Raw genomic sequence first — 56897 nt, 5'->3', positions numbered from 1 at the left:
CCGGGAATACCGGTCATGCGCGCGGCGAAGGATCCGTAGATGAACGCTGCGGTGATCCCTTCGACCGGCCGCAGCGCTTCGGTGAGCAGCACCTTCGGGCCCGCGCTGACCAGGAGGATCTGTCGCAGCGGCTCCACGAGGGGACTGTCTGGGTTGGCGCGCACGAGCCGGGAGCGCCCCACCTGACGCTCGCGCAGGATGCCCGCATCGAGCAGCCGCTCGCCCTCGCGATGAACCGTCGCGTAGGCCAAGTCGACGCGCGTCGCGAGGTCGGAGAGGCTGAGCTCGTCCCCGGTGAGCAGGAGCTCGGCGAGAAGGCGCGCCTGACCGTCCGACCGGAAGATCGGGGCGAGGAGGGGCGCCTCAGTTCTCATATAACGGAGAATATCCTCCAATCAAGCGATAACCAACCGTCGGGCCGTCAGGAGGATCCCGGGAAGACCAGCAGCCGATCTCGGTCGTACTCGTCCTGCTTCCGCCGGGCGCACGGTCGAAGCCACGTCCTGGAAACCACGAAAGGCCCGTGCCGGAGGTCGGCACGGGCCCGCGAACTGCGGAAGAAATGGTCGGGGTGACAGGATTTGAACCTGCGGCCTCTTCGTCCCGAACGAAGCGCGCTACCAAGCTGCGCCACACCCCGTGGCAACGCGCCGCACCCCGGAAAGCAGACCTCGTCGGGATCGGCGCCTCAGCCACCTTAGCCGACAACCCCCGTCGGCACGTAATCGGCCCAGGAACGCTGCCAGATCGGCTCAGGGCCCGGCTGACGCCCCGGCTCAGGCTCGGCTCAGGCCCGGATCAGGGCCCGACTCAGCCTCGGCGCGCGTCGCTCGGCACGAGCGTCAGCAGGCTCGCCTCGGGGCGGCAGGCGAACCGGAACGGCGCGTACGGGGAGGTGCCCAGGCCCGCGGAGACGTGCATCCACGCGGCGCGCGGCGGCGCCCCCGACGAGGGGAGACCGTTCGCTCCCGGCCACCACCGTGAGACCCCCTTGACGCGGCCGGTGTCGAGGTCGCAGTTGGTGACGAGCGCCCGGTAGAACGGCACCGCGAGCTGCCCGCCGTGGGTGTGTCCGGCGATGAGCAACTCGGCGCCATCGCGGGTCATCGCGTCGAGCACTCGCGTGTACGGCGCGTGGGTGATCCCGACCGTCAGGTCGGCGGCCGGGTCGGCGGCCGGGTCGGCGGCCGGGTCGGCGGCCCCGGAGACCGAGTCGTAGTCGTCGTAGTTCAGGTGCGGGTCGTCGACGCCGACGAGCCCCAGTCGCATCCCCTTGACCGACAGCGCCCCGCGGGCGTTGCTCAGGTCGCGCCAGCCGTGCTCGGCCAGCCCCTCGACGAGCTCGCCGGTGGGCAGTCGCGGCGTGCGCGGCCGGACCCGCTTCTTCACGAGATAGTCGACCGGGTTGCGCCGCCCCGGCGCGAAGTAGTCGTTCGAGCCGAGCACGAACGCCCCGGGCAGGTCGAGGTAGGGCTCCAGCGCGTGCAGCAGCGGCTCGATCGAGTTCGGGTTCGCGATGTTGTCACCGGTGTTGACGACCATGTCCGGCTCGAGCCGGGCCAGGTCGCGCACCCAGCGCACCTTGCGGCGCTGCGCCGGCATGAGGTGCAGGTCGGACAGGTGCAGCACCCGGATCGGGTCGGCCCCCACCGGGAGCACCGGCAGCTCGAACGCCCGCAGCGTGAACGCGTTGCGCTCGACGAGCCCGGCGTAGGCCAGCGCTCCCGCGCCCGCCGCCGCCACCCCAGCTCCGGCCCGCCACAGCGAAGGCATCAGTTGCCGTTGTTGTTGACGGCCGTCGCGGTGCCCGTCGGGCTCGCCGAGCCCGACGAGAGGCCACCCGACAGCGTCAGCGTGACGGTCTCGCCCCGCAGCGCCCTGTCTCCGCCCTCGGGTGAGGAGGCAGCCACCTGGCCCCGCTGGGCCCGGTTCGAGGTGATCGTCTGGTCGGAGACCGAGACGTCGAAGCCGGCCTGCTCGAGGCGCCGCGTCGCCTGGTTGCGGCTCAGGCCGACGACATCGGGCACCTGCACCGCGTCTTTCGCGCTCGTCTCGACGACGCTGAAGCGCTGCCGCGGCAGCCCCTGGCTCGTCTGCGCCATGATCCGCGACCACAGCGGCCCCGCGATCGTCGCGCCGTACACGCCGCGCATCGGGCGCGGCCGGTCGGGGGTGCCGACCCACACGGCGGCGGCGCGCTGGGGGGTGTACCCGGCGAACCACGTCTGCTTGCTGTTGTCGGAGGTGCCGGTCTTGCCCGCCGCCTGCCGGCCGTCCGGCAGCCCGATCGCCTTGCCGGTGCCCTCGCTGAGCACCGTCTGCAGGATGCGCGTGGTGCGGTAGGCGATCTGCGGGTTGACGACCTGGGTGCACTTGCCGTCGGAGACGGCGAACTTCTTGCCGTCGAAGGCCGTGATGTCGGTGACCGGCACCGGCTCACAGTACTTGCCGCCCGCGGCGAGCGTCGCGTAAGCGCTGGCGACGGTCAGCGGCGAGGCGTTGTCGGCGCCGAGGATCACCGCGGCCATGCCGGACTCGCCGTACTCGCCGTTGGTGGCGGTGCGCAGCCCCATCTTCTTCATCGTCGCCCGCTCCTTGCAGACGCCGACCATCGACGCCAGCTGCACGAACGCGGTGTTGACCGACAGCGCGGTGGCATGCTGCAGGGTCATCCGACCGTGCTCGTTGCTCTCCGCGTTGAACGGAGCGAAGCTCGTGCCGCGGTACCCGCAGTTGTTGCCGCCCAGGCGCGTGGCCGAGTAACGCGTGCCGTCGGGCGGCGCGTTGACCGAGGAGTTGGCGCTCATGCCCTCCTCGAGGGCGGTGACGACACCGAACATCTTCGCGGTCGAACCGATCTGGAAGCCGCCCGAGCCGCCGTAGCGGTGGTCGACGGTCCAGTTGACCGAGGTCTGCCCGAACTTCTTGCTCGCCGCCGACGTGTAGGTGGTGTTCTGCGCCAACGCGATGACGTGCCCGGTGCCGGGCTCCACGACCGCCGCCGCGGTGCCGCGGTGCTGGCGGTTGCCCACCGGAAGCCGCGCCTCGAGGCTCTTCTTGACCGCGGCGTTGAGCTTGACGTCGTAGGTCGTCTTGATCTTCAGCCCGCCCCGGTAGACGCGCTTCTCGCGCTCGGCCGGGGTGTCGCCCAGCGACGGCTGCTCCATGAGCCACGCCTTGACGAAGTCGCAGAAGTACGGATCTTTCGACGCCGGGCAGGACGCCTCGCGCTTGGTGGGGTTGAGCGTGATCGGCACGCGCTGCGCCTCGCGCATGCGCTGCGTCGAGATGTGTTTGGTGTCGCGCATGCGCTCCAGCACGGCGTTGCGACGCTCCAACGCGCGCTCCGGGTACTGGAACGGGTCGGTGGCGCCGGGGCGTTGGGCCATGCCGGCGATCAGCGCCGCCTGCGGCAGCGTGAGCTTCTCGGCCGAGACACCGAAGTAACGGTTGGCCGCGGCCTCGACGCCGTACGCGCCCGCGCCGTAATACACGAGGTTGAGGTAGCCCTCGAGGATCTGCTTCTTCGACAGCTTCTCCTCCAGCGCCAGCGCGTACTTGGCCTCCTGAAGCTTGCGCACGACGCCGGGGATGCCGCCGCGGGCCTGAGCGGCGGCGGCCGCGTCTTCGTTGTCGTCCTTGAGCGCGGAGTAGATGCGGGTCTGCTTGACGAACTGCTGGGTGATCGTCGAGGCACCCTGGGTGTTGCCCTGCGCGGTCTGGAAGACGGCCCGGGCGATGCCGCGGGTGTCGATGCCGCCGTGCTGGTAGAAGCGGTCGTCCTCGATGGCGATCTGCGCGTCCTGCATGACCTTCGAGATCTTCTCCAGCGGCACGACCGCGCGGTTCTCCTCGTACAACGTGGCGATGACGCTGCCGTCGGACGCGAGGATCTGCGACTGCTGCGCCATCGGGGAGGCGGTGAACTCCGCGGGCAGCGCGTCGAACGTGCCGACCGCCTCCTTGGTGGCCAGGCCGCCCAGCCCGACCACCGGCACGAAGATGCCCGCACCGAGGAGGCCGGCGACCATCGACAGGGCGACGAAGGCGCCGAGGAGGCTGAACGCCTGGCGCACGCCGGTGTCGGAGGCGGACCCCCCGCCCGAACCCGACCCCGATGCCGACGCGGCGCCGGAGTTTGCCGGGGCGGCCCGCCCCGGCCGGTTGCCCGGCGTCGCAGACGAGCTCATGGCAGGACCCGAGGGGTCTCCAGGAGTGGGGGTCATGGCGCCAGGGTAAACCGCACAACCGACAAGCACGGGCGGGAAACGGGCGCGGGGGGATACAAGCGTGTCACGATGCCGCCGGTCGTGCGGCACCGACCGGCCGCGCCGGCGAACGCCCCGGCGCGCGTCTTGAGCGGGCTCGGGGGTTGCTCGAGGGTGCTCGAACGCCCCCACCGAAGCGGTGGCGATGCGGAAACCTTACAGCCCGCCGGGGCTGCTGCCGATGCGAAGAATCGAGCAGTCGCAGGGCCCCTTGTACTCCGTCTGAGACGTCGAGTCAAGGACTTCCGCCCTCGCCGTGGGTCCCTCGGTGTGACAGGATGCAGTAATAGGGGCATTGGCCAATTGGGCTTCGGAAAGTTATGTTTGCCCAACCACTTGCCATCCGCACCTGGAGGCGTTCTCAACGAGAATCGCGGTCGTTACAAGGGGTAATCAATGACGATCTCATCAGCGCCGATGCGGCGTCATCCCAGGCTGATCGAAGACTGGGCACCGCTCGCCGCGTGCAGCAAGAGTGAGCCCGACGCACTGTTCGTGCAGGGGGCCGCTCAGCAGCAGGCCAAGCAAATCTGCCTGCGATGTCCCGTGGTCGCGGAGTGTCTGGCAGACGCGTTGGACAACCGCACCGAATTCGGGGTCTGGGGCGGAATGACCGAACGGGAGCGTCGCGCGATGCTGCGTCGACACCCGGCCGTCCCCTCCTGGCGGGCCCTCTTCGAGCGCGGCCTCGCCGACGAACAGTCCGCGTGAGCTAGCGGCGAGCTAGCCGCTAGCTAGCCGTGCGGTCCGGTCGGACGGGTCAGCCCGCCTGACCGGCCGGCCCGGCTCCCACCGACGTCCCGGCGAGGGCGGCACCGATGTCGCGCAAGCCCTCGAGGTCGTGCACGTCGACCGCGGCGAGCGGCACGTGCACCATCGCCACACCGGGGTGCCGGTCCGCGAACCGCCGCGCCGACTCCTCGTGCCGCACCGCCGTGCGGGCCGTCTCCGCCTGCAGCGACAGCATCCCGGGCAGCAGGCCCGTGGCGCTCGTCTCGTCGAACTGCCCGTCGCCCGGCTCGGCCAGCAGCCGTTCGGCCACCCGCTCGGCCTCCGTCGCGTCGAGGTCCGGAGCCAGCGTGCGCACCATCCGGTTGACGACGACCCCGGCCAACGGCATCGAGTCGGCCTGCAGCCGCTCCACGAAGTACCCGGCCTCGCGCAGCGCGTCGCGTTCGGGGGAGGCCACGACGACGAAGGCCGTGCCCGGCTGCTGCAGTAGCGCATAGGTCTGGTCGGCGCGCTCGCGGAACCCGCCGAACATCGTGTCGAGCGCCGCGACCAGCGTCTGCACGTCGTCGAGCAGCTGCGTGCCGAGCACCTTCGACAGCGCGCCGCGGGCCACCCCCATGCCCTTCGACACGACCTTGAGGTACGCCCGGCTGCCGACCTTCGCGGGCGCGAGCAGCAAACGGATGAACCGGCCGTCGAGAAAGCTCCCGAGCCGCTCGGGGGCGTCGAGGAAGTCGAGGGCCGAGCGCGACGGGGGCGTGTCGACGACGATGAGGTCCCAGCGCGGGCGGCCGTCGCGGCCGCGCTGCGCATGCAGCTGCCCGAGCTTCTCCATCGCCATGTACTCCTGCGTGCCCGCGAACGAGCTCGACAGCGCGACATAGAAGGGGTTGGCGAGGATCTGCTCCGCCTTCTCCGGGGTGGCGTGCGCCTGCACGACCTCGTCGAAGGTGCGCTTCATGTCGAGCATCATCGCGTCGAGGCTGCCGAAACCCGCCTGCTCCTCGGCGCCCAGCCCGGCGACGGCCCGCGGCGTGTTGTCGAGCTCGTCGAGCCCGAGCGACTGGGCGAGCCGGCGGGCCGGGTCGATCGTCATCACCGCGACGCGGCGGCCTCGCTCGGCGGCGCGCAACGCCAGGGCCGCGGCGCTCGTCGTCTTGCCGACGCCGCCGGAGCCGCAGCACACGATGACGCGCGTGCCCGGGTCGTCGAGGAGCCCGTCGATGTGCAACACGGGCCCGGAGGCCGTGCTCGGACGCGGGCGGTTCGCGGCGTTCATCCCCATACCCCCTGGTCTGCCAGGCTCTGAGCCAGCTCGCGCACGCTGCTGGCTCCGGTCGGATCGAGCACGTGCGGCAACACGTGCACCGGTGCCGCGAGGTCGTCGAGCGCGGCGAGCTGCGTGTCTTCCACCGCGATCCGCTCGACGTGCTCGCGCGCCTGAGTGAGTAGCCCCGCCCCGGTAGCCGATTCGGCGGCGCGACCGGTCAGGCCGGCGCCCGCCAGGGCCCGCGCGACCGCCTCCCCGTCGAGGGAGCCGGTGTCGTCGGTGCCGTCGGTGCCATCACCGGGGTTCGCGCCGAGCGCGGCGGACTGCTCCGGGGTGAAGAACGCCGAGCGGGCCTGATTGACGACGACCGCCCCGACTCCGAACCCGTGCGAGCGCAGCTCGGCGACCGCGTCGACCGTCTCCTGCACCGGCATCTCCTCCAGCAGCGTCACGACGTGCACCTTGGTCGACGGCGCCTTGAGCACGCGGGTGATCGACGCGGCCTGGTTGCGGATCGGCCCGACCTTGGCCAGGTGGGCCACCTCCTCGTTGACGTTGAGGAACGGCAGCACCCGACCGGTCGGCGGCGCGTCGAGCACGACCGCGTCGTAACGTCGCTCGCCCGTCTCCCGGGTCACCGCCTCGTACACCTTGCCGATCGAGAGCACGTCGCGCACGCCCGGTGCGATCGTCGTCGCGAAGTCGATGGCGCCGAGGCGTTCGAGCATGCCGCCCGCGGAACCCAGGTGGTAGAAGATCGACAGGTACTCGATGAGCGCGGCCTTCGCCTCGACCGACAGGCCCCAGACCTCTCCGCCCCCGGAGACCCGCACGACGCGCTCCTCCTTGGGGCCCAGCGGCGGCACGTCGAGCGCCTGCGAGATGCCCTGCCGGCCCTCGACCTCGCACAGCAGCACCCGCCGGCCCAGGCTGGCCAGCGTCAGCGCCAGCGCGGCGGACACCGTCGTCTTACCGGCTCCGCCCTTGCCGGTGACGATGTGCAACCGCACCTGTGACCAGTCGGGTAGGTCCGCCACCGCTTCCTGAGACATACCGGTGAGTCTAGGAGCGTGTGGCAACCGAGGGGACCGGAGGTCGCAGGCCCGCGATGCTGTCGGTGCCGGTCGTTAGAGTGGCGGCCATGACCAAGTGGGAATACGCGACCGTGCCGCTGATCGTGCACGCCACGCAGCAGATCCTCAACAACTGGGGCGACGACGGGTGGGAGCTCGTGCAGACGGTCGTCATGCCCGACGGCAACCTCGTCGCCTACCTCAAGCGCCCGAAGGAGTGAGTCGATGAGCCAGGTTGAAGAGCGGCTCGCGGCGGCCGGCCTGAGCCTGCCGCCGGTCACCGCTCCGCTCGCGGCCTACGTGCCCGCCAAGCTCGACGGCCGGCGCGTGTACGTCTCCGGGCAGGTGCCGCTGGTCGACGGCAGCCCCGCCGCCACCGGCAAGGTCGGCGAGGGGGAGGGGCTCGTCAGCCCCGAGCGCGCCAAGGAGCTCGCTCAGCTGTGCGCCCTGGGTGCGATCGCCGCGGTGAAGACTGTGGTGGCCGACCTCGACCTGGTCGCCTCCGTCGTCAAGGTCGTCGGTTTCGTCGCCAGCGACCCGTCGTTCACCGGTCAGCCGGGCGTCGTCAACGGCGCCTCCGAACTGTTCGCGACGGCCTTTGGCGACGCGGGGGTGCACGCCCGCAGCGCCGTCGGCGTCGCCGCGCTGCCGCTCGACGTGCCGGTGGAGGTCGAGGTCATCGTCGCGCTCGCGGACGACTGAGGCGATGACGCCCCCGCTGCGTTCGCGTGCCGAGCCGATGAGCGGAGGCCGCCGATGAGCGGCACCGTGGAGTTCGTTCTCGACGGTGGGCTGCGCGCGAAGGCGCAGCGGTGGCTCGACGAACCGGCCGACGCGCCGGTCGAGCAGCCGGCCGCGACGGTCATGCTCGTGCGTGACGTCGCCGCTGCGGCTGGTGTCAGCGCTGCGCGCGAGGCGGGCGGCGTCGAGGTGTTCGTCATGCGCCGGGTGCGCACGATGGCGTTCGCGCCCGATGTCACGGTCTTTCCCGGCGGCCGGGTCGACGAGCGCGACGACGATCCGGCGCTGCCGTGGCTCGGCCCCGCGCCCGACCGGTGGGCGGCGCTGCTCGGGGTCGACGAGGCCCTGGCCCGGCGCCTGTTGGTGAGCGCGGCCCGCGAGGTCTTCGAGGAGTGCGGGGTGCTGCTCGCGGCCGACGCTGACGGACGCGAGCCCGACGACGTCTCCGGGGAGTCCTGGCAGCAGCAGCGAGACGCGTTGGTGCGTCACGAGATCGGCTTCGCCGACCTGCTCGCCGATCGCGGGCTCGCGCTGCGCACCGACCTGCTGCGGGCGCGCGCCCGCTGGGTGACGCCCCAGTTCGAATCGCGCCGCTACGACACCTTCATGTTTCTCGCGCGGGTGCCGGCCGGGCAGAGCCCGGACGGGCGCACCAGCGAGGCCCAGACCTCCGGCTGGGAGCGCCCCGCCGACCTCCTCGTCCAGTGGGATTCGGGCCGCATCGTGCTGCTCCCACCCACCCTGCACCAGGTGCGCTGGCTGGCGACCGGAGGCGGGGTCGACGCACTCCTGGCGGCACCGGCTCCCGAACCGTTGCCGCGGGTGCTGCCGGTGCCGGTGCGCCGGGGCCGCGACGTCGTGCTGGTCTGCGCGGAGGACTCATGAATCAACACAGCGGACAACCCGATCCGAGCGCGTGGACCGGCGGTGAGGTCGGCGACGGCATCGTCTGCGTCGTCGCCGCGAATCCGTCGGCCATGACCCTCGACGGCACCAACACGTGGCTGCTGCACCGGCCGGGGGCGCGCGAGGCCGTCGTCGTCGACCCCGGGCCGGCGCAGGAGGAGCACCTGCAACGGGTCGCCGCGGTCGCGGCCGACCGCGGACTGCGGGTCGGGCTCGTGCTGGTCACCCACGGCCACCACGACCACACCGACGGGCTCCAGCGGTTCGCCGACCTCGTCGGTGCCCCCGTGGCGTTTCCCGGCCGCGATCGCGCCGGCGCGCACTCTCTCGACGTCGACGGCCTGCGGGTGGAGGCGGTGCCGACGCCGGGGCATACCCACGACTCCTTCTGTTACTACCTGCCGCAGGCCGCGGCGCTGCTCACCGGCGACACGATCCTCGGGCGCGGCACCACGGTCGTCACGTGGCCCGACGGGGCGCTCGCGCCCTACCTGCGCAGCCTCGACGAGCTGCGGGCGCTTGCCGAGCGCGAGCGGGTGCGGGTCGTGCTGCCCGGCCACGGCGCGCCGGTCCGCGAGGTGCTGCCGCTTATCGACTACTACGTGACGCACCGGCACGAGCGGCTCGACCAGGTGCGGGCCGTCCTCGTCGGTCGCCCCGTGCCGCCGCCGTCTCGCGCGTCGGCCGAGCCCGAGGCGGTCGCGCAGGGCGGCGCGCAGGCCCCGGAGTCGCCGGCCCGACCCGGGGAGCCGGTCGACGACGAGCTGGGTCGTCTCGTCGAGCACGTCGTCGAGACCGTCTATGTCGACGCCCCGCGCCAAGTGTGGTCGGCGGCGCGGCAGAGCGTGCGGGCCCAGCTGGAGTATCTGCGCGAAAACCCCTGACGGGCGTCAGCGGGAGCGACGGGGCGTCAGCGGGAGCGACGAGCGAGGCGCTCGGTGTCGCGCAGCACGACGGCGCGGGGCTCCAGGTGGAGCCAGCCGCGGCCAGCGAAGTCGGCGAGGGCCTTGTTGACGGTCTCGCGGGAGGCGCCGACGAGCTGGGCCAGCTCCTCCTGGGTGAGGTCGTGCGCGACGCGCACGCCGCTGTCGACGGGCTGCCCGAAGCGGCGGGACAGGTCCAGTAGCGCCTTGGCGACGCGGCCGGGCACGTCGGTGAACACCAGATCGGCGAGCGCGTCGTTCGTGCGGCGCAGTCGCCGCGCCAGCGCGCCGAGCAGCGCCTGCGCCACCGCCGGGCGCTGCGACAGAAATGCGTGGAACGCCTCGTGGCCGAGGCTGATGAGCTCGCAGTGCGCGAGGGCGGTGGCGGTCGCGCTGCGGGGCGCGGGGTCGAACATGCTCAGCTCGCCGAACATCTCGCCGGGGCCGACGATCGCCACGAGGTTCTCCCGGCCGTCGGAGCTGGAGCGGCCCAACTTGATCTTGCCGGAGATGAGGACATAGAGGCGGTCACCGCGCTCACCCTCCCGGAAGAGCACGTCACCCCGCTCCAATTGCACCGGGGTCGTAGACGATTGGAGAGTCGCCGCATCGTCGTCGGAGAGCGATTCGAAAAGCGGCGCCTGCCTGACCACGTCGTTGTCCACGATTCCTAGTCTGCCAGAGGCAGTCAGTTATGGCCGGATGCCCAGGGCAGTCTCAGCACCGCGACCTACGCTGACCCTCGTGCCCCAGCAGCGTGTCGCCACCTATGACGTGCGGGTCGGCGACGCCGACGCGCACGCCATGCCCGACCCCGTCTCCGACGACGGGTCGGCACCGGCCCCCCAGGCTGCGGTCGCGCGTCGGGAGCCCTCGCCCGAGACCCCGCTCGCGTTGACGCGCCGGGCCCGCCGCATGGCACGCGTGCTGACCCAGCGGTACCCGGACGCGCACTGCGAGCTCGACTTCACGACACCGCTGGAGTTGCTCGTCGCGACGGTGCTCTCCGCGCAGACGACCGACGTCAGCGTCAACCGGGTCACCCCAGCCCTGTTCGCGCGATACCCGGACGCGGCCGACCTCGCCGGCGCCGACCGGGCCGAACTCGAGGAACTCATCCGGCCCACCGGCTTCTTCCGGGCCAAGTCCGAGACGCTGACCAGGCTCGGCGCGGCGCTCGTCGAGCGCTTCGACGGGCAGGTGCCGGGCCGCCTCGACGACCTCGTCACGCTGCCCGGCGTCGGCCGCAAGACCGCGAACGTCGTGCTCGGCAACGCCTTCGGCGTGCCCGGCATCACCGTCGACACCCACGTCGGGCGGCTCGTGCGCCGGTTCGGCTGGACGAGCCAGACCGACCCCGTCAAGGTCGAGCACGCCATCGGCGACCTCATCCCGCGCCGCGACTGGACGCAGCTGTCGCACGTGCTGATCTTCCACGGCCGGCGCACCTGCCACGCCCGCCGCCCCGCGTGCGGCGCGTGCCCCGTCTCCCGGTGGTGCCCCTCGTACGGCATCGGGGAGACCGACCCGCAGGCGGCCGCTCGGCTCGTCAAGGAGCCCGCCCGATGACGACCGATCCCACCCGCGGCCCCGGAGCCGGGCCGCCGGGCGAGGCGCCCGTGCCCGAGACCGTGCCCGAGACCGAGACCGAGACGATGGCCGGGCCCGCGCCCGTGCCCGACTGGCTGGCCCGGCTCGGCGACCGCGCCACCGACGTCGACCCCACCCGGCTCGGCCGATTCCACCTGCCCGAGCAGGGCGGTCGCGCCTCCGCCGTGCTCATGTGCTTCGGCCCCGACGCCGCCGGCCGCGAGAGCGTCGTGCTCACCGAACGCTCGAGCGGGCTGCGCTCGCACGCCGGCCAGGTCGCCTTTCCCGGCGGCCGGATCGACCCCCACGACGACGGGCCGGTGGCCGCGGCGCTGCGCGAGGCCGACGAGGAGGTCGGGCTGCGCGCGCAGGACGTGACCGTCGTCGGGCTCCTGCCGCAGGTCTACCTGCCGGTCAGCAACTCCGTCGTCAACGCCGTGCTCGCGTGGGCGCCGCGGCCGCTGCAGCTGTGGGCCCGCTCCCCGCGGGAGGTCGAGTCGGTCGTCGTCGTGCCGTTGGAGGAGCTGCTCGACCCGCGGCACCGCATCGTCGCCACCCACCCCAACGGCTACCGCGGGCACGCCTTCGAGCTGCCGCAGCTGTACGTGTGGGGGTTCACGGCCCGGCTGCTGTCGGGGGTGTTCGAGCTGTCCGGCCTCGAACAGCCCTGGGACCGCAGCCGCACCCGCCCCCTGCCGAGCCGGTTCGGCCGGCCGCGCACCAGCGACACGCCGTACCCCGGGGGCGTGTCATGACCACGATCGTCATCGACCTCCTGCTCGTCATCGTGTTGCTGTCGTACGCGGCGATCGGTTACCGGCGCGGCCTGGTCATGACCGCGTTCTCCGCGGCCGGCTTCCTCGCCGGAGCCGGGGTGGCGCTGTGGCTGCTGCCCGGACTCATCGCCACGGCGCTGGCGGGCGCGACCGGCACCCTCGCCAACCCGGTCGTCGCGCCCGTGCTGCTGATCATCGGCATCCTCGTGCTCGGCTCCATCGGGCAATCGCTGCTGTCGCGCCTCGGCCGGCCGTTGCGGCGCGGACTCGCCCGCGGCGGCGCCGGACCGCTCGACGACCTCTTCGGCGCGGCGCTGACACTCGTCGTGGCGGTCGCCATCGTGTGGTTCGCCGCCGGCATCCTGCGGGCTTCCGCGCCCGACTCCGTCGCCGGATTCGTCGCCCGCTCCCAGGTGCTCACGGCCATCGACCGGGTCATGCCCGGGCAGAGCGACCGGGTGCTCGGGCGGGTGCTCGTCACCCTCGACCAGTACGGGGTGCCGCGCGCGTTCAGCGGGCTGACCGCCGAACCGATCACGCCCGTCGACTCCGCCGACTCCGAGGTCGCCTCGACCCGCGGGGTGGCGGCGGCGCAGGCCTCGATCCTGCGGATCGACGCCCTCGCGATGGAGTGCGGACGCTCGCAGGAGGGCACCGGCTGGGTCGTCGGTGACGACCTGGTGGTCACCAACGCGCACGTCGTCGCCGGGGCCGAGCAGGTGACGCTCACCGTCGCCGGGCGGCGGGTCATCGGCCAGGTCGTCGCCTTCGACCCGGACCGTGACCTCGCCGTGCTGTCGGCGCGCCTGCCCGTCTCGGCGGCCCCGCTGCGGCTGGCTGGTGAACTCTCACATGGGGATTCGGCGGTCGTCGCGGGCTATCCCGGCGGTGGACCGTACCGGGTGCAGGCCGCCCGGGTGCGGGGCGCGGTGACCGCGCGCGGCGACGACATCTACGGCACCTCGGGGGTGACCCGGGAGCTGTACGCGCTGCGGGCGCAGGTGCGCCCCGGCAACTCCGGCGGCCCGCTGCTCACCCCGGACGGCGCGGTGGCCGGCGTGATCTTCGCGCGCTCCCTCGACGACTCCGCGACCGCCTACGCCCTCACCCTCGACGAGCTGCGCCCCGTCCTGGCGCAGGCCCGCTCCGGCGACGGCGCCGTCGGCACCGGCCGCTGCGCCGCCTGACCCGCGACCCCGCCCGACGAGGGGTCAGGGGAGGCGGGTCAGCCAGTCCACGAGGAGGCGGCCGGTGGTCACGGGGGCCTCCTCGGGGACGAAGTGACCGACTCCGGCGAGCAGGTGCCACTCGTACGGTCCGGGCCGCACGTACCCGACTGAGCGGCGCGCGAGCCCGGGCGAGATCAGCCGGTCCTTCTCGCCGTGCACGTGCAGCACCGGCACGTACACCGTGCGGTTGACCTCGCGCAGCAGCCGGCGCCCGTCGGGGTGCAAGGCCGCGCGCGACAGGGACCGGTGGGCGTCGGCGCCCGAACGCGCGGCGAACGGCATCGCCATCGCCTGCCCGTAGCGCCGGATCTCCTCGGAACCCGGCCAGCGGGAGGCGGGCGCCGCGCCGCGGCGCAACACCGCCTCCATCGCGCGGGAGCGGCTCAGCGCCCGCGCACCGATGCGGGTGCCGAGCAGGTGCCGGGCGGGCAGCCGCCACGACGGGTGCGCCAGCTGCCACGGCAGCGCCCGCACCCCGAGCAGGGCCGGGTGCGCCATGCCGAACGCGCCGACCGCGCGGATCACCCCGGGGTGCAGCCGGGGCAGCGCCCACGCAAGCCAGCCGCCGAGACCGTGGCCGACGACGACCGCGTCGGCCTCACCGAGGCTGCGGACCAGGCCCGCGATGTCGGCCGCCAGCGTCGCGGGATCGTAGCCGATCGGCGGCTTGTCGGACGCGCCGAAACCGCGCAGGTCGACCGCCACCGCCCGGAAGCCGGCGCCCGCGACGAGCGGCAGCTGGTGGCGCCACGCCCACCAGAACTGCGGGTACCCGTGCAGCAGCAGCACGAGCGGACCCTCACCGGCCTCCGCGATGTGCAGCCGGGTGCCGTTGGTCGTGACGAAGCGGTGCCGCCAGTCTCCGGGCACGAGGACGGCACCGGTGTCCGTGTTCGACATCGGTGCCGTCCTGGAGGCGTGCGGTCGCGGGGGCGGAAGGGGCCGCCGGGAGCCGGCGGACCTACTTCCGCGTCGCGAGTTCGGTGGAGCCGGTCGCGCCGTGGGCGACCGGGTCACCGGTGCGCACGAGGCTCGTCGCCTCGCCCGAGGTGGCGCGCTTGACGGTGTCGACCGTCTCCTTGGAGCTCGTGATCGCCCGCTCGGGCTTGCCCTTGAAGCCCTTCAGGGCGCTCTTGCCGACGAGGGCAAGGATGCCCGCGATGAGGAAGAGCACGAGCGTGACGATGAGGAACGCCAGCCATGGGGCCAGCCCGGCGGCGATGAGGCCCTGGGCGGCGGTGTGCAGCAAGAACAGGAACCCGAACACGGCGAAGAAGCCGGCTGCGCCGAACATCCCCGCGGCCTTGCCGGCCTTCTTCGCGTCGGTGGTGACCTCGGCCTTGGCCAAGGCGATCTCGCTGCGCACCAGCGTCGAGACATCGGTCAGTGCGTCGTTGACGAGCTTGCCGACCGTGGGGTCGGCGGCACGCGGGGCCTGCGGCGGCTTCGGCTCCGAAATCTGGGTGGCCATTGATACCTCCTGCGACGGGTCCGCTACGGACCCTGTGGATTGACTCATGACGACCCTAGCGAGCGGATCGGCAATCAGCGAGTCCGCCACCCCGCCGCAGGGCTCGCAAGGGCTTCTGTCCTGCTCAGCGGGTGATCTCGCGGCCGCGCAGCGTGGCGACGGTCACACCGGTGCGAGGCGCCAGCAGGGCGTACGCGACGAAGCCGATGCCGCACCCGATGAACCAGCTGTAGTCGTCGGCGAACTGCAGCACCGGCACGAACACGACCGACAGGGCGCACAGCGCGGCGATGACCGTGGCGGCGATCGCCGCCGGGTTGTAGCCACCGCGGTAGTGGTAGGCGCCGGACTCGTCGAGGGTGAACATGTCGTCGACCACCACCTGCTGGCGGTGCACGACGTAGTAGTGCGCGATGAGCACCCCGAAGAGCGGGCCGATGAAGGCGCCGAGCGTGTCGAGCGTGTAGTGGATCGTCTCGGGGGAGTTGTACAGGTTCCACGGCGTGAGCAGCACCGAGCCGACCGCGGCGATCATGCCGCCGGTGCGCCAGCTGATCTTCTGCGGCGCGACGTTGGAGAAGTCGAACGCGGGGCTGACGAAGTTCGCGACGATGTTGATGCCGATCGTCGCCGTCGTGAACGTCAGCGCGGCCAGGACCAGGGCGAACGTGTTGTCGATCTGACCCACCGTCTCCACCGGGTCGGTGATGAGGCGGCCGTAGACGGGCACCGTGGCCGCGGCGGTCGCGACGGTGAGAAGGCTGAAGAAGAGGAAGTTGACCGGCAGGCCCCAGAAGTTGCCGGTCTTGACCGCCTCGAAGGAGCGCCCGTACCGGGAGAAGTCGCCGAAGTTGAGCATCGGGCCGGAGAAGTAGCTGACGACCAGCGCGGTGGCGGCGCACATGGTCGTGACGACGTCCATGCCGCGCAGCTGGTGGCTGGAGAGGTTGAGGTCGACGGACCAGTTCGCCTCGCGCAGCAGGTAGATGCACAGCATGATCATGACGACGTAGACGGCCGGGCCGGCGAAGTCGATGAACCGCCGGATGGTGTTCATGCCGGTCCAAAAGACGCACGCCTGGGCGACCCACAGGAGGGCGAACGTCGCGTAGCCCAGGTAGCTCAGGCCGAGGAAGCCGTACTGGGTGACGTCGGCGTAGGGCGTCAAGGCGGGCCACATGCGCACGAGCAGGATGTCGAGGGAGGCCGAGGCGAGATAGGTCTGGATGCCGTACCAGGCCACGGCGATGAGGCCGCGGATGATCGCGGGGATGTTCGCGCCGAGCACCCCGAACACGCTGCGGCAGATGACGGGATAGGGCACGCCGGTGCGCTGGCTGGGCTTGGCGACGAGATTGCAGACGAACAGCACGATCGTGATGCCGACGATGAGGCAGACGAACACCTGCCAGCTCGTCAGCCCGAGCGCGAACAGGCTCCCGGCGGTGATGTAGCCGCCGACGCTGTGCACGTCGGACATCCAGAACGCGAAGATGTTGTACCAGCTCCAGTTCTGGTCCTTCAGCGGCGCGAGATCCTCGTTGGCCAGGCGCGGGTCGTAGCCGGGCTTGATGATCGCCGCGCCGGCGCCGCCCTCACCGTCCGTCACGTAGGCGGACTCCGCGGTCAGTGTTGCGCCGGGGCTGTGGTGGCTGTGGCCCGGTTCCGTCGCCTGGGACATGGGTCCCTCCTTCGTCGATGCGCCACGTGCGTGCGTGGCGCAAAGATCCGCTCGCGACATGTCGGACATGTAACCGCCGTGATGTGCGTGCATTTCGTCCGGCATCGCCGCAGGTGGATGCGGCAGATATATCTCGCTCCCCGGCTCCCCCGGCCGGGTGAAAGAGGGGCTTAGGGGGTGGGGGTGCCGAGGCCGGCTTCCAGGCGGTGGGTGTGCTCGGCGGCGAGGGCGAGGAGGCGGTCGGTGTCGCGGGCGACGAACGCGGCGAGCATGCGCGAGTGGTCGTCGCGCAGCAGCCGCCGGGCGGGCGCGCCGACCCGGGACATCGCGCGGGTGGGCTCGGTGATGTTCCAGGCGCTGTGCAGCATGTGCAGCAACCGCGGCATGCGGCTCGGGGCGAGCATCGCGTCGTGGAACTCCCGGCTGAGCCGCGCGAACACCGTCGCGTCGGCCAACGCCGACTCGTCGAGGGCGGCGTGCAGCGCGCGGAGCCGGTCGTCGTCGGCGGATGTCGCCGCCGCGACCGCCGCCGCCAGGCCCGCCGATTCGAGAGCTCCGGCCACCGTGTACAGCTCGGCCAATTCGGCGTCGGACAACCGCATCACCGTGTAGCCCAGGCGCGGCTCGTGCTCGAGCAGCCCCTCGCCGAGGAGCGTCTTGGCGGCCTCCCGCACGGGAATGCGGCTCAGGCCGAAGAACGCCGCGACCTCGTCGAGCGGGATGGCGGTGCCAGGGTCGACGTCGCCGGAGACGATGACGCGCCGCAGCTCGGCGAGCACGTGCGGGCCGGTGGCGTAGCCGCGCGGGCGGTGCAGCAGACGCACCAGCGGCGGCGGCGACGCCTCCTCGCCCCCAGCGGGCTGACGCGGCTGAGCGGGCTGGTCCGTCGTGGCCATCGGTCACCTCCTGCGTTCGCTGCGCCCTGTTCGCCGGGAGTCCAGCATCGCGCACAACGTGTGACCGTTCCGTGGCGTCGGCTCTCGCACGCCCGGAGGGTCTCGGGCCAGACTGGCTCCGTGCAGACGTCCCGCAGCCAGTCCCAGACCGCCTCGACGACAGCCCGCTCCGCCGCGCACGGCGCCGACTCGGTGACCGCCGGCCAACCCGATCCCGACGCCGTGCGCATCGGCGTCCTCACCAGCGGCGGCGACGCCCAGGGCATGAACGCGGTGGTGCGCGCGGTGGTGCGCAGCGGCATCCACCTGCGCGCCCGCGTGTACGCGATCTACGAGGGCTATCAGGGTGCGGTCGACGGCGGCGACGGCATCCGCGAACTCGGCTGGGACGACGTCGGCAGCATCCTGCACCGTGGCGGCACGATCATCGGCACGGCCCGCTGCGCCGCCTTCCGTGAGCGCGAGGGCCGGCTGGCCGCCGCGAAGAATCTCCTCGAACACGGCATCGACCGGCTCGTCGTCATCGGCGGGGACGGCAGCCTGACCGGCACCGACACCTTCCGGCGCGAGTGGCCGGGCCTGCTCGCCGAACTCCACGAGCGCGGCGACATCACCGAGGAGACGGTGCGTGCGCACCCGACGCTCATGGTCGCCGGGGTCGTCGGCTCGATCGACAACGACCTGGTCGGCACCGACATGACGGTGGGCACCGACTCCGCGCTGCACCGCATTCTCGAGGCGATCGATGCGATCTCCAGCACGGCCGCGAGCCACCAGCGCACGTTCGTCGTCGAGGTCATGGGCCGACACTGCGGGTACCTGCCGCTGTCGGCGGCGATCGCCGGGGGCGCTGACGCCGTGTTCGTGCCCGAGAACCCGCCGGCCCCCGGCTGGGAGGACTCGCTGTGCCAGCGGCTGTCGGCGGCCCGCGCCGCCGGGCGCCGCGACAGCATCGTGCTCGTCGCCGAGGGCGCGCGAGACCAGCAGGGCAATCGGATCGACGCCGACCTCGTGCGCGACGTGCTCGCCGAGCGCCTCGGCGAGGACGCCCGGGTGACGATCCTCGGGCACGTGCAGCGCGGCGGCACCCCCAGCGCGTACGACCGCTGGATGAGCACGCTGCTCGGCTACGCCGCGGTCCAGGACGTGCTCGGCGCCGACGCGGAGTCGCCCGCGCACATCATCGGGGTGCGCCACAACCGGCTGGCTCGGCTGCCGCTCGTGGAGTCGATCGCGAACACCCGGGCGGTCGCCGGGTACATCGAGGCGCAGGAGTACGACAAGGCGATCGCGGCGCGCGGTGAGAGCTTCACCCGGGCACTCGGGCTGTTCGAGCAGCTGACGACGCCGGTGCTGGAGCCGGCGCCCGGCGCCCGCCGGGTGGCGTTCATGCACTGTGGCGGGCTGGCTCCGGGCATGAACTCGGCGGCCTCGGCGGCGGTGAAGCTCGCGCTCGCGGCGGGCCTGGAGCCGGTCGGCGTGCGCGGCGGCTTTCCCGGGCTGCGCGACGGCGCGATCACCGAGCTCGGCTGGGCCGACGTCGAGGGCTGGCTCGGAGACGGTGGCGCCGAGCTCGGCACCCGCCGCCGCCTGCCGGAGCCGGAGGAGCTGTACGGCGTGGCCCGCACGATCGAGGCCAACGGCATCGACGCGCTCGTCATCATGGGCGGCTTCAACGCCTACCGCGGCGCGCACCAGCTGCTCAGCGAGCGCAACCGGTACCCCGCGTTCAACATCCCGATCATGTGCGTGCCGACGAGCATCGACAACAACCTGCCCGGCTCCGAGCTGTCGATCGGGGCGGACACCGCGCTCAACGACGCGGTGTGGGCGCTGGACCGCATCAAGCAGTCCGGCAGCGCGAGCACCCGCTGCTTCGTCGCGGAGGTCATGGGGCGCCGGTGCGGCTACCTGGCGTTCATGGCGGCGCTGGCCTCCGGGGCCGAGCGGGTGTACCTCAACGAGGTGGGGATCCGGCTCGGCTCGCTCGTGGAGGACATCGACGAGATGACCCATGCCTTCGTCGGCGGGCGGCGGCTCTACCTGGTGATCCGCAACGAGCAGGCCAGCGAGCACTACACGACCGACGTGCTGGCCCGGCTCTTCGAGGAGGAGGGCGGCGACGCGTTCGACGTGCGCGAGGCGTACATCGGGCACCTGCAGCAAGGCGGCAACCCGACCCCGTTCGACCGGTTGCTGGCGTGCCGGCTCATGTCGTACGCCATCGACCAGCTCGGCGAGCAGCTGGCCGGCGGGCGGCACGACGCGACGTTCGTCGGGCTCGTCGAGGGGCGGATGAGCACCGGCAAGCTCGCCCACCTCGAGGAGGTCGCCGACCTCGTGCACCGCCGCCCCTACGACCAGTGGTGGATGCCGCTGCTGCCGATCATCGACGCCCTCGCCAGCCCGACCGGCAGCTCCCGCAGCGGCGAGCCCCGGCTCCTGCCGCAGGAGTAGCCGGCGGCGTCTCGCGGGGTCCGTCACGGGCTCCGGTTGGGCTCGTCTCGGGTGGGCTCGGTCTCGGCCGGTGGGAGGGCGGTCTCGCCCCTCGGGACGGGACCGCCCGGCTGCCGCCAGACCGGCTCCGCGGAGATGGTTTCGTCGGACTCGGGCGGTCCAGTCTGACGGCACAGGTTCCCGTGCGGTGATCTGGGGCGGTGCGGGGGCGGAGCCGCCTGAGGCTGGGGCGCGGCGGCGTCACGCGGGGTTGGGCCGAGTGGCTGCCGTCGAGGTCGAGCGGGCCGAGACGCAGCGCATCCCGGCCGACACGCGGTCGACCGGGATGCGCCAGGATGCGCCGAAGGTGCTGTGGCCGGCTACTTCTTGGCGGCGATGTTGTTCTTGATGAAGTCCATCACCGAGGAGTCGGTCAGCGTCGAGGTGTCGCCGACGTCGCGGTTCTCGGCGACGTCGCGCAGCAGGCGCCGCATGATCTTGCCGGAACGGGTCTTGGGCAGCTCGGTGACGATCATGATCGACTTCGGCTTGGCGATCGGGCCGATCTCGTTGCCGACGTGGGTACGCAGCTCCTGGACGAGCTTGTCCTGGTCTTCGTCGCTCTGGCCGCCCTCGCGCAGGATGACGAACGCGACGACCGCCTGGCCGGTCATGTCGTCGGTGGCGCCGACGACCGCGGCCTCGGCGACCCGGTCGTGGCTGACCAGCGCCGACTCGATCTCGGCGGTCGAGAGCCGGTGACCGGAGACGTTCATGACGTCGTCGACGCGGCCGAGCACCCAGATGTTGCCGTCCTCGTCGAACCGGGCACCGTCTCCGGCGAAGTAGAGGTTCTCGAAGCGCGACCAGTAGGTGTCCTTGTAGCGCTGGTCGTCGCCCCAGATGCCGCGCAGCATCGACGGCCACGGCTTGGTGACGACGAGCAGGCCGGTCTGGCCGGCCTCCACGTGCTTGGCCTCGTCGTCGACGATCTCCACCGAGATGCCGGGCAGCGGCTTCTGCGCGGAGCCGGGCACGAGGTCGGTGACGCCGGGCAGCGGGCTGATCATGATGGCGCCCGTCTCGGTCTGCCACCACGTGTCGACGATCGGTGCCTGGTCGTGGCCGACGTGCTCGCGGTACCACTCCCACGCCTGCGGGTTGATCGGCTCGCCCACCGACCCGAGGATGCGGATCTTCGACAGGTCGTACTTGGCGGGGATGTCGTCGCCCCACTTCATGCACGCGCGGATAGCGGTCGGCGCCGTGTAGAAGACCGTGACGCCCTTGGCCTGGCAGATCTCCCACCAACGGCCCTTGTGCGGGCTGTCGGGCGTGCCCTCGTAGAGCACCTGGGTGACGCCGTTGGCCAGCGGCCCGTAGACGATGTAGCTGTGCCCGGTGACCCAGCCGACGTCGGCGGTGCACCAGTAGACGTCCTCACCGGGGTGCACGTCGTGCGCGACGTGGTTGGTGTACGCGGTCTGCACGAGGTAGCCGCCGCTGGTGTGCAGGATGCCCTTCGGCTTACCGGTCGTGCCCGAGGTGTACAGGATGAACAGCGGGTGCTCGCTGTCGAAGTTCTCGGGGGTGTGCTCGGTGGAGGCGGTGTCGACCACGTCGTGCCACCACACGTCGCGTCCCTCCACCATCTCCGGGTCGGTGTCGCCGCGGTTGACGACGAGCACCTTCTCCACGGAGGCGGCCTTCTCGACCGCGCGGTCGACGGCCGGCTTCAGCGGCGACGGCTTGCCGCGCCGGTAGCCGGAGTCGGAGGTGATGACGACCTTCGCCTGGCAGTCGTCGATGCGGCTGCGCAGCGCGTCGGCCGAGAAGCCGCCGAAGACCACCGAGTGCGGGGCGCCCAGGCGGGCGCACGCGAGCATCGCGATGACGGTCTCCGGGATCATCGGCATGTAGATGGAGACGGCGTCGCCGGCGCCCACGCCCAGGCTGGCCAGCCCGTTGGCGGCCTTGGAGACCTCGTCCTTGAGCTGGGCGTACGTGATGTCGCGCTCATCGCCGGGCTCGCCGACGAAGTGCAGCGCGACGCGGTCGCCGTTGCCCGCCTCGACGTGCCGGTCGACGCAGTTGTAGGCGACGTTGAGTTCGCCGCCCACGTACCACTTGGCGAACGGCGCGTTGGACCAGTCGAGCACCTCGTCGAAGTCTTTGCCCCAGGTCACGTACTTGCGGCCCTGGTCGGCCCAGAAGCCCTCGAAGTCGGCCTCGGCCTGCTCGTAGAGGTCGGCCTTGGCGTTGGCGTACTCGGTGATCTCGCTGGTCGGCGGGTAGTGGTTCGCCTGCGTGGTGGCGGTCTCGTCAGTCACCGGCTGCCTCCTGGACGTCGTTGTCGGGGTTCTAGGGGAACTCTGCAGGGGTTTGTCGCGGCGCCCGGTCTGCGGCCGACGCGGAGTGGATCTGGGGCACTACTCAACACGCACGGAGGGTTTTGCTCAACCCCTGATGGTCCCGACGTCGGCAGACGGCCCCGCCGGGCGACGAGCGGCCATCAGCGGCCGACGGCGCGGGAGGCGTCGACCATGCCGTCTCCGGCGAAGGAGTTGGCGGCGGTGGTGCCGGCGCAGCGTCGGTCGGCGCGGGGGCAGGGCATGTCCCGGGCCTGCCGCCGCAGCAGGGCCGCCAACTGGTCGGGGGCGGCCTTGGGGTTGCGGGCGGCGAGCAGCGCGGCCACCCCGCTCGCGTGCGGCGCGGCCATCGACGTGCCGCTCAGGCGGGCCCACGTCTTCGTGGGGTAGCTCGACAGCACGTCGGTGCCGGGGGCCATGACGTCGATGACGCCGCGACCGAAGTTGGAGTACTCGGCGAGCCGGCCGGTGGAGTCGGCGGCGGCGACGCTGACCACGCCGGGCAGCTGCGTCGGCAGGTCGAGGCACGTGCTGTCGAGCCGGCGCGAGACCGGGTCGGAGTCACCGGGGCTCAGCTCGTCGACGCCGGGCTTGGTGAGGTCGACGCCCTCGTTGCCCGCCGCCGCGACCGAGAGCATGCCGCGCCGGTGCGCGTACGCGAAGGCGCGGCGCACCGACTCCCGGGCGGCGGCCTGGCGCTTGTCGGTGCTGCACCAGAACTGCCAGGGGTCGACGAAGTAGCTGTGGTTCGCGACGCGAATCCCCTTGGCGGCGGCCGAGAGCACCCCGCAGATCGCGTACTCGGGGTAGATGAAGCCGTCGTCGTTGACCACCTTGACGGAGGCGACGCGCACCCCCGGCGCCACGCCCGCGATGCCGACGCCGTTGCGGGCTCCGGCGATGATGCCGGCCACGTGGGTGCCGTGCCCGCTCGTCGTGTTGCGCCACCGGCTCGGGGTGGTGTCCGGGCGCCCGGCGTTCGTGCAGTCCAGCGAGGAGGCGGTGTCGATGCGCCCCCGCAGGTCGGGGTGGTCGGCCTCGATGCCGCTGTCGATGACGGCCACCGTCACGCCGTTCAGGGTGGCGGGGGCCACCGATGCGGCTGCGGGACGGCCGCTGCGGCCCGAGGCGCGCACCATGCGCAGCGCCCACTGCTCGCGCTCGCGCGGCTCGGCGGCGGTACGCGTCGCGTCGGCCGGCGCCTGCGCCGCCCGAACCGTGGTGGACCGCGTGGTGCGCAGCTTCTCGGTGACCGGCACCGTGCGCGTCGGACCGACTCCGGTGATGCGGGTGGCGGCCGAGGGCCTGAGGCGGGTGTCGAAGCCGGCGCGCGAGCTGTGCACGACGAACACGCCGATCTGCGGCCACGCCTGCACGACGGTGCCGCCGGCGCGCGTGATCGCGGCGCGCACCGAGCGCACCCGCGCGGGGGCGATCGCGTCGCCGGTGCCGACGTTGACGACATACGACCGGGTGGCGGGGGCTTGCGGGGCGGTGGGCGCCGTCAGTCCCGCGGTCGCGGGCGCCGCCTGCATCATGCCGGCCGCCGCGGTCTGCGCGCCGTCGGCGGCCGCGTTGCTGCCGTGCGAGGCGCCCCCGGCCGCGCCGGTCAGCCCGGCGCTCGCCAGAACCGGGCCATCCCCGGCCTCGTCGATCGACATCGCCCCCGCGGGAGCCGAGAGCGCCGCGACGGCCACGCCGATCCCGACGATGGAGGCGGTCACGCGGCGGCGCAGGGAGGGGGTCACGAACGGGCTCCTGACGTGTCGGCGGTCGGCAGCGCCGCGACCGTCTGTGTCGGACGCTCGACCCACAGGTAGCTAACGCGGTCACAGCCCGCGGCGCAAGTGTGCATCGCCGATCGGACGGAGCCTGGGCAGCCCCCTGACCTGCGAGCCAGCCCGCTGCGGCGCCCCCGCGGTGGGTGCGAGCGCGAACGCCGGAACGGCCGCCTCGCCGGGTGGGCGGGGCGGCCGTTCCTGGTGTGCCGCGATCAGCGCCGGATCAGTGCCGATTCAATGCCGGATCAGCGCCGGATCAGTGCCGGATCAGTGCTCGAGCGCCTTGTTCTCGGCGCCGGCGCCGGTGAGCGAACGCACCTCCATCTCGGCGTTCTTGGCGGCGTTGAACTCCTTGCTCGTGACCGAGCCGAGCCAGCCGAGGAAGAACGCCAGCGGGATCGAGATGATGCCCGGGTTCTCCAGCGGGAACCAGTGGAAGTCGATCGCCGGGTTGGTGACCATCGACGGGCTCAGGCCGGTGGCGGGGTTCGCGGGTTTACCGGAGACCACCGGGCTGAAGGTGATGAGCACCAGCGCCGAGATCAACCCGCCGTACATGCTCCACACGGCGCCGCGGGTGTTGAACCGGCTCCAGAACAGGCTGTACAGGATCGTCGGGAGGTTGGCGCTCGCCGCGACGGCGAAGGCCAGCGCCACGAGGAACGCGATGTTCTGCCCGTAGGCGAGGATGCCGCCGATGATCGCGATCGCGCCACCGCCGAGGGCAGCCATGCGCGCGACCTTGACCTCTTCCTCCGGGGTGGCCTGGCCCTTGCGGATCACCTGGCTGTAGATGTCGTGGGCGAACACGCCCGAGGAGGCGATCGTCAGGCCCGCGACGACCGCGAGGATCGTCGCGAACGCGATGCCGGAGATGACGCCGAGCAGCACCGAGCCGCCGAGTTCGAACGCCAGCAGCGGGGCCGCGGAGTTGGCGGCGCCGGGGGCGGCGAGGATGCGGTCGGGGCCGACGATGGCGGCGGCACCGTAGCCGACGACCAGGGTCAGCAGGTAGAAGCCGCCGATGAGCCAGATGGCCCACTCCACGGACTTACGGGCCTGCTTGGCCGTGGGCACCGTGTAGAAGCGGATGAGCACGTGCGGCAGGCCGGCCGTGCCGAGCACCAGGGCCATCGACAGGCTGATGAAGTCGATCTTCGTCATCGTGCTCGTGCCGTACTTCAGGCCCGGGTCGAGCAGGGCCGCGCCCGCCTCCGGGGAGTTGTCGACCGCGGCCTGCAGCAGGTTCGACAGGTTCATGCCGTAGCGCGCCAGCACCCACACGGTGATGATCGCGGTCGCGGCGATGAGCAGCACGGCCTTGATCATCTGCACCCACGTGGTGCCCTTCATGCCGCCGATGAGCACGTAGCCGATCATCACCGTGCCGACGACGGCGATGACGAGGTACTGCGCCCACCGGGCGTTGAGGCCGAGCAGCAGGGAGACGAGACCACCGGCTCCGGCCATCTGGGCCAGCAGGTAGAAGAACGAGACGGCCAGCGAGCTCGTGGCCGCCGCGATGCGCACCGGGCGCTCCTGGAGCCGGAAGCTCAGCACGTCGGCCATCGTGAACCGGCCGGTGTTGCGCATGAGCTCGGCGACGAGCAGCAGCGCCACGAGCCAGGCGACGAGGAAGCCGATGGAGTAGAGGAAGCCGTCGTAGCCCTGCAGGGCGATCGCGCCGGCGATGCCGAGGAACGACGCGGCCGACAGGTAGTCACCGGCGATCGCCAGTCCGTTCTGGCGTCCGGAGAACGCGGCGCCGCCGGTGTAGTACTCGGCGGCGGTCTTCTTGCCGGCCGCGACCTTGATGACGACGGTCAGCGTGACGACGACGAACAGCACGAAGATCCCGATGTTCAACAACGGGTTGCCGACGTTCATCGCGGCCGCGGTGGCCAGGGTGGGGGTCATCGCAGCTCACCGTTCCCTTCGAAGCGCTCGCGGATCGCGTCGGCGCGGGGGTCGAATTCCTTGTTGGCCCAACGCACGTACAGGATCGTGATCGCGAACGTCGTCACGAACTGCAGCAGCCCGAAGATCAGGCCGATGTTGATGTTGCCCGCCACCTTGATCGACATGAACTCCGGGGCGAACGCCGCCAGCGCCACGTAGAGCGCGTACCAGAGCACGAAGAAGGCAGTGGCGCTGAACACGAAACGCCGGAATCGTGAGCGCAGGTCCTGAAACTCCTCGCTCGCTTGAACTTGCTCGTAGATCGTCAGGCCGCCGGCTCCGTCGCCGTCGGGTCGTCCACTCGAGTGGCTACTCGACACGGGTCACCTCCGTTGGTGGCGTGTGGGGTCGCACCGACGTGCGACGGCGCGGCACAGCGAAGGGATGCTCGCCGTGGTGCGCCAACGATGCCTGCCCACACGCGGCGCTGTCAGCGATTGCCGACCGTTATGGCGGGAAGTGGCCGAATCGTTGCGGTCGCAGGCGCCGGGCCACGACAAGCGGTCGGTCGTGCACGCCGAGCGGTCGTGGGGCCGGCGCCGCGGTCGGGCTCAGGGCCGGGGGCGGGCGAGCCACCCCTCGGGGGCGTGCAGCCGCACCATCGTGGCCAGCGTCGTTGCCGGCACGCGGGCAGGGGTGAGCCTCGACACGAGGTAGGTGGTCGCGAAGGCGATCGGCACGCTCCAGGCGGCCGGGTTCGACACGAGCACGTGCCACGGCCCCCGCGGTACGAGGTCGGCGACGGTGGCGACGACGGCCCCCATCGAGAGCAGCCCGCCGGTGCTCATGCCGGCGAGCGCGCCGGTCACCGACAGTCCGCGCCACCAGACGCCGAGCACGAGCAACGGGCAGAACGTCGAGGCGGCGACGGCGAACGCCAAGGTCACGGTCGTCGCCAGCCCGATCGATCCGATCGCCGGAGACAGCACGGCCGGAACTACGGTCGCCAGCAGCGCCGCGACCCGGAAGCTGTGCACGCCATCGGTGTCGCCGGAGGTGAGGCGGTACAGCGCGGGCCGGACGAGGTCCTGGTCGAGGGCTCCGGTCACGGCGACGGCCAGCCCGGAGGCGGTCGACAGGAACGCCGCGAACGCGCCCGCCGCGAGCAGCGCGAGCAGTGCGTCGCCGGCCGACCCCAGCGGCATGACCTGCGGCAGCAGCAGCATCATCGCGTCGGCGGGCACCCGTCCCTGCTCGACGTAGACCCGCCCGAGCACGGCGTAAACGGGCGCGAACAGGTAGAACGCGCCGAGCAACGCGATGACCGCGACCGTCGTGCGGCGGGCCGCGCGGCCGTCGGGGTTGGTGTAGAAGCGCACGATGACGTGCGGCAGCCCCATCGTGCCCAGGCACAGGGCGATGAGGGTGCTGACCGTCGAGTACGCGCCGATCGCCAGGCCGCTGTCGGCCATCGGCGTCGCGAGGTCGAGGCGCGGCGGGGGTTGGCCCTGCGCCCACCACACGGCGACGAGCACGACCGCGGGCACGGCGATCGCGGCGAGCTTGAACCAGTACTGCACGGCCTGCACCAGCGTCACCGAGCGCATGCCGCCGGCGACGACGTTGAGGGTGACGACCACGGTGACGAGGAGCCCGCCGACCCACGTGGGGGCACCGGTCAGGCTCCGCAGGGCGAGCCCGGCTCCGTGCAGCTGGGGGAGCAGGTAGAGCCAGCCGATGAGCACGGCGAGCAGCGCGCTGAGCCGGCGGGCGCCGAGGTCGTCGAGGCGGGCCTGGGCGAAGTCGCCCGCGGTGTAGGCGCCGGAGCGGCGCAGCGGCGCGGCCACGAGCGCGAGCAGCACGAGGTACCCGAGCGTGTAGCCGACGGGAAACCACAGGGTGTCGACGCCCCCGAGGTAGACGATGCCTGCGACGCCGAGAAACGAGGCAGCCGAGAGGTATTCGCCGCCGATGGCGGAGGCGTTGGTCCACGGGCCGACGGCGCGGCCGGCGACGTAGAAGTCGGAGGTCGTGCGGGAGAGCCGCAGCCCGTACATGCCGCCGAGCATCGTCAGCACGCACACGAGCGCGATCGGCACCGCGAGCCACGGCTCCGGGGTCATGTGCGCGCCTCGCGATCGCGCCTCATGATCGAGACCGCCGCACGAGCTCGATGAACTCGCGTTCGACGCGCTCGGTGGCCCGCAGGTAGGCCACGGCGGCCACGACGAGCAGCGCGTAACTGGCCACCCCGAGCCACAGCCATGTCACCGGCAGCGGCCCGATCCGGGCGCCGTGGACGGCGGGCACCGCGAGGAACGCGGCCAGCGTCGCGGCGAGTAGGAGCGCGATGCCGCCGAGCAGCCTGGTGGCCAGGCGACGCTGGGCCTCCAGGAGGGCGTCGATGTAGATCTCGCCGAGGGCGGTCTGCTCGTCGATCTCCTGCGACAGCAGGCGGCTCGGCGGGCGCCGCGCGGCCTGCCGGCGGGGGGAGGTGACGCGCACCCGCTTGGGCGTCTGGCCGCGGCCGGGCAGTCCGGACAGACTCATCGGCGCACTCTCATCGGCACGCTCCCGACCCGCTACTCGGGGCGCCGGCGGCCCGGCAGCCGCAGCAGCCGGTCGCGCAGCTCACGGGTGTGCCGGCGGCTGACCTGCAGCTCGATGTCGCCGAGCCGCACCACGCACCGGCCGCGTTCGATCCGCACCTGGTCGACGGCCGGCAGGCTCACCAGCGTGGATCGGTGGATACGCGCGAATCCGGCCGGGCCCCAACGCTCCTCGAGGTTCGTCAGCGACATCCGCACGAGGTGGGAGGCGGAGGCGGTGTGCAGCCGCGCGTAGTCGCCCTGGGCCTGCACGTAGAGGATGTCGGAGCGCTGCACGAACGTCGTCACGCCGCCGAGCTCGACGGGGATCGTCTCGTCGGCGGGCTCGGTGCTCGCGGGCGGCGCGGCGGGAGCAGCGGACAGGCTGTGCCGGGCGTGCACCTTGCGCACCGCCTCCGAGAGCCGGGCCTGTCGCACCGGCTTCATGACGTAGTCGGCCGCCGCGACCTCGAAGGCCCCGACGGCGTGGTCGCCGTAGGCGGTGACGAAGACGATCTGCGGCGGTTCGGCGAACCGGCCGAGCACGCGGGCCAGCTCCATGCCGTCGAGCCCGGGCATGTGGATGTCGCAGAAGATGACGTCGGCGGGCGCGGAATCCAGCGCCCGCAGCGCGTCGGCACCCGAATGCACGGTGCGCACCGGGCCGATGCGCTCGTCCTGCTCGAGCAGCCACGCGAGTTCGGCTGCGGCGGGTGCCTCGTCGTCGACTACCAGGGCATGCAGGAGCGGCGGGTGTCCGTCGCGCTCCGCAGCGACCAGACCCGCCAGGTCGGATTGCCGGTCGCGCCCGTCGGCGCCGCCCTGGTGCGCGCCGACGAACCCGCCCTGGCCACCGTTGGCCGTCATCATGGCCGCAGGGTATGTCGAACCGGGGTCATCCGTGCACGTGAGGGCTGAACTTGGGTACGCGAAAGCTGACCTTGGTCCCGGCTCCGAGGGCGGTTTCGACGACAAGGCCGTACCCGTCTCCGTAGGTCGCGCGCAGCCGCGCGTCGACGTTGGCGAGCCCGACGTGGTCGCCGCCCGGCTCCCCGGAGAGCACCGCGCGCACCTGCTCCGGGCGGGCGCCGACGCCGTCGTCCTCGACGGTGATCTCGGCCTCGGAGCCGACGTCGACGGCGCTGATCGAGATGTGCCCGGGGCCCTCCTTGGCCTCGATGCCGTGCCGCACGGCGTTCTCCACGAGCGGCTGCACGGCCAGCGAGGGCACGCTGACGCCGAGCACCTCGGGCGCGACCATGAGGTTGACGACGAGGCGATCGCCGAACCTGGCCTCCTCCAGCGCCAGGTAGCGCTCGATATTGGTCAGCTCGTCGGCCAGGGGCGTGACCTGCCCCGTCGCGCGGAACGAGTAGCGGGTGAAGTCGGCGAACTCCAACAGCAACTCGCGAGCCCGCACGGGGTCGGTGCGCACGAACGAGGCGATCGCGGCGAGCGCGTTGTAGACGAAGTGCGGACTGATCTGGGCGCGCAGGGCCCGCAGCTCCGCCTCCATCGTGCGGCCGCGCTCGCGGTCGAGTTCGGCGAGCTCGACCTGGGTGGAGACCCAGTCGGCGACCGCCTGCGTGGCCCGCACGAGGTCGGCCGAGACGTGGGTGTCGAAGGAGCCGAGCACCGCCATCACGCGTTCCTCGCAGATCACGGGTGCGAGGATCGCGCCGCGCACCGGGCAGTCGGGGCGGTCGCACTCCAGGTCGCGCGCGTTGAGGCGCACCGTGTGACCGCCGGCGAGCACCGCCCCGGCGTGGTCGGCGAGGCGGTCGGCGTGGTGCGTCCCCCGGCCCTCCCAGGCGAGCAGGCCGCCGCCGTCGTAGAAGGCGACCGCGCTGACTCCGAGCAGCGGGCGTAGTTCCCGGGCCGCGCGCTCGGCGGCGTCGGGCGTGAGGCCGTTGCGCAGGTGCCGCGCCGCGAGGGAGGCGGTGTGCAGGGCCTGGTAGGTGGCGGCCGTGGCCGGCGAGGTCATCGCCGTGCGGCGGCGCGCGACGAAGGTGACCAGCGTCCAGCACACGATCGCCGCGGCGAGGGTGATCGTCGCGACGATCCAGTCGGGCACGCCGTCGTCGTGGATCGCCACCAGCGCCGCCCCCGTCGTCGGCGACGGCAGGTGGGCCGGCGCCGCGGCCGCGCAGGCCGCGGCGAGCAGGGGAGCGGCCGGGCCTCCGATCAGCAGCACCCCTCGACTGTAGGCTGCGCGGGTGTCCGACGAGCCCGATCAGCACGCACGCGCTGCCGCGCCAGGCGCCACTGGGCCTGCTGCGTCTGCACCTGGTGCGTCTGCACCTGGCGTCTCCGCGTCCGGCGGCGCCGCGTCCGGTGGACCGCGGCCGCAGACCGACGACCCGCTGGCGCTCATCGCGGCCTGGCCGGCGGTGGCGCAGGCCTGCGAGCGGGCGCGTGAGGCGTGTACCCGGCTGCGCTTCCATGAGGGCCTGCGCCGGCGCATCCCCGAGGCGGCGGCCGAGTCGCGGGTGCGCGGGGCGTGGGCGAGCGCCAGACTCGACGGGGCCCGCGTGCCGCTGGACGTCGTGCGCGACCTCGTCACCGGAGCCGCCCGCTGGCCGCAGCCGAGCGACCCGACCTGGGACCGGCTGCGCGGGGCCGTGCAGGCCACCGCCGAGACCGAGCAGCTGTTGCGCTACCTGTCCGGCGCCTCCGCCGCCGCGGCGCAGGGCCTGGCGCGGCTGCACCTGGCGGCCGCCCAACCACTCGTGTCGGCGGAGGTCCTCGGGCGTCCGCGCACCGCGGCGGACCCACCCGAGCCCGAGTTCGCGATGCTGCCCGCGCCGCCGTCCGACGTGGGGGAGCGGTTGGCGGGCATCGGCGACCTCGTGCGCGCCACCTCGGCACCGGCCCCGCTCGTGGCCGCGCTCGTGCACGCGGAGATCGCGCTCGTCCGCCCATTCACGGGGGGCAACGCGCTGGTCGCCCGCGCGGCAGAGCGGGCGTTGTTGCGCGCCCGCGGCCTCGACCCGACCGGCGTCGGCGTGCCCGAATTCGGCCACCTGGAGGCCGGAGTCACCGCGTACACGGGCGCGCTCAGCGCGTACGCGACAGGCACCCGCGCCGGCCTGACCGCCTGGATCGAGCACTGCGCCGACGCCGTCGTCGCCGGCGCCCACGAGGGCGAGCGCATCGCCGACGCCGTGCGTGCCGGCCGGCTCTCCGACTGAGGCGTCAGGGCGCCCGGCTCTCCGGCTGAGGCGTCAGTGCGCCTGGCTTCGCGGCTGTGCCGCGGGTCGGCCCGCCGGTCTCCTGCCGGGGGTGTCCGGGCGCCGGAAGATAGTGGGAGTTTTGCCGCGTCTGCGCGGGCGAATCTCCCATCGTTTCTGCGGCCAGGCCGCCGCCGGTCGTCACGGGCGGATTGGACGTGCCGGGGTGGGCGCCGGGGTCCACGAGCGCGAGCGGATCGCCGACGCCGTGCGTGCTGGTCGGTTCTCCGGCTGAGGCGCGGGTCGCCCGGCCGGTCTCCCTCCGGGCTGTCGGGGCGCCGGAAGATAGTGGGAGTTTTGCCGCGTCTGCGCGGCGGAATTTCCCATCGTTTCTGACGCGGTGCGGGCCGGGGGTAGGTGCCTGCCCGGTTGGGTGCATCTGGGCGGTGGCCGGGGGCGTGTGGCCCCCGCGGGAGAAAGGGGAGTTCGCGGGAGGGGCAGGCGTGTCGGCGCTCGGGCTAGAGGTAGGGGCCGAAGCGCAGCCGCACGGCTTCGCGGCTGGGGTGGCGGTCTCCGCGCTTGACGAGGATGGCGTCGGCGATCTGCTGGAACGACAGCCCGCGGCGGTAGGCCGAGCGCACGGCCTGCTTGAGCCGGGCGTCGTTGCCGCTGGCCCGCGACTGCTCGTCGATCGCGGTGAGGCGACGCTGGATCTGGCGCACCGTGGCCCGCGGCACGTGCCGCGACTCCCGCTCGCGCAGCCACCGTTCGATCTCGTCGGTCGCCCACAGGTTGCGCCGGCCCCACTTGTGCTCGCTCGGCGCGGGCAGCTGCTCCCGGCTGGCCATGCCGCGAATCGTCGAGGCCGGGATCGCGCGCTTGCCGGTGACCCGGGCGAGCGCCGACGCGATCATCTCGGCGGTCATGTAGCCCTCGGGAGGCTGCTGCGCGCGGGATCCGCGGGTCGCGTCGGCCACGACCTGCGCCACATCGGGCGCGTCGGGTAGCCCCGGCTCGCGGATCGGCGGGTTCTCCGCCTCCCGGGCCCGGTCGATCGGGGGCACACCCCGGTCAGGTATCCGTGTCACGTCGTCCCCTGTCGCCGCGTGTCGGCCGCCCCTTGCCGACGCGCCACACAGTAGGCACGGTCGGCGCGGGCGACAAGCGACCACAACGACGCTCCCACTTCCGGCCCCCACCACGCGCCCCCGATGCGGACGAGCCGAGGCCGGGGCGACGGGCGCGAGCGGAGGGCCGGCAGCCGTCGAGAGGCCTCCCGAGCTTCCTCGGGAGGCCGTGTCGGCCGTCGAGGGGACGCGATCGCGTCTCTGATGGCAGACAGCGATGCGTGATCTGCGTCACAAAGCCGAGTGGTTTCGAATCAGTCTTTCGTGCGATCCCGCACGTGAAGCCGCCTTTGGCAACCGGCGTATATACACATTCGGCAGGCTCGTCGGTCGGCATATTCGACTCCCGGCGCTCGATCGGTTCAATCGTCTTGATCGATTGTCCAACAACGGAATTCGCTCTCGGTGGCATGCCTCTGTCGTGCGCTGATCGGTGAGTTGGCGTCCGAAACCGAATGTGCGCGGGGTCGGATGCGGCGGCCGGACGGCGGCTCGGCGTGGCATTGCGCGGGCTCCCCTCGCCGCCGCCTGGGGTCGATGTTTTCTTGACACCGGCAGCGTTGTGTGCGGAGACTTCCACCGACTCCTGGCCGAGACGAATGGGGGCGTTTATGAAGGCCATGACCGAGACCAGCGCGGTCCCGACGACGGTGATCACGCCGGCTGGGGGGCTGACGATGACCACGCTTCGCGAGAAGGTGCGCCGTCCGTCGCGCATCCTCGACCACCGAGCCTCGTGCCGCGCGCCCGAGCACGCGGTGTCGGCGAACGAGTGGACGCCGGAATACGAGGAAGAGCAGGTTCCCGCGCGTCTTCGCGCAATTTGCGCCGACTGCCCCGTCTGGCAGGACTGTCTGTCAGAAGCGTTGCGAATGAACGACCTCGGTTATCGGGCCTCGATGACCACCCGGCAGCGTCGGCATTACTTCGCCGAGATCGTCGCCTCGGTGCGTCCCGTGGCCCATAAGGTGACTGTTGCCTCGCGCGCACGCATCTCCGGCGACGCCGACCGCACCCCGACCCACCCGGTCGGAGACGGTTCGCTGAACTCCTACCGTCGCGGCTGCCGCTGCGACGAGTGCCGCGGTCACAACGCGGCGGCCCGCCGTCGCGAACGCGCCCGCGCGTCCTGACCCGGCCTGGGGCGGGCCTCTCGACGGCCCGCCGCGGTCCGGACCACGAGTCGGTGCCGCGATCCGAACGCAGCGGAGCCGGAGCCGGCTCACGCCGTTCCATCCGCGACGACTCCAGATTGCGTGACCCCGCACATGAGCGCTTCCCAGCACGACCGCCCCACCGCGGTCCCAGACGTGACCACCGGTGCCGAGCGCGCCGAGCGAACCGATCCCGCCCCGACCGGTGGGTCGGCGGCCACCGCGAGCGAACCGGCTCCGCTGCAGCCGCCGGGTGAGGCGAGGCCGGGCGCGCCGACGGCCGAAGAGCGCGGGGGCGCCACGCGCGCCACGATCCCGCCGAGTCCGTACGCCAAAGCGGGCCAGGGCGACACGCCGCGTGTCGATCGCACCGCCCGTCCGCACCCGGCGACCGAGGCGCCTGACGATGCCCGCAGCGACGGACGGAACGACGCCCGCACCGACGCCGAGCCCGATCCCGCCGAGACCGGCTCGAACGCGAGGCCGAAGGCGCCGCCGAACGCCCTGGCCGGAGACGGGGTGCGGGTCGTCCCGCCCCGCCGCGTGCGCGACGAGGACGGCGCGGGTCGCTCGCTGGCCAAGCCGCTGTACCTGGATCACACCGCCGACCCCGACTGGGACCCGCCGGAGGACCCGCCGATGATCCGGCGCCGGGAGCCGCGGCCCCGGATGGGCTGGCGCGGCTTCGTGTACGAGACGACCGGGGGCCGCTGGAACCCCGGGCAGTCGGTCAAGGAACAGCGGATCCGCGAGCGCGAACGGGAGATCTCGCGGCAGCTGCGCGGCAAGCACGTCACCGCCTTCTTCTGCCTCAAGGGCGGCATCAGCAAGACGTCGACGACGGCGGCGACGTCGATCGCGATGGCCAACCTGCGGCCCGACCCGGTGTTCGCCATCGACGCCAACCCCGACGCCGGTGACCTCGCCGAGCGGCTCGTCGGCCAGAGCCGGGCCGGCATCACCGAGCTGTCCGCGGGCATCGACCGCATCGACAGCCTCGACGCGCTGTCGCGGTACACGCTCACGGCGGGACGCCTGACGATGCTGCCCGGCGAGCCGAACCCCGAGCTCGGCGACTCGCTGAGCTCGGAGGACTTCCGCCGCATCATGGGCGTCGTGCAGCGCTACTACAACGTCGTGCAGGTCGACTGCGGCACCGGCGTGACGCACCCGCTCATGCGCGGCATCCTCGAGTTCGCCGACACGGTCGTCATCCCGGCGTCGTGGTCGATCACCGGCGCCCGTCGCGCGGCCGAGACGATCCTGTGGCTGGAGACGCACGGCTTCGAGCGGCTCGCCCGCACGAGCATCGTCGTTCTCACCGCGAAAGACCTGGTCAGCCGCAGCGTCGACAAGGAGGCGGTGCGCTCGTACCTGTCGCAGGCGGCCGACCTCATCGTCGTGCCGAGCGACCCGCACGTCGCCGACGGCGCCCTCATCGACTGGGAGCAGCTCGCCCCCGCGACGAAGGAGGCCTACCTCGACATCGCCGCCTCGATCACCAAACGGTTTCCGGACGGCGGGTGGCCCGTCGCGCCGTGACCCTCCCCGCGTCTGGGGCCGACATCGGCCCGGCCGGGGTCGTACAGTGACTCCTTCGGCGGTCCTGCCCGCGGGCACGGTGCGATCGGCGTATCGCAGCACGTGCCAGCGGATGGGCCGCACATCGTCCGAGCACGTCGGAGCAAGGGAGACGCGAGCAGCATGACCGGTGAGGTCGTCGACGCCTCGACGGACCGGCCCCGCGCGGGCCGTCCGGAGCCGGGCCTGGGCCGGGTCCGGGAGCCGCGCCGCTCGGACGCGCTCCCGGGGGAGCTGAAGCCGCTCGCGTGGAGCGAGGGCCGCGGCCCGATCACCGACGAGGAGGCGCTCGGCGTGCTGCGCCGCCGTCGCCGCGTCGAGCTGGCGAGCGCGAGCAAGGACGGCAGCCGCCGCAACCCCGTGCCCCTGGAGCTGCCGCCAGCGGGCGCGCCCCGCAAACCGACGATGTTCCGGCTCCCGCCGCGGCTGCTCGCGCGGGCGCACGCGCGCGCCGAACTGGAGGTCGTGCCGCTGACGACGATCATCGAGGAGCTGCTCGCCGACTACGCGCAGGGCGCGCCGCAGCCGCCCGAGCAGGTGCACGACCGGCTCCGGGCCCGGGGGTTGAAGTGGCAGCGCCGCTGAACCCCGCCCTCGTCGAGCTGGCCGCCGCGGCCCGGCGCGTCACCGTGCTCTCGGGCGCGGGCATGTCCGCCGAATCCGGGGTGCCGACGTTCCGCGCCGCGCAGAGCGGCCTGTGGGAGCGCTTCGACCCGACGATGCTCGCGACCCCGCAGGCCTGGGAGGCCGACCCCGAACTCGTCTGGGCCTGGTACGCGTGGCGGATCAACCTGGTGCGCGGCGTCGAACCCAACGCCGGGCACCGCGCGCTCGCCCGCTGGGCCGAGCGCACGCAGGTGCGGATCGCCACCCAGAACGTCGACGACCTGCACGAACGCGCGGGCAGCGACGTGCTGGCTCACCTGCACGGCAGCCTCACCGCGTTGCGTTGCGCCGACTGCGAGCGCCCGTTCGACGGCCCGGTCGAGATCCCCGCGGAGCCGGTGGAGCGGCTGGCGCCGGCCGCCTGCCCCGCGTGCGACGGCCGGGTGCGCCCCGGCGTCGTGTGGTTCGGGGAGATGCTGCCGCAGGGGGCGTTCGACGCCGCGGCCGACGCGGTCTTCGACGCCGATCTCGTGCTCGTCGTCGGCACCTCCGGGCTCGTCTACCCGGCGGCGTCGCTGCCCGACCTCGCGCGCGGCCACGGCGTGCCGGTCGTCGAGCTCAACCCCGAGGACACGCCCGTCTCCGAGCGCGTCGACATCGTGTGGCGCGACACCGCCGCCCGCGGCCTGCCCGCGCTGCTCGCCGCGATCGCGGTCGCGTAGCTTCGGTTCAGCGCGCGGCCGCGAGGAGCCGGGCCGCGTCGCCGGCGGCGGCGACGAACGTCTCCTCGTCGACCGCCTTGTCGCCGGTGCCGATCATGACGAGCGCCTGCCGGTTGCCCGAGCCCGTCGCCGGCGCGAGGAAGCTCAGCGCGATGACCCCGGAGTCCGACCCGCCCTTGAACGCCTGCCCCGACCAGCCCTCGACCGCGATGCCGCCGTTGGTCGTGAGGATCTGCCGCAGCGGCTGACCGGCGGGGGTGCCGGCGAGCCGGTCGAGGTACAGCTGCGCCGCGACGACCTCGGCCGGGGTGGCGAACCAGCCGATGCCCGAGCGCCAGTGGGCGCTGTTCGGGTCGATGTTCTGCGGGCCGGGGCCGTCCATCGGCACCGCCGCGAGCAGCCGTCGGCGCGTCGCCTCGTCGGCCGCCGCCCAGCCCGAGCGCGCCGCCTTCGCCTGCTCGGAGTCGCCGTAGCCGAGCCAGAACATCTGCCGCGGGGTGAGGAACGGCGTGATCCCGGCCGGGTGCCGGTGCCCGGCGCGTTTGGCCGCGGCCCGCACCTGCGGCTCCCCGACGGTGCGGATCAGCAGGTCGGCAGCCGTGTTGTCCGAGATGCGGATCATGAGATCCGCTGCCTCCCGCACGGAGACCGTGCTGCCGTCGGCGCGATCCTGCAGGGTGCCCGAAGGGAGGGTCTTGTCGGCGGCGGTGAGCGTCAGCGGGGTGTCCCAGGTGAGGTCGCCGTCGCGGACCGCCTCCGTGACAGCGGCGAGCACGTACAGCTTGGCCATCGAGGCGATGGGGCGCAGCCCCTGGTCGCCGCTGCGGTGCACGACCTGCAGTCGGCCGTCGGCCGCGACGTCGGCGGCGAGGATCGAGACCTGCGGGGCGGCCAGTTCGGCGCGCGTGACCACCCCCGCCCAGTCGGTCGCGGCCTCCCCGCGGGCGGCCTCGTTGAGCAGGGCGCCGTCGATACGGCCGGCGTCGTCGAGCGTCATCGTCAGGCGGTACCGGCGGCCCTGCGAGACGAGCGTCGCGGCGCCGCTGCGGTCCTGGGTCGAGACCTCCTCGACGACCCACGGGCCCTGCGCCCGCAGCTGCCCGAGCATGACGAGCCACTGCGCGGGCGGCACCTCGGTGAGGAACGTCGTCGAGAACCGGTCGGTCAGGTCGGACTGCACGGTGTCCGAGTTCATCTGGCCGACCATCCAGCGCAGCTGGCCGCCGACCGCGTCGGCCGGAAACCCCGCCGTGGCGGTCGGCGTGACCGGCGACTGGGCGGGCGACGGGTTGCCGGTCGCGCCGGTCGCCTGCGGAGCGTTCGGGGAGCCGGTGGCGTTCGGGGAGCCGGTCGCGGCGGGGGAGGCGGACCCGTCACCGCCGTCGCCTCCGTCGCCGCCGCAAGCGGCGAGGGCGAGGGCGGCGGCGGTCACGACGCACGCCGCCCGCGTCACCGCGAAGTGTCGTCCGGCCCGTCGTCGCACGCGCCCCACCCTAACCGCCGCCGCCGACATCCCCGACAGGTGCTGCAGGGCGGCCACCGAGACGCTCCCGAGTCGCCCCCTCCTGGTCCAGAAACGAACATTTGGCACGCTCCCGACGGGTCGTCGTGCCACCGGAGGCCTCGTATCGCCACCGGAGCGGGGTGAGGAATGGGGTTGAGACGAAGTTGGCATACATACTCGTCTCCGAGGCCGCGCGGCCTGTCCACCACCGCAGGTCACGAGGGCGCCGGTGGCGCCGCGACCCGAGAATGTGAGCCATTCTCGTCTCCGGCCCCCGCAACGGCCCACAACGACCACCGGTGCGCGTACGAGACCCGGGAGGCGTGGGCCGGTGAAGGTTGGTCGGGCTGACCAGCCGGCTGGGGCCCGCCGGGATCCGGCTGGGGCCGGCTGGGGCTGGGTGAGTTGGGGCCGGCGGGGCCAGGGGCCGCGGGGGCTGCTCGGGCTGGCCAGGGCCGGATGCGGACAGGCCGGGTCAGTCGGTGGGGTCGGCCTCGTGCGGCTCCGCCGGCTCCTCGGCCTCGCCGAGCTCGGTGGCCAGGTGCTCGCGGAAGATCGAGGCGATCTCCAGCCGCCGCTGGGCCACGGTGTACCGCTCCTCGACGTCGGCCTGCAGGGCGACGAGCCGTTCCCGGGCCACGGCGACGTTCGCCGGGCCGTGCGCACCGCCGGCGTCCTTCGCGCCACCCTGGCCGCCCGGGCCGCCCTGGCCACCCGGGCCACGGCCGCCGAGGGTGTCGAGGTCGTCGAGCACCTGACGCATCTGCTCGAGGGTGTAGCCCAACGGCTTCATCTGCATGACGAGTAGCAGCCGCTGCACGTCGAGTTCGGAGTACAGCCGGAACCCTCCGGAGGTGCGCCCGGCGGGGGTGATCAGCCCCGCCTCCTCGTAGTAGCGCAGGCTGCGCATGCTCAGCCCGACGCGCTCGGCGACCTGACCGATCTTCATCGTCGGGTCGGAGTCCGCGCCGCCGATCTTGCGGGCGGGGCGGGCGCGCTCCCGGGGCAGCTGCAGGCCGGCGAGGCGCGGTGAGTCGGGCGTCGCGGGGCCGTGCGGCCCGGGGCGAGTCGGCACGCGTCCTCCCGGAGTCGGCCCGGTCGCCCGGGCAGCGGATCGGCCCTCGCGGGCCGCGGACGCGTCGTCGACGACCTAGGAGAAACCTGTGGGGTCGGCAGTCAGGGTACCCTCACCGGCCCCGCGGTCGGCGGCACTACATGCCGCGGCCCGGCGACACCGACGAACTGGGCTCGCCGACACCCACGTGCCGCAGCCGGCACGACGACGTCGGTCGCCGACTCCTACGACCCGAGGTCGTCCGGGGCGGTGTCGGCGGCGGTCCCCTCCACGGGCTGTCCGACGCGCTGACCGGCCGGCGCTCCGTCCGCCGGATCCTGCTGCGCACCGAGCGAATCGATCTGCGCGGCGGCGGAACCGGCTGCGGCCGCAGCTCGTGCGTCGCCGCTGCGGGTCAGGGTCGCGAGCAGGCGCGGCACGGAGATCTCGCGCAGCGCGTCGTCGGCGCCGACCACCACGGCGGCGATCTGATGCAGGATCGCGCTGCCCGGCTGGTAGTACGACTCGTGACCCCACACCTGACGCAGCAGCGACTTGCGGCCGTCCGGATACGTCGCCCGCCGCGCGAACGGCGAGAGCACCCGCACCCCGTCGATGCCGATCACCTGCCCGCCGAACACCCCGAGGAACGCGATGAGATCGCCCGGCGCGATCGCGGCGAACAGTCGGTTCGGCGGCAGCCGCAGGTCGGCGGCCCGGGAGGTGAACAGTCCCGGGCTGCCCGCGACGACCGCCGCGTCGAACACGCCGGTGCCGGCCAGGGCCAGGCCGACCACCGACGCGCCGTAGGAGTGCCCCGAGGCGACGAGCCGGACCGGCCGGGGCTGCAGTGCCCGCAGCCCCTGCGCACACCGCGCGAGCACGGGCGCGGCGTCGCGGGCGTAGCGCTCGTCGCTGGCCTCCCCGGGCACGAGCACGCTGACGCCGCTGTCGCCGAGCGCCCGGCGCGTCGCGATGTCGTACGGCGCGTGATAGCCGATCCAGTCGACGACGGCCACGCGGCCCGGCGACCCGGCGAGCCGATCGGCCTCCGCGACCAGGGCCTGCATCCACTGCGTCTCGCGCGCGAGACGCAGGTCCACGGTCGTCGTCGCCCCCGGCACGTGCAGCACCACCGCGTCGGCCGTCTCGAGGTCGCCGAGGACGATCGCCGCCTTGAGCGGGTAGACCGTCGCATCGAGCAGATAGAGGTACCGGCGTTCGGTGGGCTCGGTGGGCTCGGTGGGCTCGCCCGGCTCCGACGGCTCGCCCGGCTCGGCGGGTGCGGGCGTCGCGCTCGCCTCGGCGGGGAACATCTCGCGCAGCTTGTGCAGCCCGCGCAGGTCGCGTTCCTCCTCGGCGGCGGCGGCGTCGCGCGGTTGCCCGGGCCGCGCCTCGACGGCCTCGACGACCGCGTCGCGCCGGGCGATCTCGGCGTCGAGCAGCCGCAGGTTGGCGGCGTGCCGAACGGGGACGGGCAGGCCGTCGGCGCCGCCGACCCACGCCGTCTCCTCCTGCAGCAGCAGCTCCTTCTGAGCCGGGGTGAGCCCGGCCCACCAGTCGCGCACGACGACCGGTTCGTCGCTGGCGGGCCGCGGCGGCAGCGGCCTGCCCTCGGCGTCGACGTGCGGGTAGCGCTGCTGCGCCGCGTCGGCCTCGGCGCGCAGGTACCCGGTGAGCACCCCCGCGGCCGACAGCGCGGCGTCGGCGCGCCGCAGCCGGATCTCGTCGAGGAGGCGCTCGTCGAGCCGGGCCCAGGAGCGGTCGGCCTCCACGAGCCGGGCGTACTGGCGGTGCGCCGCGCGGGCCCCGTCGAGGGCGTCCTGCAGCGTCTGCGCGGCCTGCGTGAGGATCTCGGGCAGCGGCCGCCGTTCGATGGCGGCCGGGTCGGGCCGATCGGACGCGGGTCGATCGAGCGGCCCGGACGCCCCGGCCGCCTCGGGCAGGTCGCGGGGCCGGGGCACCTCGGGCAGGTCGGAGGCCTCGGGCAGGTCGGGCACGGGGCGCGCCTACACCGGCTCCGGGACCCGCTCGCTCTCGCGCACCGGGCCCGGCGGGGTGCCGTCGCCGAAGGGTCGCCCGCCCAGCGCCTCGCGGCTGTGCGGCGTGAACCAGCCGCTCAGGTCCGGGCCGAGCGGCACGATGCCGCTGGGGTTGAGGTCGCGGTGCACGACGTAGTAGTGCTCCTTGATCTGCGCGAAGTCGATGGTGTCGCCGAATCCCGGCGTCTGGAACAGGTCGCGCGCGTACCCCCACAGCGCCGGGAACTCGATGAGCTTGGCCCGGTTGCACTTGAAGTGGCCGTGGTACACGGGGTCGAAGCGCACGAGCGTCGTGAAGAGTCGCACGTCGGCCTCCGTGATCTGCTCACCCATGAGGAACCGGCGGGTGGTCAGCCGCTCCTCGAGCCGGTCGAGGGCGTCGAACAGCCGGGTGAACGCCGCGTCGTAGGCCTCCTGGGAGCCGGCGAAGCCGCACCGGTACACGCCGTTGTTGACCTCGGTGTAGACGAACCGCATGACGTCGTCCATCTCGGCGCGCAGCTCCTGCGGGTACAGGTCGGGCGCGCCGTCGCGGTGGTAGCGGGTCCATTCCGTCGACAGGTCGAGGGTGATCTGGGCGAAGTCGTTGGTGACGACCTTGCCGGTGCTCTCCTCGACGATCGCGGGAACCGTGATGCCGCGCTCGTAGTCGGGGAAGCGCGCGAGGTAGGCGTCCTTGAGCTTGGGGATGCCCAGCACCGGGTCGAGCCCCCCGGGGTCGAGGTCGAAGGTCCACGAGTCGGCGTCGTGCGTGGGTCCGGGCGTGCCGAGGGAGAGCACGTCCTCCAGGCCGAGCAGGCGCCGCACGATGATCGCGCGGTTGGCCCACGGGCAGGCGCGGGCCGCGACGAGACGGTACCGGCCCGGCTCCACGGGCCATTCGCGCTCGCCCGCGCCGTCGGCGGTCACCCGATCGGAGATGTAACGCTCGTCACGCGTGTACTCCTTGCCGGGCACCGAGTAGACCCCGCCCGTGGAGTGTTCCTCGTCGCTGCGCGTCTCGGGTCGGCCTTGCTCGCCCATCACGCCCTCCTGTTCCTCTCGTCCTGTCAAGCAATTCGACTGAACTGCAAGTGATTCCGCCTTAAGCGGGCGACCAGCCACGATGCCCGCCCGACCCTCGCGCCCAGCCTGTCGAGCCGGTCGGTGTGGGTGCCGCCGATCGCCTCCGCGCCGCTCACCCGCGCCGGCGAGCCCGTCTCGATCCTGCCCCGATCATCGCGGCACCGCCGCCGCGGGGGGCCGGTGGCCTCCGCCGACTCCGTATACATGATCCGTCATGTATGCGTCCGTGGGAGCCGGGCGGGCGGATCACGCTGTCGCACATCACCTACCGTTTAGGGCATGCACCTGCTGGAACCTGCGGTGAAGCCATACGACTGGGGATCGCATCGCACGATCGCCGAGCTGCAGGGTCGCCCGTCGCCGACGCCGGGCCCGGAGGCCGAGTTGTGGATGGGGGCGCACCCCGCCGGTCCGTCGATCGTGCGGGCGAACGGCAGCTCGCGCGGCCTCGACGAGGTCGTCGCCGCGGATCCGGCCGCCGCGCTCGGGGCCGAGCTCGCCGACCGCTTCGAGGGCCGGCTGCCGTTTCTGCTCAAGGTGCTCGCCGCCGAGAAGGCGCTCTCGATCCAGGTGCACCCCGACCGGCAGACGGCCCGAGCGGCCTTCCGCGCCCAGAACGGCGACGACGGCAACTATGTCGACGACTGGCCCAAGCCGGAACTGCTCTGCGCGCTGACGCCGTTCGAGGCGCTCGCGGGGTTGCGCGAGCCCGGTGAGGCGGCCGGCCTGCTGCGCGGCCTGCGCGTGCCGGCGCTCGACCCGGTCGTGCGGCGGCTGGAGGTCGGTGACGACGCCGGCCTCGTCGACGCGCTGCGCATGCTGCTCGACGTGCCGGAGGCCGACCGCGCCGGGCTGCTGCGCGACGTCGTGGGCGCCTGCCGCGAACAGGCCTGGAACGAGGGGGAGCACGCCGACGCCTACGAGGCGCTGCTGCGCATCGCCGACGACCACCCCGGTGATCTCGGCGCGATCGCCTCGCTGCTGCTCAACCACACGGTGCTGCAGCCGGGGGAGGCGATCTTCATGGCCGCCGGCGGGCTGCACGCGTACCTGCGCGGCGCCGGCGTGGAGATCCTCGCCAACTCCGACAACGTGCTGCGCGCCGGGCTGACGAGCAAGCGCATCGACGTCGACGAGCTGTGCCGCATCGTCGACCCCACGGTGGGCGTGCCCGTGCTGCGCCCGCGGCCCGACCACCAGGGCGTGACGAGCTACCCGGTGAGCGTGCCGGAGTTCAGCCTGTACCGGCTGCAGCGCGAGGGCGGCACGATCGAGCTTCCGGGCAGCGGCCCGCGGGTCGTGCTCGTCACCGCCGGGGCCGCCCGGCTCGAGTGCGCCACCGGCAGCCTGTGCGTCGAGCGCGGCGGCTCGGCGTTCATCAGCGCCGCCGACGGACCCGTGTCCTGCGCCGGAGCCGGCACCCTTTTCGTCGCCGGCCCCGGCGCCCTCGAACCGGTGGACTGAGGGCCCGCGCCCCCTGTTGACCCTCCTCGGCGGGCGAGCAGCCGGCTGTGGAGTGGGCTGAAGACGAGAACGGCTTACACACTCGGATCGCGCTGCCCACCGCGCCCTCGTGACCTGCGGTGATGCCCGGCGCCCGCGGCCGCGGCCGCGAGTATGTAAGCCAACTTCGTCTCGACCCACCGACGACCCCCTGTTCCGGGCGTTGCGAGACGCCCGGAACGCCTGGCCGGACGCGACGGGGCCCGCCGATCCGGATCGGATCGGCGGGCCCCGGTGCGTCAACGAGGCGGCTCAGAGGTTGACGAGGTTGGTCGCCTTGGCGTTGGCCAGGCGGGCCTCCACGTCGTTCCAGTTGACGACGTTCCACCACGCCTTGATGTAGTCGGGCTTGACGTTCTTGTACTGCAGGTAGAACGCGTGCTCCCACATGTCGAGCATGAGGATCGGGATCTGCGTGGCCGGCAGCTGCGCCTGCTGGTCGTACAGCTGGGCGAGGATCGGGCGCTTGCCGAGGGTGTCCCACGCGAGGATCGACCAGCCGGAGCCCTGGATGCCCGCGGCGTTCGCCGCGAACAGGGCCTGGAACTTGTCGAACCCGCCGAAGTGCTCCTCAAGCAGGGAGGCGGTGTCGCCGACCGGCTTGTCGCCGCCGTCCGGCGAGAGGTTCTGCCAGAAGATCGAGTGGTTGACGTGTCCGCCGAGGTTGAACGCCAGGTTCTTGGCGATGAGGTTGATGCTCGCCGAGTCGCCGGACTCGCTGGCGGCCTGCAGCTTCTCCACAGCCGTGTTGGCACCGTCGACGTAGGTCTTGTGGTGCTTGTCGTGGTGCAGCTGCATGATCTCGCCGCTGATGTGCGGCTCCAGCGCCGCGTAGTCGTAGGGGAGGTCGGGAAGGACGTATTCGCTCACTGCGTCGCTCCTTGGTCAGCGTCGATAGTGTCGATGGCCTTGTCTGGGCCAGGTGTCGAACTGTCACCTTGCCCAGCCACCCTATGCATGCGCGGGGACACCTGTCATCGGCAGGCCCGGGGCGGGCGCTCGCAGGCGGTCGACACGCAGGCGGCTGTCGAGGCGTCGGCCCGGCTCGCCCCGCCCCGTTCGCGCGTCGGCTCGACCGACAATGGGGCGGTGAAGCGCGTGCGACAGGCCGGGCGGATGCTGTCCGAACCGGGGGTGCGGCGTCAGTCGACGCTCGTGGCGGTGCTCGTCGTGGCCGGCGGCCTCGTCGCGGGCACGCTGCTGCTGCTGACCCTGCTGCACTCGGCGCTCAACGAGGGGCTGCGGGAGACCGCGACCGAGCACGTCTCCTCCGTCGCGCAGGCCGTGGCCGCGCGAGGGCCGGCCGAGCTGACCGAGGACGCCACCGCGCATCTGGTCGGGGCGAGCACGGTCGTGCAGGTCGTCGACTCCGGCGGCGGGCTCGTCTACAGCACCGCCACCACCGGGCAGGTGCTCTCCGGGGTGCGCCCGGAGCCGGGCCACTGGGTGCACGAGGGCGCGACCACCGGCGTCCTGCCCCCCGACGGGCCCTACGTGGTGGCCACCGGGGTCAGCTATGCCGGCGCCGACTACGTGGTGCTCGGCGTCAGCTCCCAGGCCGCGCAGCGTCACGCGCTCGGGGCCACCGCGAGGGCGCTGGGCATCTCGACCCCGCTGCTGGTCCTTCTCGCCGGGCTCGCCACGTGGTGGCTCACGGGTCGGGCGCTGCGGCCGGTGGAGGAGATCCGCCGCGAGGTCGCGCGCATCGAGTACGGGAGGCTGACCGACCGGGTGCCCGTGCCGCGCACCCACGACGAGGTCGCGGCCCTCGCGACGACGATGAACGACATGCTCGCCCGGCTCGAGGCGGCGCAGGCGACCAGCCGCCGCTTCGTCTCCGACGCGGGTCACGAGCTGCGCTCGCCGTTGGCGACCCTCGCGGCGGCCATCGAGCTCGCCGAGCGAGGTGACGACAACCGCGCCGAGCGGACCGAGCTCAACGAGCTCATGGACCGCGAGGTGACCCGCATGCGCCGCCTCGTCGACGACCTGCTCGTGCTCGCCAAGGCCGAGGACCGCGGGCTGCAGTTCGCCCACGACGACGTCGACCTCGACGACGTCGTGGAGACCGAGGCACGTCGGCTGCGCGCCCAGAGCCGACACGCGGTGCGCGCCCACATCGAGCCGGTGCGCGTCACCGGCGACGCCGACCGGCTCACCCAGGTGGTGCGAAACCTCTGCGACAACGCGGAGCGGGCAGCGCGGTCGACGCTCGAGTTGTCCGTGCGTGCCGACCGCGCGCCCGACGGGCGACCCGAGGCGGTGCTCACCGTCGCGGACGACGGCGCCGGCATCGCGCCCGCCGACCGCGAGCGCGTCTTCGGCCGGTTCGTGCGGCTCGACGACGCCCGCGCCCGCTCCGCCGGCGGCTCCGGGCTCGGCCTGGCCATCGTCGAGCAGATCGTCTCCGCCCACGGCGGCTCGGTCTGTGTGATCGACGGCCCCCTGGCCGGCGCCTGCTTCGAGGTGCGCCTGCCGGCCCAGCCGGTCGAGGCTCAGGAGACGGCGGTGATCCGGTAACCCGCCCCGCGCACGGTCTGGATGGAGTGGCGCCCGAACGGCACGTCGACCTTGCGGCGCAGGTAGCCGATGTAGACCTCGATGATGTTGGGTGCGCCGTCGAACGCCGGGTCCCACACGGCCTGCAGGATGTCGGTCTTCGCGACGACGTCCTCGGCGTGCATCATGAGGTGCTCCAGCAGCGCGAACTCCTTGGCGGTCAGCTTGATCGGTGTGCCGTCGCGGTCCACCCGGCGGCGGGCGGGGTCGAGGGTGAGGTCGCCGACGCGGTAGACCGAGGGCCGCTCGGGGGCGCCGCGGCGGATGAGGGCGCGCAGCCGCGCGACGAGCACGACGAAGCTGAACGGCTTGGTGAGGTAGTCGTCGGCGCCAAGTTCGAAGGCGTCGGCCTGGTCGTACTCACCGTCCTTGGCGGTGAGCATGAGGATTGGGGTCCACACCTCGCGGCGCCGCAGCTCCTCGAGCACCTTGTAGCCGTTGAGGCCGGGCAGCATGATGTCGAGGATGATCGCGTCGTAGGCGTTATCCGTCGCCGCCCACAACCCCTCCTTGCCGTCGTGGCACACGTCCACGACAAAACCCTCGCCCCCAAGGCCCCGGCGTAGCACGGTGGCCAGGTTCTCTTCGTCCTCCACGACGAGCACCCGCATCGTTCGTCTCCCCCTCGATCGTCGACCCTCGTCGACCCTCGTGGACCCGGTGCAGGCCGCGCCCGGTGTCGACCCCTGCCCCGACCATAGGCCGCCGCGGGCCGAACCGCACAGAACCAAAGGTCCGTACTGTGCGGTTACCTGCGGCGGTGCGCCGCCGGTTGCACACAGCGGCTGCTGAGACTTCACTCAGTGTTCGCTCAAGCTATTGGACGTCCGACACGGACCGACCTAAAATCCACAACAGCTGTGATGCGATTGGCCTGGCGAGTGAATGTGAGATTCGGGCAGGCGAAGGGGATCCGTTCCACAGCGCAGAGGGCGGGGTATGCCGATCGGCAGCCCGAGCCGCACGGGGACAAGATCGCTGAGGGGAGCGATTGTGGACAACAGCTCGACCGCGGAGCCGACTACGCCGCGAGAGACAGTGGGGGGTGCGCCCGATCACACGGTGGGTCACGTGAACACCGGCACGGGTACCGCCACGAGCCCACCGGAGACGGGGGCCGACGGCCGGGGCCGACCCGCCGTCAGTGTCGTCATCGCCTGCTACAACGGCGAAGACACCCTCGGGGTGCAACTCGACGCCCTCGCCCGCCAGATCGACCCGCCGACGTTCGAGGTGGTGCTCGCCGACAACGGCTCGACCGACGGCAGCGCCGGCCTCGCCCGCTCCTACACCGACCGCCTCGAGCTGCGGGTCGTCGACGCCTCCGACGTCAAGGGCCCCGCCCACGCGCGCAACATCGGAGTCGGTGCCGCCCGCGCCCGCTACATCGCCTTCTGCGACGCCGACGACGAGGTGGCCGACGACTGGGTGCGACAGGCCCACACGGCGCTCGACAGCGGCGAGCACGAGTTCATCGCCGGCCGCGTCGACATCGAGAAGCTCAACTCCGCGGCCACCCGGCGCAGCCGCCAGATGGTGCAGCAGGAGGGCCTGCAGGAGTCGGGCGTGGGCGTCGGGCTCAAGCACGCCGGCGCCGGCAACATGGCCTTCCACCGCGAGGCCTTCGAGCAGGTCGGCGGCTTCGACGAAGCGCTGCGCTGCCTGCAGGACAGCGACCTGTGCTGGCGCATGCAGCTGGCCGGCACCCGCCTCGACTACGTGCGCGACCTGGTCATCTACACGCGCCTGCGCAGCACGGTGCGCGACATGTGCCGGCAGGCCTACCTGTACGGGCGCTCGTTCGCCCAGCTCGAGGGCCGGTACGGCGTCGAGCGGCAGGACAGCCCCGACGATCGCCACGGGCCGGTGCCCGCCGCGGGGCCGAGCGCCCGCGCCGGTCACGTCGACACCCTCGTCCGCCGCGCCCGCCGGGTGCGCGACCTCGGCCTGGGCGGAGCCGCCTGGCAGGTCGCGTGGCACGTCGGTCACCAGGTGGGCAAGCGCGGCGTCCGTCGCCATCCGGTGCACATCCAGAGTCACCAACCCGTCTGAGGCCCGGCCGGGCCGGCAGACGCATCGGGCGTCGACACACACCGCCAGGGGGGCGGCGTCGACGCCATCACGACCACAACACAGGGGGAACAGCATGACGATCACCGAAACGACCTCGGCCGGCGGGGCGACGGGCCTCGCCGACGGCACCGATGCCGCCGACGCCGCGGCGACGACCGGCACGACCGACGCGACCGACGCGACCGCGACCGGCACCGCGCCGGCCGGGGAGACCGCGCAAACGGGCCGCACCGGCTCCGTCGACCTGGCCGTCATCGGCCTCGGTTACGTCGGGTTGCCGCTGGCCCAGGAGGCCTCCCGCGCGGGCCTGCGGGTGCTCGGCATCGACCTCAGCGAGCGGGTCGTCGGCGGGCTCAACGCCGGCCACTCGCACGTCGACGACCTGCACGACGACGACATCGCCGCGATGCGCGCGGCCGGCTTCGAGGCCACCACCGACACGTCCCGCGTGCGGGACGCCGACGTCGCGGTCATCTGCGTGCCGACCCCGCTGTCCGAAGAGGGCGGCCCCGACCTGGGCGCCGTGCAGGCCGCGGTGGCCACCGTGGCCGCCGGCGCGCACCCCGGCATGACGATCGTGCTGGAGTCGACGACGTACCCCGGCACCACCGAGGAGCTCGTGCGCCCGGTCATCGAGGCCACCGGTCACGTCGTCGGGCAGGACATCTACGTCGCGTTCAGCCCCGAGCGCATCGACCCGGGCCGCACCGACTACGGCGCGAAGAACACCCCGAAGGTCGTCGGCGGCTGCACCCGGGCCTGCACGATGAAGGCCGCGGAGTTCTACGGGCGCTTCGTCGACCACGTCGTCACCGTCAAGGGCACCCGCGAGGCCGAGATGGCCAAGCTGCTGGAGAACACCTACCGGCACGTCAACATCGCGCTCGTCAACGAGATGGCGATGTTCTGCCACGAGCTCGACATCGACCTGTGGGAGTCGATTCGGGCCGCCTCCACCAAGCCGTTCGGGTTCCAGGCGTTCTACCCCGGCCCCGGCGTCGGCGGGCACTGCATCCCGATCGACCCGAACTACCTCTCGCACCGGGTGCGCGCCAAGCTCAAGACGAGCTTCCGCTTCGTCGAGCTGGCCCAGGACATCAACGCCAAGATGCCGAACTACGTCGTGCTGCGCGCCGCCGAGCTGCTCAACGACCACGCCAAGGCGCTGCGCGGCTCCACCGTGCTGCTGCTCGGCGTGACGTACAAGCCCGACATCGCCGACCAGCGCGAGTCGCCGGCCGTCGACATCGCCAAGATGTTCGAGGCCCGCGGCGCCCGGGTCGTCTTCCACGACCCGTTCGTGCAGACCTGGCGCATCAACGGGCACAGCCTCGAGCGCGAGCCCGACCTCGACGCCGCGCTCGCGCAGGCCGACCTGACGGTCGTGCTGCAGCCGCACCGCAGCTACGACCTCGACGACATGGCCGCGCGCACACCGCTGCTGTTCGACACCCGCGGCCGGACGCTCGCGGCCGACAACGTGGAACTGCTGTGAACCCGCTGGCCCGGCGGTCCCACTCGTCGGACCGTCCGGGTCCGTCCGGACTCGCCGGCCGCTCGGGTCGCCCGGGTCGCTCGGGCAGCGTGCTCGTGCGGCAGCGCTACGCCTGCGCGTACGAGGAGGGCCCGCGCCCGATTCCGCCGACGCCCCCGGCCTTGCGGCTGGCCCGGCCGGTGCTCGCGCCGGCGACCGTGCGGGCCTGCGCGATCACGCAGGAGCCGGTGCTCGCGCTGACCTACGACGACGGGCCCGATCCGGCGACGACGATCCCGGTGCTCGACGCCCTTGCGCGGCGGCACGTGCGCGCCACGTTCTTCGTGCTCGCCGAGCAGGTGCTGGCGCACCCCGGGGTGCTGCGCCGAATCGTCACCGACGGCCACGAGGTGGCCCTGCACGGCTTCGACCACACCCGGCTGACGACGCTGCCGTTCGCGCAGGCGATCGGGTCGATCCGGCGCGCCCGCGACATCGTCGAGGAGGTCGCCCAGCACCGCGTGCGGTTGTTCCGCCCGGCCTACGGGGCCCAGACCCCCCAGCTCGCGGTCGCCACCCGCGCCCTCGGCCTCGACGTCGTGCTGTGGAGCGCCTGGGCCCGGGACTGGACCGACGAGCCCACCCAGGTGCTCCTCGACCGCGCGATCGGCGCCGCCCACCCCGGCGGCATCATGCTGCTGCACGACGCCTCCGTGGGCGTCAGCGGCTACCGCGGCCGGGGCGCTGTGGGCGAGCCGGGAGCCGGAGCCTTGCCGGGAGCCGGAGCCTTGCCGGGAGCCGGAGTGGAGCCGGGCGCCGGGGGCGAGCCTGGCGCCGGAGGCGCGACTGGCGTTGGGGGCGAGCCGGGCGCCTCGCGGGTGCTGCCGACCTTCGACCGCGGCGCCCTGACCGGCGGCCTCATCGACGAGCTGCGCTCGCGGGGGTACCGGTTCCCGACCGTCTCCGGGCTGGCCCAGCTGGCTCCGGTGGGTCGGATGGTGTGGTTCGAGCGCGCGCCGGCCTGATCCCGCTCGCCCGCGCCTGAGCGCCCCGCCCGCTCGCGGGTGCGCTGAGAGCTCGGGGTTGCGGCTGAAGCCGCCACGCTCGGCTGCGAGCGCATCGCCCGGGAGGCGGACGCCGGGTCTGCGCGTCCGGCTCAGCGGCGCGGGTCGAGGTGGCCGAAGCGCACGCCCGCGTCGAGGAGCCGGGGCAGGGCCCGCGCGTAACCGCGGGCGGTGCCGCCGGCCGGGTGGTTCAAGTGCGCGATGACGATGTCGCCGGGCCGCGCCGCGCCCACGGCGGAGGCGACCTGCGCGGGCGAGAACGTGGCGCCCGCATCGCCGTTGACGCTGAATCCCACGACGGGCGTGCCGATCCGGTGCGCGAGTGCGGCGGCGACCTCGTCGCAGTAGGCCGTACCCGGCCGGAACCACCGCACCCGGGTGCCGGTCACCGCCTCCAGGGCGGGGGTGGCGCCGGTCAGCTCGTCGTAGGCCTGCGCGACGCTGCCGGTGCCGCGGATGCCGTACGCGCTGCGGCCGCTCACCGACAGCGGCAGGTGCCGCCACCCGTGGCTCGCCAGCTTGAACAGCGGATCGGCGGCGAGTTCGCGCGTCTGCGAACGGTTCGCCGCGATCCAGCGGGCGTTGAGGAAGAGCGTCGCGGGCACCCGCAGGCGTCGCAGGGTGCCGATGAGCGCGGCGTCGTAACCGCTGCCGGCCGGCCCGCCGCACGCGTCGAAGGTCAGCACCACGCGACCCGCGGAGACGGCCCGCGGCCCGGCGCTCGTGATCGCGCCGCTCGTGCGCAGCCCCCACTGGCGCGGTCGACGTCCGCCGAAGTCGGCGACCGCCCGGGCCCGCGTGAGCCGCTCGCCCCCCCCTCCAGCGCTCCGCGCGGGGCGCCCGGAGGCCGATGCCTCAGAGCGTCCCACCGCCAACTCCCCGCCGGCCCCGCCGCTCGGCTGCCCGAGGGCACCGGCCAGCGGCCCGGCGAGCGGCCCCCCAAGGCCACGCGCCAAGCCCTCTGCGGCGAGCGCCGCGGCAGCGGCCGCGGCGGCGGACAGCACTGTCCGGCGGGTCGGCATGCCGCGACGCTAGGCGCCTCCGCGGCGGGTGTGGGTCGCTTCCTGAACGATCGTTCAACAACGTCGGCGCGTGCGCGCGACCTGCGCACTGTCCGATTCGCGACCTGACGAACCGGTGCGCGGGCGAACCCTGCTGCGGCACCGGCTCCTTCGCCGTCGGTCGCGTGGCCGGCGGCGTGATCGGGGGCTCGCCGCGAGCCGCGCGGGCGGGCAGGCTTAGTTTTGAAGCCGTGGGCGACTTCCCGGCCCATCTCACCCGCCGAGACGCAGCGGGCGAGTCGGGGAGAGCGCCCGCCTCCGGACAGCGACACGAAGGATGACATGACCAGCACCTCGCCCCGCATCGACTTCCACGACGGCCACTCGATCCCGCAGCTCGGGTTCGGGGTCTGGCAGGTCGACGACGCGGTCGCCGAGCGGGCCGTCGGCCAGGCCCTGACCGCCGGCTACCGGCACATCGACACCGCCGCGATCTACGGCAACGAGGCCGGCGTCGGCCGCGCCCTCGCCGCCGCCGACGTGCCCCGCGACGACGTGTTCGTCACGACCAAGCTGTGGAACGCCGACCAGGGGTACGACTCCACGCTGCGAGCCTTCGACACGTCGATGGGCAAGCTCGGCCTCGACGTGCTCGACCTCTACCTCATCCACTGGGCGATGCCGTTCAAGAAGCAGTACGTGCCGACCTGGCGAGCCATGATCGAGTTGCAGCGGCAGGGCCGCATCCGCTCGATCGGGGTCTCGAACTTCCCGGAGGCCGAGCTGGAGACCCTCATCGAGCAGACCGGGGTGACCCCGGTCATCCACCAGATCGAGTTGCACCCCTACCTGACCCAGGCGCCGATGCGGGCGGTCGATGCCCGGCACGGCATCGTCACCGAATCGTGGTCGCCGCTGGGGTCGGGCAAGGGCCTGCTCGACGACCCGATCCTGCGCACGGTCGCCAGCAAGCACGACGCGACGCCGGCGCAGGTCGTGCTCGCCTGGCACCGCGCCCACGGGCTCGTCGTCATCCCCAAATCGGTGACGCCGCAACGGATCGTCGAGAACTTCGCCTCCCTCGACGTGCAGCTCGACGAGGCCGACCTCGCGATGATCGACCGGCTCAACCGCGACGAGCGCACCGGCCCCGACCCCGCGACGATGACCTTCGAGGGCGAGGCCTCGCTGCCGCGGCGCGTCGTCGGGCGGCTCGCGCGCGAGGTCCGCTCCCGGCTGCCTGGCCGCTGACCCGCCGGCACCCGCGAAGGTTTTGCCATAACGACGATCCCGTTGCGACTCACATCAGCCGCTTAAGCCGCTGACCTGCGCAGATACCGATGGTACTCGGTCGGCCCGCGCAACGGGATCGTCGATATGGCGAATTCCCCGAGCGCGTCGACGACCCCGGCCGTCGTCCGCGCGCTCCCCGGGTGGTTCTCGGTGAACCCTTGACAGGCTCGGGCTGGAGACTACGCTCCGATTGTCGACAATCAGACACAATGGCTCGCTTTTCGAGCCGTCGCGATCGTCGCGGGCGTGGCCGCGTACACCCGGGGGAGCCCCGGTGCCGTGCCCAGCAAACTGCCGCACGCGCGAGCACCGCGCACATCGACCAGCGAATCCGCCCCGGCGTGAGGAGTCCCGATGTCCGACCGACCCAGCCACGCAGAACGGGCGCGCCACGAGCCGGACGCGCCCCCGGAGGCCGACCGCTCGACCCTGCGGCGCGCCATCGGGGCCAGCGCGATCGGCAACGCGGTCGAGTGGTTCGACTACGGCGTCTTCGCCTACGGCGCGGTGATCATCTCGCAGGTGCTTTTCCCCGAGGAGGCCACCGGCGCCCTCATCTTCACGCTGCTGGCGTTCGCCGTCTCCTTCATCATGCGTCCCATCGGCGGCATGGTCTGGGGCCCGCTGGGCGACAAGATCGGCCGCAAGAAGGTGCTGGCCGCGACGATCATGCTCATGGCGGCCGCGACGTTCTGCATCGGCCTCATCCCGTCGTACGCGGCGATCGGCATCGCGGCACCGGTGCTGCTCTACCTGCTGCGCATGGTGCAGGGCTTCTCCACCGGCGGCGAGTACGGCGGCGCCGCGACGTTCATGGCCGAGTACGCGCCCGACCGCAAGCGCGGGTTCTACGGCAGCTTCCTGGAGTTCGGCACGCTGGCCGGCTTCAACGGCGGCGCGCTGCTCATGCTCACGCTGACGTGGAACCTCTCGACGGCCCAGATGCTCGACTGGGGCTGGCGCATTCCGTTCCTCATCGCCGGGCCGCTCGGTCTCATCGGGCTGTACCTGCGCAGCAAGATGGAGGACACCCCGGTCTTCCGCGAGCTGGAGGCGGGCACCGACACCACCGACGAGCGGGTGCTGGACAAGTTCAAGGACCTGTTCACCACGTACCTGCCGATCATGCTGCGCCTGGGCGCGCTGGTCATCGCGCTGAACGTCATCAACTACACGCTGCTCAGCTACATGCCGACGTACCTGCAGACGACGATCGACCTGACCGACAGCCACGCGCTGATCATCCCGATCGTCGGGCAGTTCGCGATGATGGCCGTGCTGCCGTTCGTCGGGGCGCTCTCGGACCGCGTCGGGCGCAAGCCGCTGTGGATCGGCTCGCTCGTGGCGTTCATCGTGCTCGCCGTGCCGCTGTATCACTTCATGGCGCAGGGCTTCACGCAGGCGATGATCGCGTTCACGATCCTCGGGCTGCTGTACACCCCGCAGCTGGCGACGATCTCGGCCACGTTCCCGGCGATGTTCCCCGCGCACGTGCGCTACGCCGGGCTGGCGATGGGCTACAACATCGCGACCTCGTTGTTCGGCGGCACCGCGCCGCTGGTCAACGAGTCGCTCATCGACGCGACCGGCAACACGCTGATCCCCGCGTGGTACATGGTCGGAGCCTGTGTGGTCGGCCTCGTCGGGGCCGTGACGATGATCGAGACCAAGGGTGTCTCGGTGCGTGGGACGGACATTCCGGGGACCGGGCCGATCCCGGTGGCGGCCGGCCAGGAGCACCGCGGGTAGCCGCTCGGGTCGGCCGTGCAGGCACCCCGCGGCGTGACAGGATCGACGGCGGGAACACCCCAAGCATGACGACGTGGAGCAGGTGACGATGAGCAACGCAGTGGTCGACCAGGTGAGCAAGCAGCTCTTCATCGGTGGGCAGTGGGTCGACGCGCAGGATTCGGCGACGTTCGAGGTCCTCGACCCGGCGACGGGCGCCGTGCTGTGCGAGGTGGCCGACGCCTCCCCGGCGGACGCCCGCAAGGCCCTCGACGCGGCCGTCGCGGCCCAGGCGGAGTTCGCGGCGACGACGCCGCGGCAGCGCGCCGACATCCTCACCCGCGCGTTCGAGCTGCTCATGGAGCGTCAGGACGAGCTGGCCGAGCTGATGACCCGCGAGATGGGCAAGCCGTTCGCCGAAGCCCAGGGCGAGATCGCCTACGCCGCCGAGTTCTTCCGGCACTTCGCCGGGGAGGCGGTGCGCATCGACGGCGGGTACGCCACCGCCCCCGCTGGCGGGGCGCGGTTCCTGCTCACCAAGCAGCCCGTCGGCCCGTGCCTGCTCATCACGCCGTGGAACTTCCCGATGGCGATGGGCACCCGCAAGCTCGGTCCGGCGATCGCCGCGGGCTGCACGAGCGTGGTCAAGCCGGCCCATCAGACTCCGCTGTCGATGCTCGCGCTCATGGAGGTGCTCAAGGAGGCGGGGCTGCCCGACGGCGCCGCGAACTGCGTGACGACCACGCACTCCGGGGCCACGATGGAGCCGCTGATCCGTTCGGGGCTGGCGCGCAAGCTGTCGTTCACCGGCTCCACGAAGATCGGCAAGATCCTGCTCGAGCAGTGCGCCGACAAGGTGCTGCGCACGTCGATGGAGCTCGGCGGCAACGCGCCGTTCCTCGTGTTCGAGGACGCCGACCTCGACGAGGCGGTCGCGGGCGCGATGCTCGCGAAGATGCGCAACATGGGCGAGGCGTGCACCGCCGCCAACCGGATCTACGTGCACTCCAGCGTCATCGACGAGTTCGGCCGCAAGCTCGCCGAGAAGATGGGCGCGCTGCGGCTCGGGCACGGCATGGACGAGGGCACGAAGGTGGGTCCGCTCATCGACGACGCTGCGCAGGAGAAGGTCGGCGCGCTCGTCCAGGACGCGGTGAGCCGGGGCGCGACCGTGCTCACCGGCGGCTCGGCGCCGCAGGGGGACGGCTACTTCTTCACCCCGACGGTGCTCACCGGCGTGCCGCAGGAGGCCGAGATCGTGCGCGAGGAGATCTTCGGGCCGGTCGCGCCGCTGACGCCGTTCGACACCGAGGACGAGGCGGTCGCCAAGGCCAACGACACCGAGTTCGGGCTCATCGCCTATGTGTTCACCAACGACCTGCGCCGCGGGCTGCGGGTTGCCGAGCGCATCGAGTCGGGCATGATCGGCCTCAACCAGGGCGTCGTCTCCAACCCGGCCGCGCCGTTCGGTGGCGTCAAGGAGTCGGGCCTGGGCCGCGAAGGCGGGCACGTCGGCATCGACGAGTTCCTCGAACTGAAGTACGTCGG

At 72.7% G+C, this 56897-nt stretch carries 48 protein-coding genes and 1 tRNA gene (1 of these 49 running past the window's edge); 22 read left to right on the top strand and 27 right to left on the bottom strand.

Features of this window, described 5'->3' with window-relative positions; all coding sequences use genetic code 11:
• The 4 genes from PINTE_RS04340 to PINTE_RS04325 all read right to left on the bottom strand — a co-directional run.
• On the bottom strand, nucleotides 1-374 hold the 5' portion of the coding sequence (locus PINTE_RS04340) for a winged helix-turn-helix domain-containing protein (protein WP_068426797.1). Its footprint begins 208 nt before the window's first position; the window shows 374 of its 582 coding nt (coding positions 1-374); it begins with the start codon at nucleotides 372-374; the stop codon falls past the left edge of the window.
• A gap of 189 nt (nucleotides 375-563) precedes the next feature.
• A tRNA-Pro gene (locus PINTE_RS04335) sits at nucleotides 564-640 on the bottom strand.
• A gap of 170 nt (nucleotides 641-810) precedes the next feature.
• Nucleotides 811-1773 (bottom strand): metallophosphoesterase, encoded by a 963-nt coding sequence (locus tag PINTE_RS04330; RefSeq protein ID WP_068426796.1) that lies wholly within the window; start codon nucleotides 1771-1773, stop codon nucleotides 811-813.
• Nucleotides 1773-4190: a penicillin-binding protein gene (locus tag PINTE_RS04325; RefSeq protein WP_084343219.1), complete on the bottom strand. Its 2418-nt coding sequence runs from the start codon at nucleotides 4188-4190 to the stop codon at nucleotides 1773-1775. The genes PINTE_RS04330 and PINTE_RS04325 overlap by 1 nt, the downstream gene beginning before the upstream one ends.
• Nucleotides 4191-4685: 495 nt before the next feature.
• Between PINTE_RS04325 and PINTE_RS04320 the strand changes: the two genes are divergently transcribed.
• The gene (locus tag PINTE_RS04320) at nucleotides 4686-4979 is read left to right on the top strand and encodes a WhiB family transcriptional regulator (protein ID WP_084343218.1); all 294 of its coding nucleotides are present in this window, start codon (nucleotides 4686-4688) and stop codon (nucleotides 4977-4979) included.
• Between the two features lie 49 nt (nucleotides 4980-5028).
• Here PINTE_RS04320 and bagB read toward each other — a convergent pair whose 3' ends face one another.
• Nucleotides 5029-6279: an ArsA family ATPase gene (gene bagB, locus PINTE_RS04315; protein WP_068426859.1), complete on the bottom strand. Its 1251-nt coding sequence runs from the start codon at nucleotides 6277-6279 to the stop codon at nucleotides 5029-5031.
• Nucleotides 6276-7322, bottom strand: coding sequence for an ATPase BagA (gene bagA / locus PINTE_RS04310; RefSeq protein ID WP_068426791.1), 1047 nt, complete (start codon nucleotides 7320-7322; stop codon nucleotides 6276-6278). Before bagA ends, bagB begins: the two co-directional genes overlap by 4 nt.
• A gap of 89 nt (nucleotides 7323-7411) precedes the next feature.
• Here bagA and sp36 point away from each other — a divergent pair, with 89 nt between their 5' ends.
• Genes sp36 through PINTE_RS04295 form a run of 4 tightly spaced genes read left to right on the top strand, consistent with a single transcriptional unit; the run spans nucleotide 7412 to nucleotide 9874 of the window.
• Nucleotides 7412-7564 carry a Sp36 family protein gene (gene sp36, locus PINTE_RS22530; RefSeq protein ID WP_157087076.1) on the top strand — a complete coding sequence of 51 codons (153 nt, stop codon included), beginning with the start codon at nucleotides 7412-7414 and terminating at the stop codon, nucleotides 7562-7564.
• A 4-nt stretch (nucleotides 7565-7568) separates the two neighbouring features.
• Complete coding sequence (locus PINTE_RS04305) at nucleotides 7569-8045, top strand: RidA family protein (protein WP_068426788.1); 477 nt, start codon at nucleotides 7569-7571, stop codon at nucleotides 8043-8045.
• 54 nt (nucleotides 8046-8099) lie between these two features.
• A complete protein-coding gene (locus PINTE_RS04300) occupies nucleotides 8100-8969 on the top strand; it encodes an NUDIX hydrolase (protein WP_068426785.1) in 870 nt (289 codons plus the stop codon).
• On the top strand, nucleotides 8966-9874 hold the full coding sequence (locus PINTE_RS04295) for an MBL fold metallo-hydrolase (RefSeq protein WP_068426783.1): 909 nt from the start codon (nucleotides 8966-8968) through the stop codon (nucleotides 9872-9874). The genes PINTE_RS04300 and PINTE_RS04295 overlap by 4 nt, the downstream gene beginning before the upstream one ends.
• A gap of 26 nt (nucleotides 9875-9900) precedes the next feature.
• On the opposite strand, the gene PINTE_RS04290 is transcribed toward PINTE_RS04295, so the two are convergent.
• Nucleotides 9901-10578: a Crp/Fnr family transcriptional regulator gene (locus PINTE_RS04290; protein ID WP_068426780.1), complete on the bottom strand. Its 678-nt coding sequence runs from the start codon at nucleotides 10576-10578 to the stop codon at nucleotides 9901-9903.
• A 250-nt stretch (nucleotides 10579-10828) separates the two neighbouring features.
• Here PINTE_RS04290 and nth point away from each other — a divergent pair, with 250 nt between their 5' ends.
• Genes nth through PINTE_RS04275 form a run of 3 tightly spaced genes read left to right on the top strand, consistent with a single transcriptional unit; the run spans nucleotide 10829 to nucleotide 13466 of the window.
• Nucleotides 10829-11482, top strand: coding sequence for an endonuclease III (gene nth / locus PINTE_RS04285; protein ID WP_068426850.1), 654 nt, complete (start codon nucleotides 10829-10831; stop codon nucleotides 11480-11482).
• Nucleotides 11479-12258: an NUDIX hydrolase gene (locus tag PINTE_RS04280; RefSeq protein WP_245642792.1), complete on the top strand. Its 780-nt coding sequence runs from the start codon at nucleotides 11479-11481 to the stop codon at nucleotides 12256-12258. Before nth ends, PINTE_RS04280 begins: the two co-directional genes overlap by 4 nt.
• The gene (locus PINTE_RS04275) at nucleotides 12255-13466 is read left to right on the top strand and encodes a MarP family serine protease (RefSeq protein ID WP_068426777.1); all 1212 of its coding nucleotides are present in this window, start codon (nucleotides 12255-12257) and stop codon (nucleotides 13464-13466) included. The genes PINTE_RS04280 and PINTE_RS04275 overlap by 4 nt, the downstream gene beginning before the upstream one ends.
• Before the next feature lie 24 nt (nucleotides 13467-13490).
• Here the strand turns inward: PINTE_RS04275 and PINTE_RS04270 are convergent, their stop codons facing one another.
• The 4 genes from PINTE_RS04270 to PINTE_RS04255 all read right to left on the bottom strand — a co-directional run bounded on the left by PINTE_RS04270 (nucleotide 13491) and on the right by PINTE_RS04255 (nucleotide 17556).
• Nucleotides 13491-14408, bottom strand: a complete 918-nt coding sequence (locus tag PINTE_RS04270; protein ID WP_068426774.1) for an alpha/beta fold hydrolase — start codon at nucleotides 14406-14408, stop codon at nucleotides 13491-13493.
• A gap of 61 nt (nucleotides 14409-14469) precedes the next feature.
• Complete coding sequence (locus tag PINTE_RS04265) at nucleotides 14470-14979, bottom strand: phage holin family protein (protein ID WP_068426771.1); 510 nt, start codon at nucleotides 14977-14979, stop codon at nucleotides 14470-14472.
• Between the two features lie 124 nt (nucleotides 14980-15103).
• On the bottom strand, nucleotides 15104-16660 hold the full coding sequence (locus tag PINTE_RS04260) for an NCS1 family nucleobase:cation symporter-1 (protein WP_084343216.1): 1557 nt from the start codon (nucleotides 16658-16660) through the stop codon (nucleotides 15104-15106).
• Nucleotides 16661-16830: 170 nt separating this feature from the next.
• The gene (locus PINTE_RS04255; protein WP_084343215.1) at nucleotides 16831-17556 is read right to left on the bottom strand and encodes a GntR family transcriptional regulator; all 726 of its coding nucleotides are present in this window, start codon (nucleotides 17554-17556) and stop codon (nucleotides 16831-16833) included.
• 120 nt (nucleotides 17557-17676) lie between these two features.
• Between PINTE_RS04255 and PINTE_RS04250 the strand changes: the two genes are divergently transcribed.
• Nucleotides 17677-20013, top strand: a complete 2337-nt coding sequence (locus PINTE_RS04250) for a 6-phosphofructokinase (protein WP_084343214.1) — start codon at nucleotides 17677-17679, stop codon at nucleotides 20011-20013.
• A 359-nt stretch (nucleotides 20014-20372) separates the two neighbouring features.
• Here PINTE_RS04250 and acs read toward each other — a convergent pair whose 3' ends face one another.
• The 8 genes from acs to PINTE_RS04210 all read right to left on the bottom strand — a co-directional run bounded on the left by acs (nucleotide 20373) and on the right by PINTE_RS04210 (nucleotide 30823).
• Nucleotides 20373-22322, bottom strand: a complete 1950-nt coding sequence (acs, locus tag PINTE_RS04245; RefSeq protein WP_068426764.1) for an acetate--CoA ligase — start codon at nucleotides 22320-22322, stop codon at nucleotides 20373-20375.
• Nucleotides 22323-22504: 182 nt separating this feature from the next.
• Nucleotides 22505-24109, bottom strand: a complete 1605-nt coding sequence (locus PINTE_RS04240) for a S8 family serine peptidase (protein ID WP_084343213.1) — start codon at nucleotides 24107-24109, stop codon at nucleotides 22505-22507.
• Between the two features lie 300 nt (nucleotides 24110-24409).
• Nucleotides 24410-26059 (bottom strand): monocarboxylic acid transporter, encoded by a 1650-nt coding sequence (locus tag PINTE_RS04235; protein ID WP_068426761.1) that lies wholly within the window; start codon nucleotides 26057-26059, stop codon nucleotides 24410-24412.
• Nucleotides 26056-26421, bottom strand: coding sequence for a DUF485 domain-containing protein (locus PINTE_RS04230; RefSeq protein WP_084343212.1), 366 nt, complete (start codon nucleotides 26419-26421; stop codon nucleotides 26056-26058). The genes PINTE_RS04235 and PINTE_RS04230 overlap by 4 nt, the downstream gene beginning before the upstream one ends.
• 231 nt (nucleotides 26422-26652) lie before the next feature.
• On the bottom strand, nucleotides 26653-28164 hold the full coding sequence (locus tag PINTE_RS04225; RefSeq protein ID WP_068426758.1) for a sodium/solute symporter: 1512 nt from the start codon (nucleotides 28162-28164) through the stop codon (nucleotides 26653-26655).
• A gap of 22 nt (nucleotides 28165-28186) precedes the next feature.
• A complete protein-coding gene (locus PINTE_RS04220; RefSeq protein WP_068426755.1) occupies nucleotides 28187-28591 on the bottom strand; it encodes a hypothetical protein in 405 nt (134 codons plus the stop codon).
• Between the two features lie 32 nt (nucleotides 28592-28623).
• Entirely contained in the window at nucleotides 28624-29499 is an 876-nt protein-coding gene (locus PINTE_RS04215; protein ID WP_245642791.1) for a LytR/AlgR family response regulator transcription factor, read from the bottom strand.
• Nucleotides 29500-29524: 25 nt separating this feature from the next.
• Complete coding sequence (locus PINTE_RS04210) at nucleotides 29525-30823, bottom strand: histidine kinase (RefSeq protein WP_245642790.1); 1299 nt, start codon at nucleotides 30821-30823, stop codon at nucleotides 29525-29527.
• A gap of 196 nt (nucleotides 30824-31019) precedes the next feature.
• Here PINTE_RS04210 and PINTE_RS22525 point away from each other — a divergent pair, with 196 nt between their 5' ends.
• Complete coding sequence (locus PINTE_RS22525; RefSeq protein ID WP_245642789.1) at nucleotides 31020-31820, top strand: Fic family protein; 801 nt, start codon at nucleotides 31020-31022, stop codon at nucleotides 31818-31820.
• A gap of 497 nt (nucleotides 31821-32317) precedes the next feature.
• Here the strand turns inward: PINTE_RS22525 and PINTE_RS04200 are convergent, their stop codons facing one another.
• A complete protein-coding gene (locus PINTE_RS04200; protein WP_068426752.1) occupies nucleotides 32318-32863 on the bottom strand; it encodes a hypothetical protein in 546 nt (181 codons plus the stop codon).
• A gap of 674 nt (nucleotides 32864-33537) precedes the next feature.
• Between PINTE_RS04200 and PINTE_RS04195 the strand changes: the two genes are divergently transcribed.
• The 4 genes from PINTE_RS04195 to PINTE_RS04180 all read left to right on the top strand — a co-directional run bounded on the left by PINTE_RS04195 (nucleotide 33538) and on the right by PINTE_RS04180 (nucleotide 36989).
• Nucleotides 33538-34059 carry a WhiB family transcriptional regulator gene (locus PINTE_RS04195; RefSeq protein ID WP_068426749.1) on the top strand — a complete coding sequence of 174 codons (522 nt, stop codon included), beginning with the start codon at nucleotides 33538-33540 and terminating at the stop codon, nucleotides 34057-34059.
• Between the two features lie 135 nt (nucleotides 34060-34194).
• Entirely contained in the window at nucleotides 34195-35622 is a 1428-nt protein-coding gene (locus PINTE_RS04190; protein WP_174523985.1) for a MinD/ParA family ATP-binding protein, read from the top strand.
• A gap of 162 nt (nucleotides 35623-35784) precedes the next feature.
• The gene (locus tag PINTE_RS04185) at nucleotides 35785-36246 is read left to right on the top strand and encodes a hypothetical protein (protein ID WP_068426746.1); all 462 of its coding nucleotides are present in this window, start codon (nucleotides 35785-35787) and stop codon (nucleotides 36244-36246) included.
• On the top strand, nucleotides 36231-36989 hold the full coding sequence (locus tag PINTE_RS04180) for an SIR2 family NAD-dependent protein deacylase (RefSeq protein WP_281178823.1): 759 nt from the start codon (nucleotides 36231-36233) through the stop codon (nucleotides 36987-36989). Before PINTE_RS04185 ends, PINTE_RS04180 begins: the two co-directional genes overlap by 16 nt.
• A gap of 7 nt (nucleotides 36990-36996) precedes the next feature.
• On the opposite strand, the gene PINTE_RS04175 is transcribed toward PINTE_RS04180, so the two are convergent.
• The 4 genes from PINTE_RS04175 to PINTE_RS04160 form a co-directional block, all read right to left on the bottom strand.
• Nucleotides 36997-38472, bottom strand: coding sequence for a serine hydrolase (locus tag PINTE_RS04175; RefSeq protein WP_157087074.1), 1476 nt, complete (start codon nucleotides 38470-38472; stop codon nucleotides 36997-36999).
• A gap of 496 nt (nucleotides 38473-38968) precedes the next feature.
• Entirely contained in the window at nucleotides 38969-39568 is a 600-nt protein-coding gene (locus PINTE_RS04170) for a MerR family transcriptional regulator (RefSeq protein WP_068426740.1), read from the bottom strand.
• Nucleotides 39569-39792: 224 nt separating this feature from the next.
• The gene (locus tag PINTE_RS04165; protein WP_068426737.1) at nucleotides 39793-41547 is read right to left on the bottom strand and encodes an alpha/beta hydrolase; all 1755 of its coding nucleotides are present in this window, start codon (nucleotides 41545-41547) and stop codon (nucleotides 39793-39795) included.
• Between the two features lie 9 nt (nucleotides 41548-41556).
• Nucleotides 41557-42612, bottom strand: a complete 1056-nt coding sequence (locus tag PINTE_RS04160) for a glutathione S-transferase family protein (protein ID WP_068426734.1) — start codon at nucleotides 42610-42612, stop codon at nucleotides 41557-41559.
• 321 nt (nucleotides 42613-42933) lie between these two features.
• On the opposite strand from PINTE_RS04160, the gene manA reads away from it, so the two are divergent.
• Nucleotides 42934-44118: a mannose-6-phosphate isomerase, class I gene (manA, locus tag PINTE_RS04150; protein WP_068426730.1), complete on the top strand. Its 1185-nt coding sequence runs from the start codon at nucleotides 42934-42936 to the stop codon at nucleotides 44116-44118.
• A 291-nt stretch (nucleotides 44119-44409) separates the two neighbouring features.
• On the opposite strand, the gene PINTE_RS04145 is transcribed toward manA, so the two are convergent.
• Entirely contained in the window at nucleotides 44410-45027 is a 618-nt protein-coding gene (locus PINTE_RS04145; protein ID WP_068426723.1) for a superoxide dismutase, read from the bottom strand.
• Between the two features lie 219 nt (nucleotides 45028-45246).
• Between PINTE_RS04145 and PINTE_RS04140 the strand changes: the two genes are divergently transcribed.
• The gene (locus PINTE_RS04140) at nucleotides 45247-46677 is read left to right on the top strand and encodes a sensor histidine kinase (protein ID WP_157087073.1); all 1431 of its coding nucleotides are present in this window, start codon (nucleotides 45247-45249) and stop codon (nucleotides 46675-46677) included.
• Here the strand turns inward: PINTE_RS04140 and PINTE_RS04135 are convergent.
• The gene (locus PINTE_RS04135; protein WP_068426717.1) at nucleotides 46653-47327 is read right to left on the bottom strand and encodes a response regulator transcription factor; all 675 of its coding nucleotides are present in this window, start codon (nucleotides 47325-47327) and stop codon (nucleotides 46653-46655) included. The genes PINTE_RS04140 and PINTE_RS04135 overlap by 25 nt on opposite strands.
• Before the next feature lie 460 nt (nucleotides 47328-47787).
• On the opposite strand from PINTE_RS04135, the gene PINTE_RS04130 reads away from it, so the two are divergent.
• From PINTE_RS04130 to PINTE_RS04120, 3 genes are all read left to right on the top strand, one after another.
• Nucleotides 47788-48768, top strand: a complete 981-nt coding sequence (locus tag PINTE_RS04130; protein WP_169798452.1) for a glycosyltransferase family 2 protein — start codon at nucleotides 47788-47790, stop codon at nucleotides 48766-48768.
• 94 nt (nucleotides 48769-48862) lie between these two features.
• Complete coding sequence (locus PINTE_RS04125) at nucleotides 48863-50284, top strand: nucleotide sugar dehydrogenase (RefSeq protein WP_084343206.1); 1422 nt, start codon at nucleotides 48863-48865, stop codon at nucleotides 50282-50284.
• 95 nt (nucleotides 50285-50379) lie between these two features.
• Nucleotides 50380-51288, top strand: a complete 909-nt coding sequence (locus PINTE_RS04120) for a polysaccharide deacetylase family protein (RefSeq protein WP_169798451.1) — start codon at nucleotides 50380-50382, stop codon at nucleotides 51286-51288.
• A 131-nt stretch (nucleotides 51289-51419) separates the two neighbouring features.
• On the opposite strand, the gene PINTE_RS04115 is transcribed toward PINTE_RS04120, so the two are convergent.
• Nucleotides 51420-52349, bottom strand: a complete 930-nt coding sequence (locus tag PINTE_RS04115; RefSeq protein WP_068426708.1) for a polysaccharide deacetylase family protein — start codon at nucleotides 52347-52349, stop codon at nucleotides 51420-51422.
• 321 nt (nucleotides 52350-52670) lie between these two features.
• On the opposite strand from PINTE_RS04115, the gene PINTE_RS04110 reads away from it, so the two are divergent.
• From PINTE_RS04110 to PINTE_RS04100, 3 genes are all read left to right on the top strand, one after another.
• The gene (locus PINTE_RS04110; RefSeq protein WP_084343205.1) at nucleotides 52671-53579 is read left to right on the top strand and encodes an aldo/keto reductase; all 909 of its coding nucleotides are present in this window, start codon (nucleotides 52671-52673) and stop codon (nucleotides 53577-53579) included.
• Nucleotides 53580-53975: 396 nt separating this feature from the next.
• Nucleotides 53976-55370, top strand: coding sequence for an MFS transporter (locus PINTE_RS04105; protein ID WP_217996490.1), 1395 nt, complete (start codon nucleotides 53976-53978; stop codon nucleotides 55368-55370).
• 88 nt (nucleotides 55371-55458) lie between these two features.
• Nucleotides 55459-56897, top strand: a 1439-nt coding sequence (locus tag PINTE_RS04100; RefSeq protein ID WP_068426817.1) for an NAD-dependent succinate-semialdehyde dehydrogenase, incomplete at its 3' end; no start/stop codon positions are given.

It is taken from the genome of Piscicoccus intestinalis NBRC 104926 (assembly GCF_001515525.1).
GTDB lineage: Bacteria > Actinomycetota > Actinomycetes > Actinomycetales > Dermatophilaceae > Kineosphaera > Kineosphaera intestinalis.
The sequence above is the reverse complement of the archived record's forward strand: the minus strand, read 5'-3'. Positions and strand labels throughout refer to the sequence as shown.

What these genes read in the sequence shown, in the direction of transcription:
- PINTE_RS04330 (WP_068426796.1), bottom strand. Translation starts at nt 1,773, where the DNA reads ATGCCTTCGCTGTGGCGGGCCGGAGCTGGGGTGGCGGCGGCGGGCGCG.
- PINTE_RS04325 (WP_084343219.1), bottom strand. Translation starts at nt 4,190, where the DNA reads ATGAGCTCGTCTGCGACGCCGGGCAACCGGCCGGGGCGGGCCGCCCCG.
- PINTE_RS04320 (WP_084343218.1), top strand. Translation starts at nt 4,686, where the DNA reads ATGCGGCGTCATCCCAGGCTGATCGAAGACTGGGCACCGCTCGCCGCG.
- bagB (WP_068426859.1), bottom strand. Translation starts at nt 6,279, where the DNA reads ATGAACGCCGCGAACCGCCCGCGTCCGAGCACGGCCTCCGGGCCCGTG.
- bagA (WP_068426791.1), bottom strand. Translation starts at nt 7,322, where the DNA reads ATGTCTCAGGAAGCGGTGGCGGACCTACCCGACTGGTCACAGGTGCGG.
- sp36 (WP_157087076.1), top strand. Translation starts at nt 7,412, where the DNA reads ATGACCAAGTGGGAATACGCGACCGTGCCGCTGATCGTGCACGCCACG.
- PINTE_RS04305 (WP_068426788.1), top strand. Translation starts at nt 7,569, where the DNA reads ATGAGCCAGGTTGAAGAGCGGCTCGCGGCGGCCGGCCTGAGCCTGCCG.
- PINTE_RS04300 (WP_068426785.1), top strand. Translation starts at nt 8,100, where the DNA reads ATGAGCGGCACCGTGGAGTTCGTTCTCGACGGTGGGCTGCGCGCGAAG.
- PINTE_RS04295 (WP_068426783.1), top strand. Translation starts at nt 8,966, where the DNA reads ATGAATCAACACAGCGGACAACCCGATCCGAGCGCGTGGACCGGCGGT.
- nth (WP_068426850.1), top strand. Translation starts at nt 10,829, where the DNA reads ATGGCACGCGTGCTGACCCAGCGGTACCCGGACGCGCACTGCGAGCTC.
- PINTE_RS04280 (WP_245642792.1), top strand. Translation starts at nt 11,479, where the DNA reads ATGACGACCGATCCCACCCGCGGCCCCGGAGCCGGGCCGCCGGGCGAG.
- PINTE_RS04275 (WP_068426777.1), top strand. Translation starts at nt 12,255, where the DNA reads ATGACCACGATCGTCATCGACCTCCTGCTCGTCATCGTGTTGCTGTCG.
- PINTE_RS04270 (WP_068426774.1), bottom strand. Translation starts at nt 14,408, where the DNA reads ATGTCGAACACGGACACCGGTGCCGTCCTCGTGCCCGGAGACTGGCGG.
- PINTE_RS04265 (WP_068426771.1), bottom strand. Translation starts at nt 14,979, where the DNA reads ATGGCCACCCAGATTTCGGAGCCGAAGCCGCCGCAGGCCCCGCGTGCC.
- PINTE_RS04260 (WP_084343216.1), bottom strand. Translation starts at nt 16,660, where the DNA reads ATGTCCCAGGCGACGGAACCGGGCCACAGCCACCACAGCCCCGGCGCA.
- PINTE_RS04255 (WP_084343215.1), bottom strand. Translation starts at nt 17,556, where the DNA reads ATGGCCACGACGGACCAGCCCGCTCAGCCGCGTCAGCCCGCTGGGGGC.
- PINTE_RS04235 (WP_068426761.1), bottom strand. Translation starts at nt 26,059, where the DNA reads ATGACCCCCACCCTGGCCACCGCGGCCGCGATGAACGTCGGCAACCCG.
- PINTE_RS04225 (WP_068426758.1), bottom strand. Translation starts at nt 28,164, where the DNA reads ATGACCCCGGAGCCGTGGCTCGCGGTGCCGATCGCGCTCGTGTGCGTG.
- PINTE_RS04220 (WP_068426755.1), bottom strand. Translation starts at nt 28,591, where the DNA reads ATGAGTCTGTCCGGACTGCCCGGCCGCGGCCAGACGCCCAAGCGGGTG.
- PINTE_RS04215 (WP_245642791.1), bottom strand. Translation starts at nt 29,499, where the DNA reads ATGATGACGGCCAACGGTGGCCAGGGCGGGTTCGTCGGCGCGCACCAG.
- PINTE_RS04195 (WP_068426749.1), top strand. Translation starts at nt 33,538, where the DNA reads ATGAAGGCCATGACCGAGACCAGCGCGGTCCCGACGACGGTGATCACG.
- PINTE_RS04190 (WP_174523985.1), top strand. Translation starts at nt 34,195, where the DNA reads ATGAGCGCTTCCCAGCACGACCGCCCCACCGCGGTCCCAGACGTGACC.
- PINTE_RS04185 (WP_068426746.1), top strand. Translation starts at nt 35,785, where the DNA reads ATGACCGGTGAGGTCGTCGACGCCTCGACGGACCGGCCCCGCGCGGGC.
- PINTE_RS04160 (WP_068426734.1), bottom strand. Translation starts at nt 42,612, where the DNA reads ATGGGCGAGCAAGGCCGACCCGAGACGCGCAGCGACGAGGAACACTCC.
- manA (WP_068426730.1), top strand. Translation starts at nt 42,934, where the DNA reads ATGCACCTGCTGGAACCTGCGGTGAAGCCATACGACTGGGGATCGCAT.
- PINTE_RS04135 (WP_068426717.1), bottom strand. Translation starts at nt 47,327, where the DNA reads ATGCGGGTGCTCGTCGTGGAGGACGAAGAGAACCTGGCCACCGTGCTA.
- PINTE_RS04125 (WP_084343206.1), top strand. Translation starts at nt 48,863, where the DNA reads ATGACGATCACCGAAACGACCTCGGCCGGCGGGGCGACGGGCCTCGCC.
- PINTE_RS04115 (WP_068426708.1), bottom strand. Translation starts at nt 52,349, where the DNA reads ATGCCGACCCGCCGGACAGTGCTGTCCGCCGCCGCGGCCGCTGCCGCG.
- PINTE_RS04110 (WP_084343205.1), top strand. Translation starts at nt 52,671, where the DNA reads ATGACCAGCACCTCGCCCCGCATCGACTTCCACGACGGCCACTCGATC.
- PINTE_RS04105 (WP_217996490.1), top strand. Translation starts at nt 53,976, where the DNA reads ATGTCCGACCGACCCAGCCACGCAGAACGGGCGCGCCACGAGCCGGAC.